Consider the following 57,671-nt stretch of genomic DNA (forward strand, 5'->3'; position numbering starts at 1 on the left):
CGGGAAGGCGTAGCCTTCCCGCCCCCCTAAAAATCCTTTAAAATTTTTAAGCGATGGAAAGCAAGCGAAAATCTAAGCGCTTAAAGCGACTCTTTGTCATTTTTGTTTTAGCTCTCCTCGCTGTTTCACTTCTTTTTTACAAAGAGATTAAAGAAAGAAGAAACAAACCGAATTGGAAAATCGTCAAAAGCATTAGAATCCCCAATAAAATCTTCGGAGGTTCAACCATCTCCCAAACATTTTCCCTATTCCTCTCCCCTTCGGGCGACAAATTAGCCCTCCTCGTCTCCACAGACCCTCAAAGTGAAAATGTCAAATTATATGTTATTGATCTCAACGATATGTCTAACAAACATTTTTCTTTTAATGACTTCTCCCCAATAGGCGATGCGGGGTTCTCGCCAGATGGAGAAAAGATATTGTTAAGAGGGTATGACCAAAAGCTTCGCAAAGAAAAGAATAAATTGATAGAGGAGGGGAAAATCTCTCCCGAGAAAGGGAGAGAACTCAGCTATAAGGCGCTCGTCAATTATGTCATAAATCTCACTGATGGCAGGGTCTATGAGTTCAGGAATTATTATTACTTAGGCATATCCCCCTCTTGGAGCGAGGATTCCAAAAAGCTCCTTTTAGTGAAATCCACTCCCCAAAAAATGTCCCTCGTTCTGCTCGACTGGCAAAACAACGAGGAAAAGGAATTGTTTGTATTAAATGATAAGATAAAGAACAGATTTCTAAATGGACTTTGGTTAGAAAAGAAAGGGATTGCCTTTTTAGCTATTTCAGATTCTGGTATACACGAAATCGATTTGAATAAGGGGCACTTGGTGAAAATTTCTCCCTTCCAATTCCCTCAACTCAAGCCGAACGAGGAAGCAAGCCTTCGGAGATGCGAATTTGAACCGAAATCCCTATTAGTGGGAGAATTGATAGATTTTCTGAACAAGGAGAGGGAGAAACCAATAAATATACTTACGAAAAAGGACGATACCAAAAAGAAAGTTCTTGAGTTGTTCAGCTCCACCGCAGAATCCATAACTCGGAGATTCTTTCTTATATATAATCTCAAAAATGGATATATTTACTGCATAATCTCGCTCCCAGTCTTAAGAGAGCTATTCAGGGATTATATTTATGTGGCGAGATGGTCTCCCGATGGTAGGGAAGTCTTCCTTTTTTCGGGAGGCTTAAGTGAAGACTATCGGCTTTATAGTTTCTACCAAAACAAATTTGAAGAATATCTCCTCCCTCGCCCGCCCTTCAAAAGAGGCGAGAGAATTGGAGGTGTCTCTTGGAATAATGATGGCACATTGAGTTTCATCGTATACAAATTTAAACCTCGCCCAGTTAGTTCCTATTACGACTTCAAATTATATAAAATGGCGATTTCCATTAAGGCAAAATGAACCCGCTGTTTTCTAAAAGGAAGACAAACTTGCTTGAACAAGGTTAATGAAAGGCTGAGGATAGAACATCAAAAGAAGGGTGAAGGAAAGGCAGATTCCCAAGGCCAATTTAAGCGTAAACGGTTCCTCAAGCCTTTCCCCCTCTTTCTCCACGATGAACATCTCCCTCACTATTTTCAAATAGTAAAAAGCGGAAACCACGCTATTCAATAACAGGATTACCGCAAGCCATCCCATTCCTCCCTTTATCGCCGTGGCGAAGATGAAGAACTTGCCGACAAACCCTCCCGTCCCTGGTATCCCTATCAAGGATAGAAGGAAGATGACCATAGCTAAAGCGGAGAATGGCGAGCGCCTTGAGAGACCCCTGAAATCCTCCAAATCCTCCTTGCCTTCCTTCAAATAAACAGCAATAGCTACAGCGAAGGCACCTATATTGGCAAACATATAGGGAAGGAAATAGAAGAAAAGGGAGAACTTCCCCCAATAGCTCGTTGAGAGAGCCAAAGCTATAAGGAGATAGCCAGCATGGGCTATGGTTGAATAACCCAAAAGCCTCTTCACATTTTTCTGCTGAATAGCGATGAGATTGCCGAGCGTCATAGTTAAGACCGATAGCCAAGCTATGAGTAATACCCATTCCTTCCCTCCAAAACACTGGTTGAGAAAACGATAGAACGCCAAAAAGGCAGAGAGCTTAGGGAAAACCGATAGGAGGGCGGAGATGGGAGTGGGCGCTCCCTCAAAGACATCTGGCACCCACATATGGAAGGGGACAATAGCCAATTTGAAGCCGAAGCCAGCGAGGACGAGAACGAAGGCAAACTTGGCAATTTGGCTTTCCTTCAAACTCAAAGATATCGCGGAGAAACTCGTCCCACCACTTATCCCATAAATAATGCTCAAACCATAAAGCATCGTCGCCGACAAAACGACGCCGAAAAGGAAATATTTCAGGGCAGCTTCCCCTGACTTTGGGTTATCCCGAAGATAGCCAGCAAGTATATAGCTTGAAATGCTAAGAAATTCAATGGAAATGTAAAGAAAGATGAGGTCGTAGGCAGAGGCGAGAAGACATAAAGCGAGAGTTGATAAGAGCAGTAACAGATAATATTCCCCCTCGTATTTTCTACCCTTCATATATCTCGCTGAGATGAGGGCTATAAGCATCATCCCGACAATACAAACTCCCTTTACAAAAAGGGCGAGGGAGTCAAAGGCAAAACCACCAGCGAATATAACGCCTGCGAAAACGGGAAGGACGACCACAGAGGCAATTACCCCCTCCAGCGCAACGAGGAGAGCGCCTATCGCTATAGCGAACATATACTCTCTTTCCTTGCCAAGGAGCTCCATTATCAGGCAGAAAACAGCGCCTAAAAAGAGCGTTATCTCGGGAAGGAGGGGAAGAAGTTTCTCCATAGCGGTCACATAATTCCCAAAGTAACTTTTATCGCCTTTTGGATGAATTCAATCAAAGGGAATGGATAGACTCCCATAAGGAATGTGCCGAGGGCGAGAGGGGCAAGGGAAAGGATGTCTATCTTCCCTATATCCTCTACTTTCTCGTAATCTGGATTGAGAGGTCCCTGAAGCACCCTCCTGATGGTCCAGAGGAAGAAGGCTGCAGTTATAATCACACCCAAGAGTGCAAAGGCGACGAACTCCTTAGCGGAGGAGAAGGAGCCAAGGAAGATTGTGAACTCCGCGGCGAAGCCGGCAAGCCCGGGAAGCCCCAGCGAGGCGAGACAGAAAAAGCTAAGGAATCCACCATAGCGAGGGAGAATCGCTCCCAATCCACCATATTTATTCAAGTCCCGGTTATGCGTCCTCACATAAATCATTCCCACAAGGAGGAAGAGAGAACCGGTTATCAATCCGTGAGCAACCATCTCCAGAACCCCACCAGTTAGGGCGAGGCTTGCCTCCTTCGTCCAGTTTCCCGCAGTGAAGCTGGCGGCGGTGAAAGCCAGGAGAACGTATCCCATATGATTGACGCTGGAGTAGGCAACAAGCCTCTTGAAATCGCTCTGCGCCATCGCCACAAGCGCTCCGTAAACTATGCTCATAAGGGCGAGTAGCCCAACCCAGGGGGCATAGCGAAAACAAGCTTCGGGAAGAATGGGAAGCAGAATCCTGTAAAAGCCATAACCTCCCATCTTCAAGAGGATTCCTGCAAGGATGACGGAGCCAGCTGTCGGCGCCTCAACATGGGCGTCGGGAAGCCAGGTATGGAAGGGGAAAGAGGGGAGCTTGATGGCGAAGGCAAGGAAAAAGCCGAGAAAGGCTAACCCCTCAAGAAGTGGCTTGCCTGAGAGCGGCTTTTGCTGAGTGAGTTGAAGGATATCAAATGTATGGGGGGAGGATGTGAAATACAAGAGAAGAATTGCTAAGAGCATAGCGAGAGAGCCGAAGAGGGTGTAGAGGAAGAACTTGATAGCTACATATTCCTTCTTCGGTCCTCCCCACACACCTATGATGAAATACATAGGCACCAAGCTTATCTCCCAGAAAAGATAAAAGAGGAAGAAGTCAAGGGCGAGGAATACGCCGAGCATCCCGAACTCCAAGAGAAGAAAAAGGAAATAATACTCCTTCAATCTTCTCTCTATATCTATCGTGGAGTAAAGAATTGAGACGAAGGTCAAAAGGGTTGTGAGGATGACGAGGGGCATGCTTATCCCGTCAACTCCGATGTGGTAGCGAACATTTATGCTCGGTATCCATCTATAAATTTCCTCCAGCTGAATAATCCCTTCCTGATAATCAAGCGTCCAGAGAAGGGCAATGGAGTAGAAAAGCGCGATACCAGAGAAGAACAAAGCGGACCTCTCTATCAGCTTCCTTTCTTCACTGGGAAGGAATAAGACGAAGATGCTTCCAACAAGCGGTATCAAAAGAAGAGTGCTCAGCAACATTCTTCCTCACTTCCTCAAATTAGAAGGAATATTATTAGCCCCAAGAGGGCGACGAGGAGGTAGAACTGGACAAGTCCACTTTGTAGATAGCGAATGATGAAGCTGAACGCGCCCGTTATCCAGGCGGTGGCATTCACAAATCCATCAACCACATATTTGTCAAACCAACCCTGAAAATAGGAAGCAATCAATGTAACCCTTCCAACCGAGTTCACCAAGCCATCAACTCCTTTCAAATCAAAAGTAGCGAAAAGCCTTGAGATGTAAAACGCAGGCTTCACCAACACCATCATATAGAAATCATCTATGTAAAGACGCCTAACGAGGGCTGTGTGGAACGGTCGCAAAAGTTCCATAACTTTCTCCCTATCCCAAGAAATAGCATAGATTAAATAGGCGGATAGAAAGCCTCCGAGAGGGAAAAGGAGGGAGAGATAGGGAAGAGGGATTCCCTCTTCCTCGCCACCTCCCAATATATGAACTAAAGGACCGCCTGCCAAACCGAAGAACAGGGTAATCAGGGAGAGAATGATAATAGGAACAGCCATAACCTTTTCCTCATCTATCTTCTCTTCCCCGTTAGCAGGATTGAGGAAAGCAACGATGAATACCCTCCCCATATACAACGCGGTTAGAAATGCTCCAAAGAGGGATAGGGCGAAGAAAGGAAATTCCTTGAATGCGGAGGAAATCACCATTTCCTTGCTGAAATAACCAGCAAGGGGAGGAATTCCAGCAAGGGAAAGCGTTCCAACAAGGAATGTTATAGAGGCAATCGGCATCCTTCTCCAAAGACCTCCCATCTCCCATATATCGTTTGTTCCAAGGTGATGTATCACGCACCCAGCGGACATGAAGAGGAGCGCCTTGAAGAAACCATGGGATAGAAGATGGAACATCCCCGCCTGCATATTCCCCATCCCTAAAGCAAGCATCATATACCCCAATTGGCTCATCGTTGAGTAAGCCAAAACCCTCTTTATATCGTTCTGCACTAAAGCTAAAAAGCTCGCCATAAGGGCGGTTATCGTTCCGATAATTGCCACGACCAGCAAGGCGGTAGAGGAATAGGAGAACAAGGGGAAGAGGCGAGCCACCATATATGCTCCCGCTGCTACCATCGTCGCTGCGTGGATGAGGGCGGAAACAGGTGTTGGACCCTCCATCGCATCAGGTAGCCAGATGTGAAGGGGGAATTGAGCCGATTTCCCCACCGCTCCGCAGAACAAAAGAAGGCTCGCTACCAAGGCGAAATGCTCCCCCATCTGGGGAATTGCCCTCTCCAAGTCCGTGTAAGCAGTGGAATGGATGTTGAGGAAGATGTAAAGTATGCCGAGGAAAAAGCCTATATCTCCCAATCTCGTTGTCAAAAACGCTTTCATTGCCGCCCTATAGGCGGGAGGTCGCTCATACCAAAATCCGATGAGAAGATAGGAACAGAGCCCAACCAATTCCCAGCCTATGTAGAGAAGAAGGAGGGAATTGGATATAACCAAAGTTAGCATTGCTGAAGTGAAGAGGGAAAGGTAGGCGAAATAAAGGCTATAGCGTTTATCTCCCGCCATATATCCGATTGAATAAATATGAATTAAGAGAGAAACGAGTGCGACCATACAGCTCATAGAAAGGGAAAGAGCATCAAGGCGATAGCCAACATTTACCTCCCAGCCATTGGCTTTCAGCCAAGATGCGCTTAGCTCGAAGGAATAGCTTGGGAAAACGTGATAGAGAGTTAGGAAAAGGTAAAATGAGAGGATTGTGGAGAGGGAAAGGAAACCAATTGGGATATAGGCGCCTCTTCCGGGTGAGCGCCCTCCCCAGAATATTGTTATCGCGGAAGCTAAGAAAGGCAAAAAGGGAATAAGGGGTGCGAGATATTCTATCCTTACCATTTCATCAGGTTGAACTTATCAACATTTATGTCCTCCATCTGCTTGTAAACGAGGATAACTATCGCCAAGCCTACAACCACCGCGGCAGCTGCCAAGGCTATTACGAAGAGGGCGAATACCTGCCCTATGGGAAGATGATGGAGGCGGGAAAAGGCGACAAGGTTCAAATTCGCTCCATTGAGCATAAGCTCAACACACATCAAAATACCGATGGCATTCCTCCTGCTTAGGGCTCCGTAGAGCCCGATGGAAAATATCAAGGCAGAAACTATGAGAATCGCCCTAGTGTCTATCAACTTTTATCCCTCGCCAATACAAGAGCTCCAACAGCGGATAAGAACAGAACAACCGCTAAAATCATCAAGGGAAAGGAATAATTCTGGAAAACCTCCCTCGCAATCGTCGCTGTGGTATCGTCAAGTGGCTTAACCGCTCCCCAATCTATCCAGAGCGTGATGATGAGGATGGCGAAAAAGAGAAGGACGAATATCAGGGCAGAAAGGCTCTGCTTATTGAACTGCCTCTCCCCTTTACCCATCATTCTGCCGGTGAGCATAATAGCAAACAGTATCAAAACTACGATTCCACCCACATAGACGAGAACCTGTATCACCGCCAAGAATGGGGCATCAATGAGCATAAAAATACCCGCTACCCCCAAGAGGGAAAGAGCGAGGGAGAAGGCGCAGTGGACGAGATTTGGGAGGAGGACAACACCCAGAGCTCCGCCCACGGCCAAAAAGGCGGATAGGAAGAAGCCGAAATAAATCGCAAAGCTTTCAACCGTCATCTACGAGCGCCTCCTCACAAGCGCCTCTCTGGTATAACCGGACAACTCGTATTCTTGCGTCATCCTAATTGCTTCTGTTGGGCAATACTCGGCGCATAGCCCGCAAACCATACAGCGACCTAAATTTAGCGTGAAGGAACGAGGCTTCCTCACCTCTTTCTCCCCTTCCTTCACTCTCCAAGCCTCTATCTCTATCACCTTGCTGGGACAAACTCTCTGACAAATCCCACAAGCTATGCATTTATTTATATCAACATCAACGGAAGCCCTGAACCTGGGCGGATGCTCTATCCTTTCCTCGGGATATTGAACCGTAACTTTCCTTCTCCAAAAGTAAAGAAAAGTTATACTAAGGGATTTCAAAACGCTCCAAAGAGTGAGAATCATTCCCCATATCACTCTCATACCAGCATCAACCCACCCGTGAGCAATAAGTTGAAAACTGCGACGGGGAGGAGCGCCTTCCAACCGAGGGAGAGGACTTGGTCAATCCTCACCCTTACGATGCTTGCCCTAAGCCACATCAAAAATAGAACCATTATCCCGACTTTGAGGATGAACCAGAAAGGAGAGAGGATATACCAATCTGGGATAAAGGCGAGAGGAGGCTTCCAACCGCCGAAGAAAAGAGTGACGGCTATAGCCGAGAGAGCAAAGGCGTTTGAGAACTCCGAGAGGTAGAAGAGGGCGAAACGCATCCCGGAATATTCAACGCTATATCCAGCTACCAGCTCGGATTCCCCCTCAGGCAAATCGAAAGGGAGATGTCCGAGCTCAGCGAGGGCGCAAATGAAGAAAACCAAGAAGCCAAGGGGCTGATAAAAGACGAACCAGCGAGGTATTACCCCCCAAAATCCTCCCGATTGCGCCTCCACAATTCCACCCATCTTGAATGTTCCAGCGAGCATAACAACACCCAGAAGGGAGAAGACCATCGGCACCTCATAGGCTATTAACTGGGCGGCTGAACGCATCCCTCCCAATATTGAATACTTATTATTGCTCGCCCAGCCAGCGAGGATTATAGCGATGCAAGTTATCCCACCCACCGCCAAAGCGAAAACTAACCCAATATTGAAATCCTTCGCCACCATTCCCTTACCAAAGGGGATGACTAGATAGATTAAGAAGGCGGGAAGGAAAATCAAGATAGGAGCAACGCTGAACATCACTTTATCAGCAGCCCCTGGGGTCACATCCTCTTTTATGAGCAATTTTGTTGCGTCCGCAACGGGTTGGAGAAGTCCCTCCGGACCCACCCTATTTGGACCGAGCCTGCTCTGCATATAAGCGATAAACCTTCGCAAAAGCCAGAGCAAAACCATAACCACGAGCATTATGAGAGCCAGAATCGCCACGCTGACTATTATCGCTCGTAGGGGCTCAGCCCATAGGGTAGGTATTCCTATGCTCCTGAAGAGACTTTTCAAAAGGGGACCGAGTCCTGGCATTTCTTTACTTATAATATGATGGCACCACCCAAGCGTCAAGGAAAATGGAGGTATAAATTCAAAATCTTTTTAAAATTTCGGGAGCCGAGGCTTCGCCTAGGCTCCCGAAATAAGATAGGTTATTTAACGCTCTGATTTTTGCTAAACCTCCACCTCTTTGTGAATCTCGGCTGACTTGTAGATAGCATCAAGTATCTTCTGTATCGCTATCGCCTGTTCTATATTAGGAATCGGCTCCTTATCCTCCAAGATGCATTCTATGAAATGGTCTATCTCTCCGGCGAAAGCATCTGTTGGAGGAAGATGAGGTATGATATCCACTGGCTGTCCTGCGATGTCGGTGAAGAGGCGGAGAGGTCCCCATTCAGCTCCCGCTTTCGTTCCCTGCAAGGAAGCGCCCAAGCGGTCGCTCTCTATATTGGAAGCCCAGCTCACCTGCAGAAGGATTGTCGCCCCATTCTCCAGCCTTATCAAAGCATTAGCGAGGTCCTCAACATCAAATTTCCCTCCCGCCTCCCGTATGCCCCAGCCACCCGCTCCCTCGCCATAGGGACCGAACTTCGCATATGTCTCCGCGATCACGCTAACAGCTTTCGGATACCCCATTATATAAAGCACCAGGTCAAGAATGTGCACTCCTATGTCTATAACCGGTCCCCCACCAGCCTTTTCCTTCTGAGTGAACCACCCTCCCATCCCAGGGATTCCCTTCCTCCTCTGCCACAAACAGATCGCCGAATAAATCTCACCAAAAAAGCCTTCCTCAGAAAGCCTCTTTAAATATCGTCCTTCTGCGCTGAACCTCTGCACCAAAGCGGTCATATATTTCTTCCCCGTCCGCTCAACCGCCTCTTTCATCTTCACCACTTCTTCCACATTCCTCGCCGGCGGCTTTTCACAGAGAACATGCTTGCCCGCCTCCAGAGCTTCAACTGTCATCGGCATATGGAGATAGTTAGGCGTGCAGACGGAAACAGCGTCTATCTCCTCCATCTCCAACATCTTCTTGTAGTCGGTAAACACATACTTTACCCCATACTTCTCCGCCAATTTCTTAGTCTCCTCTTCCCTCACATCGCAGAGGGCGAGAACCTCTGCCTTCGGATTCTTCTTATAGGCATCCAGATGCGCTCTTCCGATTCCTATCCCGATTATACCAACTCTCACCTTCTCCATTTTCCCTCACCTCAAGAACTAAATAATGAATTGGGAAAGATGTTTGAGCCCGAGAAGGAGCCCCTCCTTGAATCTTGGACCATGGAAGACAGGGTCCTCATGCTCTATGTCCAAGTTGTTGCTGTAGCCGACATCCAAAAGAGCAGATATAACCGCCTGCCAGTCAACCTCTCCCCAGCCGGGTATGCGATAGCGCCACCATCCCGAGCCATAAATCGTCGCCTTTCCAAGCTTGTGGTAGAAAATCTCCGTGTCCTTGGCGTGGATGTGGAATATACGGTCGCCGAAGTCCCTTATCGCTTGAATATAATCCGCTTGTAGCCAAAGCAGATGTGATGGGTCATACTCTAAGCCCAGATAGGGCGAATCCACAGCCTCAAACATCATTTCCCACGCCTCCGGAGTGAAGGCTATGTTTATACCCCTGAAGGGGTGCCCTCCCATCATTGGGCAGTTCTCAATTGCAATTTTCACATTCCTCCGTTCCGCCTTCTCCATATAGGGAGCAAAGACTTCCTTGAAGATGGGGATGTTCTCCTCTATTGATAGCTCGGGAACCCTACCAGCGAAGGTGCAGATGACCCGCACATCCATTTCTGCAGCCACATCTATGAGCTTCATAAAATAGTCATTTATCCGCTTCCTCACCTTCTCATCTGGGTCAAGGTGATTGGCGTAAAAGCCAAGGGCGGAAATCTCTATCTTGTTCCTTTCGCAAAACCTCCTAACATCGTCTATATCCCTGCTCGTCAACTTCTCGGCGTCCAGAGATGAGCCTGGTCCCGCAGAGAGCTCCAAACTGCCGAAGCCTACCTCACTCGCCCAGCGAACTATCTCCTCACTGTAATCAGTCAAAAATCCAATCTTCATTTTCTCAAACCTCCTTTCTATTTTTAATATATTTTAAACCTCTATCGTTTTTAGTCTATATGGATTCTATGCGAATTCCCTCTCAACAACATCCAATAATCTCTCCCCCTCTTCTTTTGAGCCACACCAAGTCCGCACACATAATCCCCTCCAATCCAATTCCCTGAATAAAATCCCCACATCCTGGGGAGGAACATCCAAAACAAGTCCTTTTCCTGCCTCCTGAATCCTCTTCAAGAGAGGAAGCCATTCCGGCATAGGGGGAGCTCCCGCCCCGGGAACCCACTGAATGGCGTTGAGCCTTGGCAGTTCCAATAAAGCATCAAGATGCCGTATCGCTCCCGGTCCATCAAGATGGTAGACGGAGAAATCAAGGAAATTGGTCTGCTTTTCTATATGGGGAAGCAAAAATTCTCTGAACATCCTCTCGCTAATCATACATGAGAAATCCTCTTGAAGGGGATAGGATTTACCCGGCGCCCACACATTCAACCATCCACAGGTCCCATCTTGATAATTTCTGATTATCTCATATTGTTCCTCGTAAAGCTTGAACCACAAATCAGCAATCCATTCAAGCGCTCTGCTCACTATCTCGGGATGTTCAAGGAGATATACACACAATTTATCGGGACCGCAAAGATGTGAAAGTATGTCGCTGATTCCACCTAAATCGGTGAAGGAGACGATGTATTCACCCTGCGAGCGCTGGCAGGCATAAGAGATTATCGCTAAAGTTTTCTGCCACCATTCGTTATTCGGGTCGAATTGGAGATTGAGGAGCTCTTCAACATTTTCAATTATCGGTTCCTGCCAAGTCGTGTCGTTTTGCAAGACGAGTGGACAGCCAAGGTAGGCGCTTGCGATGGATGGTCCGAGATTAACGAAGATATAGGGGAAAGCATCGCCGAGAAAATAGGTGGAGTTGAAATATTCTTCCCAGCGTCCAACAACATATTCGGGGTCAGTCCAGTATTGTAGGAGGTCTTTGGGTGGAGGATAAATGAATTGCTTTTTAGGGGCGACTATTTGGAGGAGATAACCTTCTCTTAGCCACCAGGCTCGGTGGCGTTCTTTGATTCTTTGCCAGTCGTCAACGAATCTTGAAGGCATACCGCGGATAGGGGGCGGGACGCAATGCGTCCCGCCCCACTCCCCTTATTTCTTCTCTTCTTCTTTCAACTCACCGCCGCAAACGGGACACTTCTGCCCTTCCTGCAAAGGGGAACGAGAATAAACTCGCTCCTTGCATTTCTGACAGCGGTAAAGATAGACCTTCTGCATCTTCTATCCTCCTTCCAAAATGAAATCAAAAGCAATCTATATTTTATCAATTTTTTGAAGTTTGTCCATAAAAACAAGGGAAAACGAAGTTATGGGGAAGAGATTGCGAAAAGCACCCCTTCTGTCATTGCTGGCATGGGTAAAGGTTTTTGAAAAATAAATAAAAGATGATGAATCAGATTGAAAAAGGAGGACCTGACAATTTCATTCCTTAGCCATGATTAAATACGAGATTGCCACAGTTTTTCCTTACGGGAAGCCTCACGATGACACTCAGAGAAGTCCTTCATAAAATCGGGATTGCTACACCTGCCTTCGGAGGGCTACGATGGCAAAAGAGGAAATTCCCACCTTTATCATCCTGACTTCCTAAAGGTAAACCTCACAAAGGACAAAATAATAAATTTTCAAGAGAAAGGAAAAAACTGAATTTTTCATAATTGTCTTTTAGGGGCGGGAGGCACTGCCTCCCGCCCCCTTTTCTTTCCTTACGGCAGCTCGTATCCGTCGCTACAGGTCAAATCGTAGGGCGTGCAGGGCGTAGTTATATCGCCTGGATTCCGCGCAACCTGTGCCCACATGTTTATCGGCGATGTCGTTTGCTGGGGCTTCATCCATTTTACATGCCCATCGGCGAATATATAGTTCTTTCCACCGCTATGAATAGCTGTATCTTTTCGGAAAACCCAGTTGCACCAAGTTCCCGTATCAGGTGCGCACTGAAGTCCTCCTTCCTGCACCAATATAAGGTCGGCTGGAGCAGGGAAGTCAGCCATCTTCCAAACATGATGGTTCGGGCTCGGGCAGAACTGGGAACCGTTGTATTGGTAGTCAATATATCTGGGCGCATCTGGGATGCCATTGCGCGATTCCTCGCTGCAGCACCAATCGGGGAAAGAAGGGCAATCATATATCTGCCAGTTCTTCACATAGGGTTGTGTCAGCGTTCTCCAGCTGCTATAGGTGGGTGCGGGGTCCCAGCAGGGTCTACCAGCGCCGAACCTCACGGGCGGATACGCCTCATCCCAGTCCTGAACATACATCATTAGCGCCATCGCAAGCTGCTTCATATTGCTCGTGCATGCGGCCTTACGAGCTTGGTCCCTTGCCCTTGAGAAGACAGGGAACAAGATGGCTGCCAAGATGGCGATAATGGCTATCACCACCAGCAGCTCTATCAATGTGAAACCTCGTCTCCGCATTCCTTTTCACCTCCTTTCTCTTTTATTTTTATCGGATGCTTTGAAGAAGCCTCTGTTTAATAATTGAAGACGAGAAAAATAAGAGAGTCAATAGGATAATCTTTTGGGGATGTAAATTGCTGGAAAAATCTAAACTTAATCATAAAAATTTTGTATTATTTTTGTTTTTAAAAGATTGGGTTAATATCTTTGAGGAGGAAAGTTTTTTATTTTACGCGTCTCATTCTTTATTGGGGGGCGGGAGGCTCCGCCTCCCGCCCCCTTTAAAATCACCAAGGACCGCAGAACCACATGCCCTCAACGAGCGGGTCGGATGTGAACGCACATGCTTTGCCATATACCGACTGCCAATGATACCACTTAGCATGCCCGTCTACCATTAGAAGATTGGAGCCCATGGAGTGTCGCGTTGCCCGCTCCTGCCAAGCGGTGTTTGTCTTCCAATCCGCAGGGGCATTACAACTTGCACGACATTCATTGGCGAACATCACTCTGCCCACATTTGAGGCGAACATAGGCGTGGCGGAATCCGCAGCCAGGAGATATTTAGCTGGACGCTGTATTTGAGCCAGAGACCTCTCAAGCAACCCATCCAAGTTGAAGCCAATATTCCATCTAAAGCCCTCCCAACCTTGGGGGAAAGGTGCACAGCAGACTTGTCCACAGGGATAGATTGGAGGTTGAGTATATATCGTTCCGCTCGGGCAGAGATAGACATTTCTGTTCTTCACATAGGGGTCGAAAACCACAGGCCATTTCAGATAGGGATTAGCTGAAACACCGCACCATTCACCGGGATTTCCACCGTAGAGGCATTGATGGTCAAGTGGGGGAAACTTCTCGTCCCAATCCTGAAGATACATCAAAGCTCCCGTCCCTATCTGTTTCAGGTTGGAAAGACAAGTCGTCTGTCGCGCTTTCTCCCTTGCACGGCTGAAAACGGGGAAGAGAATCGCCGCAAGAATGGCGATGATAGCTATGACGACCAATAGCTCAATTAGCGTGAATCCTTTCCTTTTCATCCTTTTCACCTCCTTTCTTTTTAGATTTTTGCCCAATATATCAGGAGAGGGGAAAGCCTGGGGCCCAAACCTTTTCCTCCCGTTTCAAAGAACTCTCAAATAACCATCGCCTCCTTCCTACAAACTGCTTCTCTACTCAACTCTGAAAAAATAAATGCCATTTCAGACATTCTATCTTTCATTTACTTCCATTATAAACTATGCCATTACTGTGTCAACAATTTTTTAATCGCGAAATTGAGATATGACAACTTCAAATGGCTTGAAGTGACGGACTAACTCACCGCCAGGGAGATGTATCTTCCCCTCCACTTCCTCCCCCAATGGATTTATCGCTATCAACTTCTCTTTCCCTTTATACTTCAAAATCACAACATCCAATGTTGAGGGGGAAACGAATTGAGACGATACCCTCTCCACCTCTCCCAATACATATTCCATCCCTATTTCTTTAAGCTCCTTCAAAAGGATTGGGAAATATTCCATTAATTGGGGATTGAATTTGAAACCGCTCTCCCAGATGCCCTTCTCCGTTTGATAAGCATCCGCCCAGGCGTAAAAGAGGATTCCTTTAGCCCCGTGATTTAAGGCGAGATAACTCATACAACGCAGCTCCTCAGGAGCAGGATAGCGATTCTGGGAGTTAGCGGGCGGCTGGCGATGCGCCTGTATTACCGCCCAAACCGGCTTTCCCCTGCTCGCTTTAACCGCACTCTCAACCGCTTCCCCTACCCAAGCAAGGCTCTTTGGTATTCCCGCTCCTATCGGATAGGGGTCAGTTCCCGTTACATCCCCTATCCCAGCATAGTTGACAACCGCTCCTGGAACCTCGTTGACGAAAGTTATATGCTCGGGGTCAACCTCCTTCACCAATTGGCAAAAGTCCCTTACTTTCTCAACTCCTATCCCACAGCCCAAGGGTTCGTCAATGACATAATGAGCTATCGTTGCCGGATGAAGTCGTAACTGGGATACCATTGCCTTCGCTTCCCCAAAATTCCTCCTACCACCCCTTATGTACTCGCTCAACTCCGTTATAACCCAAAGCCCTTCTTTATAGGCTGAATTATGCCAGGAAAGCTGTTCAGGTGTAAGCTCTTCCTGTTCGGGCGCATAGATGGGAGATGTTATACAATTAAAACCCATTTCCTTCGCCCTCTTGAAATCCTCCGCACCGATATGATAGGTGCCAAGAGGGAAGAAGGGCTTTCCATTTATGAGCAATTCTCCCCTTTTGCCTATCTTCGTTATCGCATTTATCTTGCTCACATCTTCTACCTTGAATCCAAGCATCGCTTCCCCTTTCTCGCTTTCCGTCTCAACGCTCGCCTTCAAGCTATACATCCCGGGCGTGAAGGTCCTAAGGGGAATCTCAAGCAAATCCCTCCCCTTCCCTACGAACTTCTTGCTCCAAATAATCTTTTGCTGTTTATTTTGAATGAGCAATTCAATTTTTGCCTCCTCTTTTTCCTTTGGCGCAGTGAGGATTACCACCTTCAATTTGTCTTGGCGAGCTAACACAACTCTATTCAAAGAAACTTCAATGAGAGGAAGGATTCTAAAGCTATGGAGAACCTCCTCTGGGGTCTTCATCTCGCTCGTCCTATATCTCGCAACCACAGTGAACTCACCCCTTCTGCTACAAGGCAGGATAAACGAGATGGATTTCGCCTCTCCGCGTTTGAGGGCTAATCGGGAAATCTCCGATTGAGCGATTATCTCTTTATTTTTATCCTCTATAATCGCTTGCACCTCAATCTTTAGCTCGCCATCCCTTAAATTTTTAATTGTAAGCATTCCCTTGAATTCCCCGGGAATCATGCTTTTAGGAGCCTCTTCCCAATGAACATCAACCCCGCATTTTAACATCAAAGCGTTTGTATATAGATTTTCCAACATCTGAGGGGAGAAAGCGAAGCCGGTGGTGACTATCAAAATCCCGCCTTCAATTGAGGTGTAGAGCCCGAGAGCCGTTCCTCCCTTCGTCTTCGCCCAAACCTGATATCTCTTCCCCCATTGAGGAAAATGCGCCCAATAGTTGAATGCTCCTATGTGATGGGGATTAGAGAGAAAAGAAGATGGCGAGGAAAGGTCAAGAGCGGACAAATCACCGATATCCCTTCTCGCATCGCCATATGTGATGAAAAGCTCAGGGTCAAGCGAGGATAGCCAATCGCACATAGGCTGATATGCCATGTCCGTGAGAATTATTATCCCACCATTCCTGAGAAACTCTCGCAATTGAGCCATAAAGCGCTTCATATCTTGAGGGTCTCCGTAGTTCCAGAGGGAGGTCGTGAGAATGAGGTCATATTCATTTGCTTTTGAGAAAAACTTATCAAGCTCGGTATTTCTGAATTTATCGTATTGCCAACCGAGCTCCTTCAAAGCTCCATCATATTCGTTCCAACTGCGGTAATCGTTGTTCACACCAGAACTTGAAATGAGCGCTACCCTCTTGGGCTTCGCTGCTCCCAAGATTAGCAGAGGAAAAGCCAAAAGAAAAACACATAACAAATAACCTTTAAAGAAAAGCTTCATATCAACTATTTTAAATTAAAACCTGTACGCTATAAAGCTGATGCTTTTGCTCTCCCCTTTCTTCATATTCCCCTTTATCTCCATAAGGATGAAATCATCAGTTATCACTGGTTTGGTGTTCTCATCTGCTTTTATATCTCCCACACCTTTAATTCTAAAGGGAAGGAAAGTGGCAACGGCATCCGCCCTCGTGGGGTCAAAAGATAAATCCCTGAGAGCAGTTGCGGTGAAGGTGAATTTGTAAGCTCCCATCCCTATTGAACGGAAATTCAATTTGAGGAAAATCGCGGGGATATTGCACATCTTGTTCATCCTTACCTCCAAGGCAGGGTCGCCGTAGAGGACGCAAACATCTCTATCGTAGATATGACCCTTAAGATGTCTCTCGTTATTCACCACCTCCGGCACCTTTTCTATGAGATGCATAAGGAGGGTCTGGTTTGTGAAGAAGGTTGACTCAGCGAATGTAAGATAATCGCCCGCAGATGTTTGGAACCACATAACATTCCAACCACCAAAGCCATACCAAGTCGGCACTGTATAGCCATACATCTGGTAAACGCCAGCGGAATGCAGATAGGCGGTTGCCATGCAATCCTTTCCATCTATGTGGGCTATTAGGCAATTTCCCGCTGGGAGATAGACTTTGGGGTTAATGGAATTGATGTAATATCTATTCCCTTTGGTATCCAACCCGAAAAGCCGACCATTCTCGTGGCGGAACTGCCCGCTCTTGAATGTATAGCCTATTTGCCAATCGTGTTCCGTTGCGTGTCCGCTCGTGACGAAGAAATCGTAGATATTGCTGTTGAGCTCATCCACGATTTCCTTGGTCGCATCCGGCGAGACCTCGCACTGCTTTATGCTCCCATCCACGCTCTTTACATACCCTACTCCCTGCTTTCCCTCATCAAATCCCTTCCCCTGGCAAAAATGCTCCAAATACATCGCCCCACAACCAGAGAGCGCTCTCCTCAATCTTATGGGACCGGGAAACTTCGCTATCCTCAAGGCATCCTCCACATCGTAGCCGGTTATTATCCCCCAAATGGCATCTCCGTAAGGGTCATCGTCAAGTTGGCGAAGCATTTGGTTGACTATCGGCACGAAATCCTTGTGAGATGCTAACTCCTCCGGTGGCATAACGAAACATACATAGCGAGGCGCGAATTTTGCAAGCTCATCCTTGAGAGCTTTCACATCCTCTTTAAACTTGAACAGCCTCACTTTGAATCTTCCCTTATATTTCGCCTCCAAAGCCTCCGCTACGGCTTTCCAATCCTTATCTGCGTAAGTTTTTTCGCTTATGCAGATTGCATAACCAAGTTTCCCGGCTGGGGTAATCGCTGAGAAACTAATTGCTGAAGCTATTCCAAATAAGAGGGAGATGAATGCAAATTTATAAATCCTCATCATAACCCTCTCAACTCCTCTCTGGCGTTATTCTTTTGTTTCTTCTAAAATTATATCAATTAAAAGAAAAAGGAGGGAGATAAAATATGAAATTTGCAGGCAAATTATGGAAGAAAGAAGACATTTTGCGAAGAGTGGGAGATGTAAGCCAGATAGGCGGAGTGAGGTTTTTTGAGCTTGGCGATGGAAAAGAAAGGGGAGTGAGAGCACTTGATTTTCGTTGTGGGAACGGTTTCAACTTCTTGGTTCTTGCGGATAGGGGAATGGATATCTCTCATGCGGAGTATCAGGGTAAGGCGCTTGGCTGGATATCAGCGACGGGACAGGTCGCTCCCTATTACTTTGAACCAGAGGGGATGGGTTGGCTTCGCTCCTTCTTTGGCGGGCTCCTCACCACCTGTGGATTGACCTACGCGGGAGCGGCTGGCGAAGACCCTCAAGCTGAATGCTTCGTCTCCTGTGCACCCTGCAAGGAATTGGGGAAATGCTATCTCGGGCTTCACGGAAGGATATCAAATACGCCCGCTGAGAAAGTTGTCTATGGAGGGGAATGGGAAGGGGATGAGTATGTGATTTTCGCTGAAGGAACGATGAGGGAAAGCGTTGTCTTCGGAGAGTGTCTGGAGATGCGACGGAGAATCTGGACATATATCGGGGAAAGACGTTTGTTTATCCGAGACAGGATAAAAAATATCGGCTTCGTTCCCTCACCTTTAATGCTACTCTATCACATAAACATCGGCTTCCCCATAGTAGATGAAGGCTCCTACCTTTTAGGAGCGATAAGGAACGCCGTCCCAAGGGATGAGGAGGCGGAGAAGGGAATTGCTGATTTCAATCGCTTTGTTGCACCCATTCCCGGCTTCAAGGAGCAGGTTTTCTATCTGGACTTGAAAGAGGACGCGGAGAAAAAGATAACAGTGGGGATAGCTAACAAGGGATTGATGGAGGGAATGGCTTTCTATGTGAAATACAACAAAGAGAGCCTTCCATTCTTCACGGAATGGAAGATGATGGGAGAGGGAGTGTATGTGGTGGGACTGGAACCGGGGAACTGCCATGTTCAGGGAAGAGCGAAGGAAAGGGAGATGGGAACACTTGAAATCCTTGAACCCGGAGAGGAGAAAGTGGTGGAACTAGAAATGGGCGTGCTTCTCAAAGGGGAGGTAGAGGCTTTAGAGCAGAAGCTAGGAAACTTATAGCATAGTCTCTAAGATAAAGGATTTTAAAGGAAAACGGGATAGGTGTTCCCGTTTTTATTAAATGTCGGCTGATTTTTCTCTTCCTCAGCCCACGCTATCCCTCTTGGGTCAAGGTCCTTTGAGGTAATGATAAAGTCTTATTTTGTCCATCAAAAAGAAGCCCAGCTCCCTCGTTATTCGGGGGATTTCCTCGTTGGTTACCCCCTCAAAACAATTTATATTCCATCCTGAGAAGCAAATCCCAATGATAACAAGATTTTATTGGAAAAGCCTGCGGATATCAAATAGGGTAAGAATCGCCATAAGTCCGAGGAGTAGGGCTATTCCTATTGAATTGACCAGGACTATCTTCTTGTAATCTATATTCCTCTTGAAAATGCCTGCGTAAATGGAGTTGATGAGCATAATAAAGAGAAGACCTCCATCCAAGCCAGGAATGGGGAAGAGATTGAAGACTGCGAGATTGACGCTTATCATCGCTATCCTATCCATAAGAACAGAGAAGCCCAAACGAGCCCCCTCCCCGGTAATCTTTGCCACAGCAACCGGTCCTCCCACCTCCACCGGCACCTTCTTCGTTATCGCTAAATAGGGATAACTAACGACAAGACGAGTGAGATAATATGTATCCTTTAATCCCGCCCACACAGCTTCACCAAAGGGCATCTTCTTGGTTATGCTCGTGAAAACTATCCCTATCCTTCCCACCTCCACCTGCTCTATCCTTCCTTTCACCCTCCTATACGATTTCTCCGCCTGAGGAACAACATGAAATGAAAGAATCTTTCCATCCCTCTCCACCTTAACGAGAACAACTTGATTCGCTCGCTTTTCAATCTCCTGCCTCAGCTTCTCCGGCTTATCGGATTGAACATTCCCAACCGCTATCAGTTTATCTCCCGCCATTATCCCCGCCCTCTCAGCAGGGCTACCGGGAAGAACCCGCTCTATCTTGTTCGTGATTCCAACGGTTTTACCCACGAACATCCCCAAGCAGCCGAATATGACGATAGCTAAAACGAAGTTCATCAGAGACCCAGCAAAGAGGACGAGGATGCGCTGATGGAATGGTCTTTGCATAAAACCCTTGCCTTCCTTCCAAGCTTCCGCGTCCATTTCCATCTCCGCAATGTTCACATACCCTCCGAATAAGATGGGGCGAATGGAGTATTTGGTCCCACCCATCATAAAAGATATAGCGGGTTTGCCAAAGCCTATGGAGAATTCCTTTACCTCCATTCCAAAGGCTTTGGCGAATATCAAGTGCCCAAACTCGTGGACAAGCACCAATATGCTTATAGCGAAGACGAAAGATATTAATGTCAAGAGCAATTACATCGTCTCCTTTAAGACCTCTTCCTTCGCCCACTCATAGGCTTGAAGGATATCCTCTAAAGTTGGTTCCTCCTTGCCCTCGTGCTTGGTGAGAGCCCTCTCAACGAGCGAAGGAATCTCAACAAATTTTATTTTCTTCCTCAAAAACAAATCCACAGCCGCCTCATCGGCTCCGCAGAGGACAGCGGGATAGGTTCCTCCCTTCTCTCCCGCTTCCCTGCATAATTTTACCGCAGGGAAGCGCCTTTCGTCAAGTTGCAGGAAGGTCAGGGAAAGATTAGAAAAGTCAAGGGGAGGAATGAGTGAAGGGAAACGCTGGGGATAAAGGAGGGCGTATTGGATTGGCAATCTCATATCAGGGAATGATAAATGGGCTTTAATTGAACCATCCTCAAACTCAACAAGAGAATGTATGATGCTCTGGGGATGAACGATTACATCTATCCTTGACAAGGGTAAATTGAAAAGCCATTTAGCCTCTATTATTTCCAATCCTTTGTTGAAGAGGGTCGCGGAGTCTATCGTTATCTTTTTCCCCATATGCCAAGTTGGGTGTTTTAGAGCTTCCTCCGGCGTTATCTCGGGAAACCTTTCCAGAGGGGTATTCAGGAAAGGACCGCCTGAGGCGGTAAGGATTATCCTTTTAATGGAGTTTTCCTCCCCCCTGAGAAGCTGATAGACTGCCGAATGCTCGCTATCAACGGGGATGAGCTCTCCCACCTCTCTCATCACCAGCTCGCCACCACAGACGAGCACCTCCTTTGCAGCGAGAGCCACCCTCTTACCAGTCCTCAAAGCGATAATCGTTGGCTCAATCGCTATGGGAGAGGGGATGGCAACGAGCAATATATCAACTTCCGGATGCCCAGCTATATAGGAGAGCCCTTCATTTCCCGTCAGAATTTCCTTTTCCGGAAATTCCTTCCTCAGAAGGGGAAGGTATTCTGGGTAGCTCATATGGATAATTTGGGGGTTAAAGCGAAGGGCTTGCTCGCGAAGAGAGGCGTAGTTCTTTCCCGCCGAGATGGCGAAGAGGGATAGTTTATCACTATGCCTTTCAATAACTTGGAGAGCCTGCTGACCAATTGAGCCAGTGCTACCTAATATTGCTACTCTCTTCATCAGCCAATCCACCGAACTTCCTTTTCCTTCTCTTATAATCCTCTATCGCTTTGATTAGGTCCTCCTTTGTGAAATCAGGCCACAATGTATCGGTTATGTAAAACTCGGTATAAGCGATTTGCCAGAGGAGGAAATTTGAAATCCTCTGCTCCCCAGCTGTTCTAATCAAGAGGTCGGGGTCGGGAATATCCCTTGTATAAAGGTAGGAGGAAAATGATGCCTCATCAATATCCTCAATCTCACCACTTTTAACTTTCTCAATAATCCTCTTACAAGCTTGGACAATCTCCGCCCTCCCTCCATAATTTATCGCCAATATAAGATGAAGGTCCTTATTTTGTGCTGTTTCCTCCTCCGACCGCTTTATCTCTGCCTGCAGGTCCAAGGGAAGTTCATCCCTCTTACCTATAACTATCACCCTTACCCCCTTCTCTTTCAACTCGGGGGTCTGGGACCGGAGCTGTTCCCGGAGGAGCATCATTAATCCCTCTACCTCCTCCTTCGGTCTGCGCCAATTCTCTGTTGAGAATGTATAGAGGGTAAGATAAGGGATGCCGAGGTCCCTGCAGGCTTCAACTATTCGTCGCACCGCTCCCACACCGGCTAAATGTCCCTCCAGGCGAGGAAGCCCGCGCCTCTGCGCCCAGCGCCCGTTTCCATCCATAATTATTGCTATATGGCGAGGATTTTTGTCCATATTTTCACCTTCATATATTTTAAATGTTTTGAACCCTTTAGGAAAATCAACTTCGCTCTAAATCTCACATTTGATAAATATAAAGCGAATTTATGAACTCCATCGTTTTTAGGGCGTCCAAGAGGTTCGTCACAGGCTGTTTCTTTTCCCTCAGACATTCTATGAAATGCTTATTCTCAAAATAAAAGCCAGCGAATTTAATGAACTCATCGCTTCCCGCCGCTTCCTCCGTCCTCAAAATCTCAGGAGTTTCCGAGTTATCTTTATAAAATATCGCCTCCTTCTCCGGGTCGACAAAGGCTACTATCCCCTTGCCATGCATCTCCACGGAGTAAATCCTCTTCCCGCTCGTCCAGTTAGCCGACAATATCCCTGTCGCTCCGGAATCAAACTCAACCAAGGCGAGAAACATATTCTCGTAATTAGAGAAGTTGTTCTTTATTATGCTCCTCACTTTCTTTGGTTCCCCTCCCATCCACCTCAATATATCAACAGAATGGATTGCATCGCTCGTCAAGATATCCACCGCTCCTTCATAATAAGGAGGTTGACCGAGGTAATTCTTGAAAAAGTTAGCCTGGCAGTGAACCATCCCTCCCCTTTCTTCTATCCTCCTTTTCGCCTCCACCATCACTGGGGCAAATCTCCTTTGAAAGCCAACCATAGTCAGAACTCCCATTTTCTCCGCCATTTGGGCGAGGCTCCTCGTCTGATAAAGAGTTATCCCCGGCGGCTTCTCAACGAAGATGTTCAATTGTTGGGATAGGCAGAAGATGGCAATATCAAATAGATGGTGAGGTGGAACTATTATATATACCGCATCTGGGGCTGTCTCCTCAATCATCCTCCTATAATCTGTGTATACCTTCTCTATTTCGTATTTCTCCGCAGTGTTTTTTGCCCTCTCATAGACCAAGTCACACACAGCGCAAATTTTGACATCTTCAATTTGGCTTAAGGAGGGAAAATGAACCCTGGTAGAATGGGCTCCTGCTCCTATAACCGCTATCTTTAAGCTCATTCTAATGCCTCCTCCCAAAAGTGAATTTGACGATAGAATTATAAAACGAAATGGAGTTTTGTTTAATAACTTGGGAAGAGTATATATGTTCTTGGCGAGGAGCGAAGCGACTCCCTTGTAAAAGAAATTTAAAAAGAACTTTTAAGTTTTTTAAAGACTTTCTACGCGCTAACGCTAAAATATTCAGTCTTGCAGTGAGAATCTATTTATTGTTATTGCTAGGCTTCCCAAAGGGAAGCTGTGGCACTCTTTTGGGACGCCTCGTCGCTTTGCTCCTCTCAGTGACAGTCGGGGACATAGAAAAAAGATATTGTCACGCCTTCCGCTTCGCAGAAGGCTGGCAATGACAGTGGGGGTTCTTACCCCACTACGGAAGGAATTGTCGCTAAAACCTATACCCATAGATGCAAGCTCAGGGAAGGCGGGCGTGGTAATGAGAGACTCCAAATATCCTCTTCTATCAATGATTTGAAAATTCCACCCTCTTATTATACTCTTTTCTTTATCTAAATTATTTAAAAATTTCTATTCCCTAAAACAATATAAATCATATAATTTTTTATGAGCAATCTCTATGCATTACAGAAAAATTTTCTCTTTGATAATCTCTATTTTGATTTTATCACTTATGGAAGGAGCGTTGCCTATGGACAAGACATCCCAATGGCATCCTGCCGAGCTAACTCTCTCCACCCCCTGGACAGAAGAGGTGAACCCAAACGCACCCCATCCGGAATATCCTCGCCCCCAGCTCGTTCGCAAGGGATGGATTAACCTCAATGGTCTTTGGGACTACGCTATAAGGGAGAGAAGCGATGCTACACCCAGCGAATTTGATGGGAAAATACTCGTCCCCTTCCCTGTGGAATCCGCCCTCTCTGGAGTGAAGAAGACGATAGAATCAAATCAATATCTTTGGTATAGAAGAACTTTCAAGACCCCTTCTCTTCCTCAAGGGAAAAAATTGCTGCTACATTTCGGCGCTGTTGATTGGGAATCTAAAGTTTATCTCAACGGAAAAGAGATAGGAACTCATAGAGGCGGATATGACTCCTTCACCTATGATATAACGGATTATGTTAAGAGGGATGGGGAAAACGAATTAATAGTAAGGGTTTGGGACCCCACAGAGGATGGTCGCCAGGCGAAAGGAAAGCAATTAAGGCGAGCGGTCAGGGAGCCAGGAGGGATAATGTATACCCCTACATCGGGAATCTGGCAGACTGTTTGGCTGGAAATCGTTCCCGAAACCTATATTGAGAACCTAAGGATAATCCCAGATGTTGATAAAAAGTCAGTGCATATAACTGTGTTTACAGCGGGAAATACAGCCGATGCTATCGTTCAGATTTTTGTGCAAGAAGGAAGAAAGGTTGTGGGAAAGGAAAATGGGAAAGCTGGGCAAGAAATAACAATCCCTCTTCCCAATCCCAAGCTTTGGAGTCCGGATAATCCCTTCCTCTACTCCCTCAAGATAGAGCTTCTCTCTGGGGGAAAGAAGATAGACGAAGTGGAGAGTTATTTCGGGATGAGAAAAGTAGAGATAGGGAAGGACGAAAAGGGTATCACTCGCATCCTAATAAATGGAAAATTCATCTTCCAGAGAGGACCTCTGGACCAAGGTTTTTGGCCGGATGGAATCTACACCGCTCCCACTGATGAGGCTCTCCGTTTTGATGTTGTGATGATGAAAAAGCTTGGCTTCAACTGCGTGAGGAAACATGTGAAGAGAGAGCCCGACCGCTGGTATTATTGGTGCGATAAGCTCGGGCTTTTGGTTTGGCAGGATATGCCAGCTGGCGGTGTTGGCGTGGAGGCAAATGGTGAAAAGGATGGAAGACCAATTTCCCTTGAGGAGGCGCAACAGTTTGAAGGGGAATTGAGGGCAATGGTTAAGCAACTCTTCAATCACCCTTCCATTATTATGTGGATTGTCTTCAACGAAGGATGGGGGCAGTATGATACCGCCCGCTTAGTGGAAATGGTGAGGGAAATTGATAACACAAGATTAATCAGTGGTGCGAGCGGATGGTTCGTGTATTCCGGAATCGGAGATATTATAGATATTCACAGCTATCCCGGACCTGCCTGTCCTGAATTTGAGGAGAAAAGGGCTGCTGTTTTGGGGGAATTTGGTGGCTTGGGCTTCGTAGTTGAAGGGCATACTTGGATTAAAACCGGTTGGGGATATCGTTCCTTTTCCTCCCAGAAGGCTCTAACCAAGGCTTATCTTAAAGTATGGCAAGGAGCATGGGAGCTGTGCGAGAAAAAAGGTCTATCAGGGGCGATTTACACCCAGCTGACCGATGTAGAAACGGAGCTTAACGGAATCCTCACCTATGACAGGCGCGTTCTCAAAATGCCTCTCGCCGAGATTTCTGAAGCGGTAGGCAAAGGGAAATTCCGCCTCCCTCGCTATAAAGTTCTTCTTCCCTCTGCTAAAGATGAAAAGGTCCTCTGGCGCTACACTCTGAACGACCCTCCAGAGGATTGGATGAAGCCGGAGTTTGATGATTCCTCCTGGGAAGAGGGAGTGGGAGGATTTGGAGCCCCAGGGACTCCCGGTTCAATCGTCGGAACAGAATGGCGGACCTCGGACATATGGCTACGAAGGAAGTTTCATCTCCCAAAGCTTTCGGAGAAGGAATTGGAAAATTTGATTTTGATTATTCATCACGATGAAGATGCGGAAGTTTATATCAACGGGGTTTTGGCAGTTAAATTGCCGGGCTTCACAACCGATTACGAAGAAGAGGAGATTCCCAAGGAAGCTCTAAAAGCATTGAATTTAGGAGGAGAAAATGTCTTGGCGATACATTGCCATCAAACGGTTGGAGGTCAATACATAGACGCGGGGCTTTCTCTTGAAATAAAAGATTGAGCGAGAAGTGGATTAAAGCTTCTGCAAATTTCACACCAAATATTTGCAGTTAAAAGGATTGCCTCACTTATGCTTCCCAAGTTGAGCAAATCCAGTCGTCATCACCCATAGATACGAATCACTAAAGGATGGGTTAACAATGCTCCCTCCTCTCTCATTGCGAGGCTTCCCTTACGGGAAGCCGTGGCAATCTCTATGGTTATGAGACCTCCAAATTTTTGACAGCTCTATTTGATGGAATATTTATTTTTACTTGACGCTGGGGGTGAGAGGGATAATTATAATATAGAGATGCTTGCCCCCAGAATCTTGAATAAGTTAGAGGAAATTTTAGGAAAAGAGAGACTTCTCAAGGAGTGGGAGGAACGGTTGGCATATTCCTATGATTCCCAAGTTGAGGAATCCATCCCTGCCGCCATTGCCTTCCCCCAAAACGAAGAGGAAATCTCCCAGATTATGAAGCTTGCCTATGAGGAGGAATTCTTCGTCGTCCCTCGCGGCGCAGGAACAGGATTGAGCGGCGGTTCCGTTCCCCTTAACGATGCCCTCGTCTTGAGTTTTGAGAAGATGGACAGGATAATCCAAATAGACGAGCAAAACCTCTATGCAATTGCCCAGCCCGGCGTCATAACTTTAAATTTTCAAAACGAGGTAGAGAAAAGAGGGCTACTCTATCCTCCCGACCCCGCGAGTGCCAAAGCTTCAACCCTTGGCGGAAATATAGCGGAAAACGCGGGTGGCTTGAGAGGTTTTAAATATGGGGTTACTAAAGATTATGTTCTATCCATGAAGGCGGTATCGCCCCAGGGTGAATTTCTAAATTTGGGAGCGAAAACGATAAAATCCGTCTCCGGCTATGACCTCGTAAGTTTGTTTTGTGGCTCTGAGGGAACGCTGGGCATAATCTATGAGGCTACCCTTAAACTCCTCCCTCTCCCCGAGTCCTGGTCCGCTATGCTTATCATCTTTCCAACACTTGATGAGGCGGCTAGCGCCGTCTCCTTAATAATCGCCGAGGGCATCATCCCTTCTTCCTTGGAAATTATGGACAATTTCACAATTAATGCGATTGAGGACTACAAACATCTCGGCTTGCCAAGGGATGCTGGAGCGATAGTCCTCTTGGAGGTTGACGGCTACAGGGAGAGCGTTGAGAGGGAAATGGGTAAGGTTGAGGCACTTTTAGGCAAAATGAAGGTCAGCGATGTGAAGAGGGCAAGGGAACAGAAAGAAAGGGATGCGATTTGGGAAGGAAGGCGTTCCGCTCTCGCAGCCTTGGCGAGGATAAGCCCAACAACATTACTTGAAGATGTAACCGTCCCCCGCTCTCAACTCTCCGCAATGGTCAAGGAAATTGAGAGGATAGCTAAAAAATACAATCTCAAAATAGGAACATTCGGACACGCCGGGGATGGAAATCTCCATCCTACCTTCCTCACAGATTGGAGGGACTTAGAGGAAAGGGAGAGGGTGAAAATGGCGATAGATGAGTTATTCAGCTCCGCTGTTGAATTGGGGGGAACCCTTTCAGGCGAGCACGGGATCGGCTTAGCGAAGGCTCCTTTCCTCCCCAAGGAGTTCAACAAAGCAACTATAGAAGCTATGAAGGCAATCAAGAAAGCCCTGGACCCAAAGGGGCTTTTAAATCCAGGAAAGATTTTTCCAGATTGATTTGAAAGGAGGTAAAGATAATGTCTGCAAATGTTTATTTTGCCGATGTGAGAAAGCAGTATAACCAGCACGGCTTTCCCACTATGAGCAATCCCCAAAGGATTCAAAAGCTGTTTGAGGCAGCTGACCTTGGCTCCTGCATAAGCGAAGGGGATATGGTGGCAATCAAGATTCCCTTCGGCGGTCTCACCCGCCAATATGGCATCCATCCAATCATCGTCAGCACGGTTGTGGAAGAGGTAAAGAAGCGAGGGGGAATCCCCTTTATAACGGAGACTTATGCCTGGCATTTCTCAATGTCCTGGGGAGCTGGGGCTCCAAGCGGACTTATGAATATAGCAAAGAAGGGTTATAGTCAGCTCCTCGGAGCTCCTTTGATATTCGCCGATGGCATAAAGGGAGTGCATAGGGAAGTCGTTCCAGTTGACGGACTGATTCTCAAAGAAGTGGATGTAGCGGGCGAGATTTATCAGGCAGACGCTATGATAGTCATCAGCCATCTTACGGGACATCCTATGAGCGGATATGCTGCCACCCTAAAGAACATAGGAATGGGGTGCTCGGCGAGGCGCGGGAAAGCATTGATTCACGCTGGAGCGGAGACGAAAGTTGCTTGGGATAAGGAAAAATGCATCTTCTGCCTTCGCTGTGTTAGGGTTTGCGCCAGCAAGGCAATTTCCTATGAGGAAAACGAGATAAGGATAAATAGGGAAAAGTGCATAGGTTGTGGCGATTGCACATTTTTCTGCCCTACCAACGCCTTGAGGATGGAGGTAATCCATCCTCATCCAGAGGAATTAGCTATGCTTTATCATGGAAAGCTCTGCTCTCCGGCGACAGAGCTTCAACAAATAAAGCTCGCCGATGCGGTAAAGGGAATACTTTCCACATTCAAGGAAGGGAAAGTGGGCTTCATAAACGATGTGACAAATGTTACATACGAGTGCGATTGCTCTCCTACCGCTACAGTTCCCATAATCTGCGATGTGGGCTTTCTCGCCTCCAAGGACCCAGTTGCGATTGATAAAGCAGCGATTGACCTCGCGATTCAATCCCCGGGCTATCCCGTAGGCTTAGCCAGCCTCCTTGAAGACCTCTCTCCCGGAGTTGATAAGGCTGGAGCGCTTTATAAGAAGCTCCTCCCCAACGATGTTTATAGGGAGGATTTCTGGCGGATTCATCTTGAAGCAGCAGCTAAAATCGGCGTAGGTGAATTGGAATACAATCTAATACAGGTGGTATAAATTATTTGCAAATTTTTGCGAAATGTTATATAATTTTAAAAACCGAATCTGGAGGGGTTTAATATGCCGAAAAATAGAATTATCTGCTTTGTGATTTCGGTCTTTTTAGCTCTGGGAATTGCTCTTCCCCAGGAGCTGCTAATTTTCAATGGGCAACCACTTAGCGAGCTCAAGATACAGGCTGGCGGTTGGGGCAGTGGGACTTTGGCTGAATCCAAGGACATAATATATCAAGGCACCTTTTCCCTAAAGCTCATATCCTACAACTATTATGAGGGAGGAAGACTTGATTTCTCCACTCCCTTGGACCTTAGCTCGTATCTCAAAAATCCCTTCGCCTTCCTGCGCTTCCGTATCTTCCCAACCACATCGCCTGCAGCTACCCCATTCCCAGGCGCTGGTGGCTTTATGCCCGGTGGAGGAGCGTTTGGACCAGGAGGAATGTTCGTTGCCCCTCCTGGCGGTCTCGGAGGAATGCCCGGCGGTGCACCGGGAATGCCCGGCGGTGCACCGGGGATGCCCGGCGGCGCACCAGGAATGCCCGGCGGTATGCAGTTCCCAGGTGGAACATATCCTTCGGTATATCAACTGAAGAGCTTCCGCATAGTCCTAATCTGCGAGGATGGTCTTTTGGTATCGGAGGATTTCCCCTTTGAAATGCAGATAGTTATGGGAGAGAGATTCTATTCCGTTGCCATCCCTTTCAACACCTTTAAGGGAAACGGCAACGGAAGAGTCAAAAGGATGCTCATCTTCACAAACTCTCCTCAAACAATATACATTGGGCAGATCAGCGTAATCGTTGACGACACCCCTATCACGGTCGTCGTCCCCTCAAAAAGCATTGCGGCGAGGGTCAATACTTATGTTCAGTTCTCCGCTTTTGCCAGAGCGGGAGTTTCCAGCCTTCGCTATACTTGGGATTTTGATGACTCCAATGGAATTCAAGAAGAAGCAATAGGCAGAACCGTCCTCCACAGCTTCACCAAAACAGGCACTTTTAATGTCACCGTAACAGTGAGCGACCTTGCGGGCGTTAAAAAGCCCGTTCAAGAAAAAATCAAAGTGGAGGTACTGAGATAAAAGAGGTGTGAACTATGTCTGGACACTCTAAGTGGCACAATATAAGAATCAAGAAAATGAAGATGGACCAATTGCGGGGGAGGCTATTCTCCAAACTCTCCCGCGAGATTATGGTGGCGGCAAGGCTGGGTGGAATTGACCCTGAGGCGAACCCTCGCCTCCGCCTCGCCATATCCAAGGCGAAGGAAGCAGGAATGCCCAGCGAAAACATAGAGCGCCTTTTAAAGAGGGCATCTGGAACCACAGATGAGATGCGCTATGAGGAAGTGACTTACGAAGGCTATGGACCAGCGGGCGTTGCCTTGATGATTGAGGTCCTCACCGATAATAGGAATAGAGCAGCTCAGGAGATAAGGGCAATCCTTTCCCGAAATGGAGGGACCCTTGCCGAGGCAGGAAGCTGCTCTTGGCTTTTTGAAAGGAAAGGCGTTTTGCTCATACCAAAGGGAGAGGTGGATGAGGATACGGTGCTAAGCATCGCCATTGAAGCAGGAGCTGAGGATGTGAAAACAGACGACCCAGATAATTATGAAATCGTAACCGCTCCGGAAGACTTGGAGGAGGTAAAAGAAGCCTTTGAGAAAGAGGGAATAAAGATTGCCTCCGCAGACCTCACGATGCTCCCCAAGACAACGGTGAGAGTAGAAGGCAAGGAAGCAATGGCTGTGCTTCGCTTAATGGAGCTATTGGAAGAGCAAGAGGATGTACAAAGGGTCTACGCAAACTTTGACATTCCCGACGAAATAATGTCCACAGCAAGTCAATGAACCATATGGAAGCCTAAGGAGGTGATGGTTATTTGAGAGCTCGCTAAAAGGAGGAAGAGCCTTTCGCTCCCTGTATCTTCCTCGCCTTGAAGAAAGGAAACAAAGTTAGGGAGCTAAATCTAAAAACAAGGGAGGTGCAAATTTTTAATTATATGGAGAGACGAGGCTTTACATTGATAGAACTGCTTGTTGTGATTGCGATTATCGCCATTCTGGCGGCCATTCTCTTCCCTGTTTTCAGCCAGGCAAGGGAAAAGGCGAGACAAGCTAATTGTCTATCCAATCTCAAGAATATAGGGCAAGCAGCGCTGATGTATCTACAAGACTGGGATGAGTACGCTCTCCATCAGTGCCAACCAAATAATGGGATGGGTTCCTGGGCAGCCACACTTCAGCCGTATATAAAGAATTGGGGAATCTATTGGTGCCCTACCCTAGGCATTCCTGACACCACAGGCTGGCCTGATTGTGTGAAGGCAATAGTTCCACACTACGGGCTCAACGGTTGGGGCACAGCGGAATATTTTACGGGTAGCTCCTGGCCCTGGCGAAGGTATGGTGCGCAAAACCGCCCCTCTGAGCGCTGCTGGTTCATTGATACAATCTATTGGGATAAGCCCACGGGAAGAGCTTATGCCTGGGGTTATTTCACCTTCTGGAACCAATATTCCGCAGCCATGGACCCTACCTGGGACCTCACAGATTCCCGCCATCAAGATGGTTTCAATGTCCTCTTCTTGGATGGACATGTTAAATATGTAAAGAGGGACCAGGTATGTCAGGAAGGAAACTACTGGTATAAACTGGAATTCTGGGGCAATGTCTGGAGCCCTACCGATTAAGGAAAGGAGGCTAACAAGTTGAAGAAAGAGGTATCCCCTGCCGTTGTTATAATCATAATAATCGTCGTTCTCGCTATTATCATATTCGCCTTCTATAAGGCCACCGCAAAACGAGTTAAAACCCCACCACCCGGAGTTATGCCGATGCCTAAAGCTGCCCCCGGTGCGATTCTCCCACTTCCTCTTTTCGGTTCGCAAAACTTAACGCCTCCTATCGTTTTCACAAGCTAACCAGCATTCGCCGCCCTAATACTATCTTAGCAAAACCTTCCCCCATTCGGGGAAGGCTGTGGTTTTTTGGGGTTAATCTCTGCTTTAAACAATGAATCCTCGTCTCTAAGAATCATTCATCCACTTTTGTACCAGGTCATCTTTTGTTAAAATAATATTTATGAAGTGCACCTCTATTGCCTGGCTACTAATTCTCTCTCTATCCTCTTCTCTATTTGCCAAAGAAGAAGGGTTCTTCGCTATTGCTACCGGTGCCGAGACGCTTGGATATTATCATAAGCTCTTCCCCTTGCTAAAGGAGGCAGGCATAACTTGGGTTCGCATCTTCCCCGAATGGGCACAAATCCAGCCAAAAGAGGGTGAATGGGATTTCTCTTTAGCGGATTCAATCTTAAAATCGGCTAAGGAAAACAACCTCCAAATCCTGGGCATTTTCCTCTACCTCGCCCCCTGGGTTTCCGCGAAACCTCCCTCAACTCGCGCCTTTCCAATTAAAGACATCAAATATTGGAGAGATTATGTGAGGGAAGTTGTGAAAAGATATAAGGGACAGATAAAATACTGGGAAGTTTACAACGAGTTCGCCTCATTTAGCGAAAACGGCACGCTAAAAGATTACGCGGAGTTAGTGAAAAACGCTTATGATGTCGCTAAAGAAATAGACCCTGAATGCAAAGTCGGTATGAATTGGAATGAATTTGATTTAACATCTCTTGAGAAGGTCATTGAGTTAGGAGCGGGAGGGCATTTTGATTTCGTTTGCGTCCATCCCTACGCCCTGCTTGATAGGGTGATGAAGGGTAGAGAGGAAGCCTTTATCTCAATGATGGACAACTTCCGCAAATTATTGAGAAAAACGGGGCAAAGGGAGGATATTCCCCTTTGGGTAAGTGAAATAGGACAGCCAGCGAAAAATGAACCAGCCCATGAATCAAGGCAAGCAGAAGCGCTAATAAAGGCATATACCCTGTGCCTGGTTCAGGGAATAGAAAGGGTATTCTGGTTTGAGGGAAGGGGTCCTTCCTATGGTGAAGGCGGGAGCTTCGGGATAATAGGGGAAGATTGGGAGAAACGCCCATCATTCTACGCCCTTCAAACTTTAACTCGCCTCCTTGGTCCCAATCCAAAATATCTCGGCTGGTTCCCCCTCTCTCCTCTAAGCCGTTCCTTCGTCTTTAAAGGAGAGAAGGAGGCAGTTATGATAAGCTGGGCAATGGAGGAGGGAATTGAGATTTCCTTGCCAAAAGGGGTTCGTGTTCTTGATTTAACCGGTAAGCCCGTCTCCTTCAATGGCAAGCTCTCCCTTCCCAAAAGCCCTATCTTCATTTTGAATTTACCAAGCGATTGGGTCAATAGGGCAAGGCAAAATAAAGGAAAACCTTTCCCCTGGAATAGGGATTTCAGTAAGGCGAAGGAGATTTATTGGAAAATGGAAGAGAATGGGAAAGATAATGAGAACGGTTTATACCTCATAGATTGGCAAGATAAAGAGAATATTGTCCAAATAGAGGGAAGCTATGCCCGGCGAACTGATAGAGGGAAGAAGATTTATTATTTGGAATTCGATGTAGATGATAGCTTCGCTTCAATTGGAGACAAGGAATTGGAGATAACCGTCGTTGCCTGCAGACTGGATGCCGCTCAACCTGAGGGAACGGGTTGTAATTTGATTTATGAATCAAAGGAGGGCTACCGCCATATCAATGATTGGTGGACGATTCCCTCCGAGCCAGGCTGGCACCAATACACATTTCATATAAACGATGCGAACTTCGCAAATTGCTGGGGTTGGAACTTCTGCATAAGTGTAGTCGCCTCCCCCGGAGATATCTGCGTTAAGGAAGTCATCGTTCGGAAGCGATAGAAAAGGAGGTTTGGAAATGAAAGCAGATTGGACTGAGGAAAAGGAATTAAAAGAAGAAAAGGGGAAGATTCTAAGGGAAGCGGAGGGAATCATCTCCAAATGGGGATTGAAGATGCCGAAAACGGTTTGCCTTGTCTTGGATTTCGGATTGGCAGATTTCTACAATCAAGGATTAGTTGAGTTCTGGGTTGCGAACGAAGAGAAGGAAGGATACTGCGGAAAGTTCCTCTTCCTATTTGAAAATCAAACATGCCCTACCCATTTCCATAAATTCAAACACGAAACCTTCTTCATTGTGAAAGGGAAGGTGAAGATGAAAGCTAATGGGGAAGAATTCATAATGGCGGAGGGAGATGTGTTCCCTATGAAGCAGGGCACTCTTCATTCCTTTCAAGCCATTGAGGGTCCTGCTCTCATTCTTGAGGTTTCAAAGCCCTGCGTTCCCAAGGACAGCATCTTTGAGGATGAAAGGATAGGTGAACTGTGAATGGAATCAATCTATTTCGCCGATAAGAGTTGGCCGGAATTGGCGGAAGCAATTGAAAAGAACACCCTCCTAATCTTGCCTATCGGGACAATTGAGGAGCATGGGCGACATCTTCCAGTTTCCACGGATAGCGTGATTGTGAGCAAGATAGCAGAGGGAGCAGCGGAAAGATTGAAGGAGAAGATACCCATCCTCGTCCTCCCAACATTGTGGACAGGCTACTCCGCTAAGGAGATGACTCGCTGGCCAGGAACGATTAGGGTAAATCCCCTCGTCTTAATTCAGCTTATCCACGACATCCTTGCCTCTCTCATAGAAATGGGCTTCAAGAAAGTAATAATCTTGGATGGGCATGGTCATCATAGGGGTATAATAGAGGTAGCTTTGCGACAAATTGGAGACGAATATGGCGTCTATCCCGCAAGCATTAGCCCGGCGGGTCTCAGCGCTTCCCTTTACAGCAAAATAAGGAAATCAAAAATCGGCGGAAGCATTCACGGAGGGGAATGGGAAACATCCTTGATGCTTTACTTCAAACAACCAGTGAATAAAGACGAATTCACAAACGAGGATGTAATGCGTTACCATTCCGAATTCGTCCCAGGCGATAACTTCGTTTCGGGCAAGGGAGTTTTTTGGTCAACTTGGGGGATACAGAAGAGCAAAACAGGCATATACGGCGACCCAACTTGCGCAAGCGAGGAAACGGGAAAATTAATTTATGAGGAGATAGTAGAAAAGCTCTGCAAATTCATAGAGGAATTTTATGCGAGGGATTAGTTTCCTCGGCATAGATGTGGGAACAAGCAGTTGCAAGGGAATATTGGTAGATGAAAAAGGAAGGATAATAGCCCAGTCCCAAGCTTATTACTCCCTCATTTTCAACGAATTCGGAATAGAGCAATCCCCATCTGAGCTATGGGAAGGTGTTAAGAAAACGATCGGTAAGATAATAAAAGGGGCGGATGTTGAGATAAGAAGCGTGGGTATAACCTCTCAGGGTATAACCTTTATACCCGTCGACAAAAAAGGGAATCCTCTGGCAAACGCCATTTCTTGGCTTGATACGAGGGCGGCGGAGGAATTGGAAGAGATTTTAAGCTTCTTCAGCGAAAAAGAGATTTTCTCCCTAACCGGCAAAAGGGTGGAAGCTTATTATGTCCTCCCTAAGCTCCTCTGGTTGAGGAGGCATAACAGAGAGATTTACGAAAAAGCGGATAAGTTTCTTTTGGTGGCAGACTTCGTCATCAAGAAACTCACAGGTGAAACCTCAACAGACCACACGCTTGCGGGAGGAACGCTTCTCTACGATGTAGCGAGAAATAACTGGGCTTCAGGGATTATGGAAAAATTTTCCATCTCTCCCTCAAAACTTCCCCCTTTGGTCTGGGCAGGAAATACAGTGGGTATTGTTCAAAACGAAGAAACGGGTGTGAAGAAAGGGACACCAGTTGTTATTGCGGGGCAGGACCAAAAATGCGCCGCTTTTTCTTCTGGTTTAAGGGATGGGATTGCCACCCTCTCCCTCGGCACAGCCTCCGCTATCACGACTCTCGCCTACTACCCTCTTCTTGACGACGATATGAGGATTCCTCTTTTCCCATATTTCTCTCCTGGGTTATGGGTCTTGGAGGGAGTTGTCTCCACTGCCGGCGCTTCATATGATTGGGGAAGAAAAGCTATAGGAGGGAAAATTAAAAGGCTTCCCCCAATTGAGAGAATTCATCAAGCTCCCTTCTTCCTCCCCCATCTTTCCGGTGCTTCCTCGCCTATATGGAGGAAGGAAGCAAGAGGGAGCTTCCGAAATCTATCTCTATCAACAACAGCTGAGGAGATGCTTTTCTCTATTTTAGAGGGTGTATGTTTTGAGATAAGGAGAAATGTTGAGGTTATGGAGGAGCTAAGGGGGGAACTGAATGCTTTCATAGCTTTTGGAGGAGGAGCAAAGGAGGAAATCTGGAGGAAAATCCTTACAAATGTTTTGGGGAAAGAAGTTTATTTCCCGGATATTAGAGAGACAACCGCTTATGGAGCGGCTCTTCTGGCGGGGAGGGCTTCTGGCTTCTTTGAAGAGTTGCCTAAGCAAAGAGGGAAATACCTTGAGCCAGACGAAGAGTTGAAGAAAATACTTGAAGAACGCTATTCCCACTATAAAACCCTTGAGCTTTAAAATTTCTTTGTCATTCTGACCCTGCCTAAGGCGGGCGTGGCAATCCCCTCGCCCATAACCAAAAAATTCTTTCTCTATTCAGATAGACGCCGAAAAAGCAATAGAAAATTAATTCCACATCTTATTTGCCCTTCCGAAGCACAAAATGTAAAATTTTAAAGGAAGAAAAATAGAAAGGAGTGAATATTTGTCAGATGAGTTGCGGAATAGTCGCTTATGTTGGTCCAAGAAAAGCTCTTCCCGTTCTCTTTGACACTTTGAAGAGGCTTGAATACCGGGGCTATGACTCAGCTGGCGTCGCCCTCCTTACAGAGGATGGGATTTTCCTTGCCAAGCAGAAGGGAAAGATTAAGGACCTGGAAGAAAGGCTAAAGAATGAGGAGATAAAAAGCGGTATAGGCATCGGGCATACCCGCTGGGCTACCCACGGACGCCCAAGCGATTTCAATGCCCACCCCCATCTTGACTGTAATGCGAATATAGCCGTTGTCCACAACGGGATTATAGAGAATTACAGCGAATTGAGGGAAGAACTGAAGAGCAGAGGGCATAACTTCCGTTCCGAGACAGATACCGAGGTAATTCCCCACCTCTTAGAGGAAAACTTCTCTGGAGACCCCCTAAAGGCTTTACAAAAAGCTGTTTCTCGTCTTCAAGGTTCTTACGCCGTTGCGGCTATCTTTAAAGGGATTGATAAGGTTTTCTTTGCTCGCAAGGACAGCCCCTTGATAATCGGCTTAGGTGAAGGGGAAAACTTCCTCGCCTCCGATATCCCAGCGGTCTTGCCCTACACGAAGAAGGTCATCGTCTTGGAGGATGGGGATACTGGGTTCATTTCCTCCACTGACTACTCCATCTTCCAAGGAGAAAGACAGATTGAGAGAAAGATAATGGAGGTGCCCTGGGACCAGCAGGCAGCGGAGAGGGGTGGATTTGAGCACTTTATGATTAAGGAAATCCTTGAGCAAGACCAATCCATAAGGGATACATTGAGGGAGAGATTGCGTGAGGATGGTGATGTTGACCTATCCAAGGAGCTTGCACCCTTAGCCGATAAGCTTCCCAACCTTCGCAGGATTTTCATCGTTGCTTGCGGAACCGCCTATTATGCGGGAATGGCGGGAAAATATTTCATAGAAAGCCTCCTGGGTATCCCTGTGGAGATAGATATAGCCTCAGAGTTCAGGTATAGGGCTGTTCCCGTGATGGAGGGGGATTGGCTGATTTTGGTCAGTCAATCCGGCGAGACCGCTGATACCCTCGCCGCCTTGCGAGATATGAAGAAGAAAGGCGTTCCAACCGTAGGGATTGTCAACGCGGTGGGAAGCTCCATTGCAAGGGAATCGGATGTAACCCTTTATACGAGGGCGGGTCCCGAGATATGCGTTGCCTCAACCAAAGCTTACACAGCGCAGGTGACCGTTTTCTACCTTTTGGGACTCTATCTCGCTAAGGTTTTGCGTGGCATGGACATTCGCCCCTTCGGGAAGGAACTCCTCACTCTTCCCCAAAAAGTTGCTGAAGTGCTTGCGAAAAGAGAGGAAGTAGAAATGGCGGCGGAAGACCTATACAAGGAAAGGGACTTCTTCTTTATCGGCAGAGGAATGGATTACGGAGTGGCTTTGGAAGGAGCTTTGAAGCTCAAGGAGATATCCTATTTGAGGGCAGAGGCATTCGCTGCGGGTGAGCTCAAACATGGACCTCTCGCTCTCATATACGATGGCGTTCCGGTTGTAGCTGTTGTAACTCAGGAAGCCCTGCGGGATAAAACGATTTCCAATATTGAGGAGGTCTGGGCGAGAGGGGCGAGAGTGATTGGAGTGCTCAGGGAAGGCGACCCCCTCGCTGATGAGCTCTCAATCACCTTCACAATTCCCAATACTATAGACTATTTCACCTCCCCTCTTGCTGTGATTCCCCTCCAAATGCTCGCTTATTACATCTCACGCAAGCTGGGGAGGGAAATAGACCAACCAAGAAATCTCGCGAAGAGCGTCACCGTTGAGTGAAGAGGGAACTAAGAAGGGCAATAGCTCCCCTCTTATCCATTGGCTGATTGTTGTTGCCACATTTTGGAGATAGCACACAAGCGGGACATCCCTCCTCGCAGGGACATTCTTTTATCAGCTTTAGGGTGAAATCCAAAAGCTCTTCCGCCCTTTCATAACCCCTCTTGGCTATCCCCACGCCTCCCGGATAGGCATCGTAGATGAAGACGGAGGGATGAGCGGTATCGGGATGAAAGGGAGTGGAAACTCCACCTATATCCATCCTATCGCACATAGCGAAGAGGGGAAGCACACCAATGCTCGCATGCTCTAAAGCATGAAGAGAACCAGCCAAATCGTAATTTCTCTTTATCTGCTCCTCAATCTGGGAAGGAATGAGGATGAACATTGCCTGCGTTTGAAATCTCACAGTTGGCAAATCCAAGGGCACAATCCTTATAACCTCATCCGTATAAAGCCTCTTCATTCTATAACCCGTCACAGTTTCCGCTACCTCCACATTGGCAAATCCCTTCGTAACCAAGGGATTTTGCTTGAGGGGAGATACATCCAATACATCAAGAACGCTTATCTCCGTCATGGAAATTGCCTCGGTGTAGTAATCAGCTTGCGTAGGGACGACATAGGCTTTTCTCCCCTTTAGGTCGAATTCATAAACTAAATAGCTTTCCCCTTGATAGAGATAAATCGCTCCTTCGTGTATGGTCTTAAAAGCCCTTATTCCATCCTCGGTTCCTATCACCTTCCCACCCTTGGATAAATCCAAAATACAAAATTCCTGTTCCCTTATTGACCTAATGTCAACTTTTTCCGGAGGATATCCTCCCGCGCTCCAAACCCATTTCCTCCCCAATCTCCTGATTTTGCCTTCCTTCATGAGTTCCTCAATCAATGCGGGAGCGTTCTCCCCGAATAGCTCCAGCGATTCCTCATCCAAAGGGAGCTCAAAACAAGCACAGGAGAGATGGTCTTTGAGAATATAGGGATTTTGAGGGTCGCAAATTGCCTCCTCGGGAGGGGTTTTGAAAAGGTACTCCGGATGTCTTATGAGAAACTGGTCCAAGGCGTCCTCACCAGCGATGAGGATGACCAACCCTTCTTTCCTCCTTCCCGCCCTTCCCGCCATTTGAAAGGTAGAGGCTATGCTTCCCGGATAACCAACAAGTAGGCAAGCATCGAGCAACCCTATATCAATACCAAGCTCCAATGCCCTCGTAGCCACCACAGCTTGAAGCTCCCCTTCAAATAACATCCTCTCTATTTTCCTTCTTTCCTCAGGAGTATATCCCGCTCTATAAGGCATAATCGCCACATCGCTTGCCTTCTTAACATAACTGGCAATCAGCTCAGCCGTCTTCCTCGCTTTAGTAAAGGCAATCGTGCGAAGACCGTTCTCTAAGAGCCAGATTATCCCCTCCGCCGCCTCTATGTTTGGGCTCCTCCTTTCACCCGCACCTATCAAAGGGGGATTCCATAGAACGAATTTCTTCGCTGGTGAGGGAGAACCATCCTCCGTTATGGCAACCACTTCTAACCCCGAAAGGGTTTTGCAATGCTTATCGGGATTGGAGATTGTAGCGGAGCAGAAGACGAAAACGGGATGGGAGCCATAGTATTCCGCCACTCTCCGGAGACGCCTGAGGATGTTAGCGGTGTGCGAGCCGAAAACTCCCCGATAAGCGTGAACCTCATCAACAACTACCAACTTGAGATTCTTGAAGAATTTCTCCCAATCGGAATGTTTTGGAAGGATGCTTATATGGAGCATATCAGGATTTGAAAGGATTATCCTCATCTTCTCCCTTATTAATGCCCTTTGGGATATCGGAGTATCCCCATCGTAGGTAGCGCACAGATTGGAGAGCCCTAATTCCCTCAATTTCTTAAGCTGGTCCTGAGCAAGGGCTTTCGTGGGAAAAAGGTAGAGGAAAGTGCTATTCGGTTCCTCTAATAGATAAGTTAGAGTTGGGATTATATAGCAAAGGCTCTTCCCACTTGCCGTTCCCGTCGCTATCACTACATTCTTTCCCTGATAGATCGCTTCTATCGCCTTGATTTGATGGGAAAAGAGTTTTTTGATTCCCCATATTTCCAATTTCCTTTTTATTTCCTCTTTTACGAAAGAGGGAATCTCACCGTATTCTCCCTCTCTTCCCTCAATATGCTCAATGTGGACAATCCTCCTTCCAAAGCGTGAGGCTAGGGAATCAATGATTTGCTTCAGCAACCTTGCTTCTCCTCCGCTCCACAATGAAAGTGAGGAAAACGCTTAAGGTATACAAAAAGACGATGGGAACAGAGACAATCAAAAGGGTTATAACATCAACGGAAGGAGTAATTATCGCTCCAACTACGAATATGCCAACTATTATCTCCCTCCATTTGCTTATGAGCATCCTTGTGTTTATTATCCCTAAACCAGCCAGGAGCATAGAGATTAAGGGGAGTTGGAAGACAGCGCCAAACGCAATGAACATCTTCGCCAAAAGCATTAAATAGTTGTTTATGCTGAGGAAAGGTGTGACATCGGGAGGGCTCTGCTGGAGGAGGAACTTGAAGCCGGGAGGGATGATGAAGTAGGCGAAGACAACGCCGGCAAAGAAGAGAATAACGGAAGGGAAAACTACCAGCTTAGCCCCTCTTTTTTCGCTCGGGCTAAAGGCAGGAGAGAAAAAGCTCCATAATTCAAATAAAATGGGAGGAGCAGCTACAACCGCTCCCACTATCAAGGAAAACTCCATCTTTATCACGAACGGCTCCGTTACCCCAACTACAACGAAGCGCCCTTTCATCTCCTCAAGGAAGGGTTTAATGGGAAGGGTTAAGAGATTAAAGATATAAGGGTAAAAATACCATATAACGCTCGCACCTATCCCCACATAGATTATGCAGCGAATGAGACGCACCCTTAACTCGTCTAAGTGTTCCCAAAAGTCCATTTCTTTCATATCAGTCTCTCACAAAAGAGATTGAACTATTGAGAGAAGGTCCTCCTGAGAGGCTTTTCTCGGATTATATTTCAGAGAGCGGGAATATGCACATCCCTTGACGATTACCTCTACTTCTTCCCCTTTTACCCCCACATCCCTCAAATTATTGGGAATCCCTATTGAAGCTAAAAGAGAACTTATCTCTTCCACAAAGGATTTAGGGGAAATGCCAAGATTTCGGGATAAAATCTCCATTTTTTCCTCTATACACGGGAGGTTAAATCGCAAAACGCTTGGAAGAAATATTCCGCAGGCTACACCGTGCGGAATTCCCTTCAGGGCACCTAAGGAATGGGCAAGGGCATGGACAGCTCCTAAATGGGCAAGTGAAAGGGCTATCCCTCCCATTAGACTTCCGAGAAGCATTCCTTCCCGGCTTCCATAATCCCCTTCCTCAACGGCCCTCTTCAGATTCTTCAAAATTAGGTTAATTCCCTGCATAGCTATCGCATCAGATAAGGGATGGGCGGAGCTGGAAAAGAAAGACTCAACGCAATGGGAGAGGGCATCGGCTCCCGCTGAGGCTGTGAGGGAAGGTGGACAGGTTAAAGTGAGACTAGGGTCTAAAATCGCGTAGCGGGGGAGGAGATTGGGATGATGGATAGAGCTTTTTATCCTTTTACCGTCCTTCTCCCCAATCAAAACGCTGACCTGAGTCACTTCACTTCCCGTCCCTGCTGTTGTGGGAATGGCGACGATGGGTAGGGGAGGTTGGGTTATCTCCGCTTCAGAAAAGAGGAAACGGGAAGTTGGATATCTTTCATTAATTAAACCAGCGGTTGCTTTCGCTGCATCTAAGGCACTTCCGCCCCCGAGCCCGATTATAAAATCACTTCCCTTTGCCAATTCCCTCGCTCTGTCAACATCCTCAACGGATGGTTCGGGTTTAACAGAAAATATAGTTGCCTCTATACCTCTTTGCGATAAAGATACAAGTAAGCTCTCCAGCGCACCGCTTTTTTTAGCGGATGCTCTCCCTGTTACGATGAATCCTTTCTTACCAAGTTGTTCACAAAATATAGAAGCTTCCGCAAGCTTTCCTCTTCCGAAAACAATCTGCGGAAGCCTAACGCTAAAATTCATTTAATCATTTCAGATGTGATTTTGAGCGTGTAGGAAGTAGTAGCTGAGACGCCAACCTGCGGAGCCATCATGGGACCAACAGCTCTTCCCGTTGGGGAAGCAGGTGAGCCACCTGCAAAAAACGGCATACCCATTCCAGCGGACCCCATCCCTCCAGGACCCATTCCGCCAGGTCCCATAAATCCCGGCATCATTCCCGGCGTCATTCCGCCAGGTCCCATAAATCCAGGCGCCGTCCCACCAGACCCCATTCCCCCAGGTTGCGTTGAGCCGGGCATCATTCCAGGGGGCATTCCTCCGGGACCCATTCCGCCAGGTCCCATCGCTCCCGGCATCATGCCTGGTGGCATCCCACCAGGTCCCGTCGAGCCGGGCATCATACCAGGCGTCATCCCGCCAGGTCTCATTGAGCCAGCTCCCATTCCGCCAGGTCCCATAAATCCCGGCATCATTCCCGGCGTCATTCCGCCAGGTCCCGCAAAGCCAGACATCATGCCAGGCATAACTCCTTGCTGGGTTTCACCTCGCCCTAACCTCGGAGTTACCTTTACCTCCTCCTCAACCTTTACAATCTTCCCCTCCGCTATAGCGAAGTATGTGGTCCTCTCGCCCGTCACATTGACGGATGTTCCACCTACTCTACCCTGCATGGCGCCCATCATTCCAAAAGGCATTGCGCCCTGAGGACCTGCCTGCTGACCCGAAGACTGCAGAGCGGATGTTTGTTGGGCACCTGCGCTTCTCGTCATTCCTTGCATCATTCCGGGCATCATCATACCCGGCATTGCACCTGGACCCATTCCTGGCATCGCTCCAGGTCCCATCCCCGACATTCCGAATGGCATACCTCCCGTCTGGGTTCCTGTGGAGATTTCCCCTCGCCACTCGTAGGTGGATTTTATCTTAAAACAGGCATAATTTTTGACATAAACCACATCTTCAATCTTATGTTTTGCTATGGTGATGCGAGGTTCCCCGCTCTCTATATCGGCAACGAATATTATTGAGGACTCCCATTCCTCACCTATCTTCACTTCTTTATCAGGGAAGGATATCCTCAACTGCCCCCAACCAAACGGATTGGTTGTCGTTGTAGGACCCGCCAAGCGCGCCGCGCGAGATGTCCTTGTCAAAGCGGAGAGAATGTCCGCCTCCTCACCGTTTGGATAAATATTTAGGAAGAAATACTTGCCCGCATTAGGATAATTGGTCGTCAACCCTCCTTGATAAACCAGCTTACCGCTTTCCACTCTGTTCGTGAGAAGAATGATGGGGGGTGAATCCTTCGGCTTAAGTATTTCATCACAGATTTCCCTCCACTGAAGCTCCAAGTCTACTCCCTCTCGGGACGCCTTGGTAACCCAGCTATGTTCTTCCCCTTCCTTATACTTGTAGGAAAGCTTCACCCCCTCACCCATAGGGAAATCCACTTTGTTCTTAACGGTTATCTTTACTTGGGCTTCCCCTATCATCTCCTGCCCATCATAAACCCTTACTGTGATTGTATGTTCGCCATCTTTAACAGTGGTATTATTAAGTCCATAGGGAGCATTCGTATTCCATACAAAAGTGCCCGGTAGATTTACGGCGGCGAAAAACTCTCCGTCAATATAAACGTTAGCATATCCCCTCTCAGCTTCAATGCTAATTGGCACCTCACCATGCACCGTTTCACCCTCCTTAGGCGAGGTTATTTTCACACCTTGGGCGTATGCCATTAAAACAATAAGCACCAAAACAATCAATGCAAGCTTTTTCATTTTGGAACCCTCCTTTTGAAAGGATAACCGATAATAATTTTAATGGGGTATATCAATCTGTCAATAGCAAATATTAATGGGGTGATTTGGGTTGGAAGGGTTTCAAATAAAAAATGGGAGCGGGGGCGGGATTCGAACCCGCGACCTCCGGGTTATGAGCCCGACGAGCTACCTGGCTGCTCCACCCCGCGGTCCTCATTATAATATAATAACCCAAATTGTCCATTCGTCAAGAAAACCTTGCTAACTTTTTATTATCTCATTGCGTCAAATAAATACCAAGGAAATTGACAAGATTTTACCATCAATCTACAATGGAATCGGTGGAGAGAATGAAGGGAGGTAAATTAATGGCGAGCGTTGTTAGAGCGATGAGGAAAAGCATCTATGTTTTTTCCTTGCTTTTCCTCTTACCCTTAGCTTTCGGAGATGGTATGGCTATATCCCTCACACATTTTCATCGCTGGAGCTTGGTTGATGAAACCTCCCAGGTCGCCTTCATAAATCACGGAAAAGGAATAGAGAAGCTGATTATAACCATAACTACGAAAGGAAACGAGAAAGACATATACTGGCTCTTCCCCATACCATCGGAACCAGAGAAGGTCAACTTACAAATCCTTAACGGTCTTCCCGATTTCGGTGGAAAAGAAGTCAGGGGGCAAGCATTGGAAAAGCTTGAAAGCTCAACCGCTTATCTTTACCTCAACCAAATCTACACACTCCCTATTTTCCTTTTTTTATTTCCCGATTTATACGCTGTGTCTAAAAAGAGCAAAATTCCTATTTTAGGAGATTCTTCCTTGGGAAAGGGTCCAGGCGTAAATGTTTATCAACACATTGAGAAGGGAGGAGCAGTAGCGGAAAAAGTGACCGCCAAAGATGCCAATTCCCTCTACGATTATCTAAAAAGAAAGGGCTTACATATCACAAGAGGAGCAATCCCCGTTTTGGATTATTACATCGGAAAGGATTATACCTTCATTATAACTTGGCTTAAAAGCTCATTTTATAAAGAGAAGGAAAGGGCAAGAGCTATTTATGTTAAATTCCCCTCCTCAAAAATCTTTTATCCCCTCTACCCCACAAGCGTCTATGGAAGAAAGGAAATTCCCGTTTCAATATTCATAACGAGATTCAATTCAGTTCAACTTTCCCCCGAGATAAAGGATTACGCCACAATTGAATATCTAACAGGCGAATATTATGAACCAGGGCTATTAAGCGAAAGCGAGCTCCAACCGATAAGGGAATTCCTGGGAGAGTGGAACAGACCGGATGAGTGCACAAAGATTTCCATAAATGCGCCCGCTTCCGCCTTCACCTCCGACCTCTGGATAAATCCCCATCCGGCTCCATTCCATATTCGCTACGCCAAATTCATCGCGAAACAACCTTATTTCACCACCCTCTTAATCCTGATAATCGCCTCCTGCCTTGCTAGTTGTATTATGGGGCTAATCCTTTTTCCCTTCTTGCGCAATAAACCCTTCCCTCTTCTCGCCCTCGGCTTCGCTAATGTCTTCACCCTTGTAGCTGTGATAATATTAGTAGCTTCCCTACAGACAAAGGAAGAAATTAAAGAAGATGTAAAAGAAACAATCAAAATTCTGCATAAGAAAAATTATGCGGCTAAAAGATTTCTTAGCGTTTTGTTGTTCGCTTTAGCCTCCATTTTTGGGGCGGTCTTTTTGGTCTTGCTTTCAACGGTTTTGAGCGAAATTTCCCATTCCCACCCCGACTTGTCCAATACCATCTTCTTTGGTTTGCTGTTTATCGGCTCTATATGGGGAGGCATTGCATTGAGCAGGGTGTATGAGGAAGACAGGAAACTCTTCAACGAGTTGAAAGAAGCCGGCTATTCCACTTGGTTCTTCTGCCCAATAGATAGAGCCAAGCTCGCTTTCGTCTTCCTCTTCTCCATCAGTTATCTCATCCTCGTATGGTTCCTCAAAACCCTCATTTCGCTTCCCCTTAGATTTGGCTAAAGGAGGAATGGAAATGAGGAGACTTTATTTAATTTTTCCCTTTCTCGCCCTCTACCCCTTTGCTTGGGGGAAAGTGGCTGTTTCAATGGATTTGCAAGTCGGCTTTAAGGGCGTTGTCTGTTCTCGGTCTCCTTACGCCTTGATTTGGATAAAGTTAACCAACAGTAGTCCATCCACCTTCAGAGGATTTGTCGGATTCAAGGAAGGCATTCTGCAGAAAGTTGAGTTAGCGAGCGGCGCGACAAAAACATTTTGTTACGTGGCTGGGGAAAGGCTTAGCAGAAGGGCAAAGATTTCCCTTTTCTCGGAAAAAGGAAAAATCCTCCTCTCTCGTCCTCTTCCTATCGGAGTAATTCAAGAGGAGCCGCTTCAACTTATTTTGCCGGCAAGAGAAATTCCTTCTCTTCCCTCTCTCATCGGCATAGATTTAAAGGATGTACCCGACGATTGGAGAGCCCTTTCCGGGGTAGAGCTACTCCTCGCAGAAGGAAGTATCCTTGATAAGCTTACTGCAGAGCAAAAGAGAAATCTAATGAAGTGGTTGGCGTTGGGAGGGAGGATAATTATAGTGGGAGACGAAAGTTTGACTAAAGAGGTAGGTGAATTCACCCAATCCCTTTTACCGGTTAGGAATATAAGGACGGTTCATCTTCCTTCCCTCCCTATGATTCAAGTTCCCATTGGAACTCCGTCATTAACTATTTACCCCGGAACCCCCATCGGCTATGTTAAATGGGAGGAAAGCGGATATCCTCTCCTCGTTGAGCGTCCCTTCAGTTGGGGAGTTGTCTCCTACCTCGCTTTTAAACCCTGGGAAAAGCCCTTTGATAATTGGCAAGGACTTCTTTATCTTTTCCCTCCTCCATCCTCAAGACGAGCTACCTTCCTCACGAATTGGGAACCTTTCCCGTTCTCTGAGTTAAAAGAATGGGCTCTCTCTCCCACCTCTGTAAATAAAATAAAAAGCTTCAATTTCCGCACCTTTCTCCTTTTCTGCCTAATTTTCGTATATGTCCTCATCCCTTCCATATACTTCGGATTGCGTATAAAGAGAAAAACGAGTTACTATTGGATAACTATGCTTACCACTATTTTCATCATCTGTCTTGCTATATTTTTGGTTGGCTGCTTCAAGAAGGAAAGAAGGACTTTGGTTAAGCAGCTTACACTTATCCAATACTATCCCGGAACAAAGCTATTCAACCAATCCTCTGTCTTCGGCATTTATTCCCCTTCCTCTAAAAATTTCTCCCTTAAATTTAGGGAGAAGGACATCATCGTCCAGGAAATGGATACCTGTGGTCAGCAGTGGGCAGATTTTTATTTGGAAGATGGTTTGAAGATAGCGAAAAACATGCTTGTTCCTCGCTGGGGAATGAGGACTTGCGAATATGTTCAATGGAGAGAGGGAAATAGCCAGATTGAAGCTTCGCTCTACTTGGAGGGAGACGAAATAAAAGGATGGATAGAGAACCGCTCCGACAAACCAATAAGGGATGTTTATCTGATTTTCTCTCAAAGAGCTCAACGGTTGGGGGATTTGAAAAGCGGGGAAAGAAGGGATATATCCTTTAACATCAACGGCTTCTCCTCCCTTGAAGGAATGAAGCGCGGGAGCCTTTATTATTATCTTGAGGAATTATTGAGGCTAACCCCTTCTGGAATGCCTCTTTATCAAACTGGAAGGGAGAAGCTGACAAGCTGCGTCCTCCTCTGGGAGGGAGAGGAAACAACCTCCCTTGTCGAGATAGAGCCCAATCCTCGCCTTCAAGATAGAAGCACGGTTTATGCTCAACACATCCTTTTGCCCGTTAAGAAATTGCCCTCAAAGGTTCCTTTCCTCTGCATACCTTTCCTTCCCCTACCACCAACCGCGGAGGCAGCAGAGGTTATCTCTCATCTTCAGCGTCTATCCTTATGGGAAGGGTTTCCGTTCCAATTCTTCTCAACCTTCCATCTCAACTTCTTATCAACTATAAACGGAGTGAAGTTCAGCAAGATTGTTATGGATATAGAGCTTGATAGTGAGGGACGCACGGATATATCGCTTTTACTGAGAAAGGCTAAAAAGACATATGAAGTGCAAAAAATTAAGAAGCAGAAAATCCCCGGTCATTTGAGGATAGAACTGGATAAGCCAGATGATTATCTGATGTGGGGAAGCTATATATTCGCGACATTGGAGCAGGAGTTCTCTTTCATCTTTCAGAAAGTCAACATCTCCAATATCACGGTTTACGGGATACCGAAAGGAGGGTGAGGACATGCTCTCTGTAAAGGGATTGACGAAGGATTACGGAAAGCTTAGGGCAATAGACAACCTTGAGTTTGAGGTTGAGGAGGGAATCGTTTATGGGTTCGTTGGACCAAATGGGGCGGGGAAAACCACCACTATTGATATAATAGCCACAGTTCTTAAACCCACATCTGGAGATGCTTTCGTTAACGGTTATAGCGTTGTGAGGGATAAGGAAAAGGTGAAATGGCTGATTGGTTATATGCCCGACTTTTACGGCGTGTATCACGATATGAGCGTTTGGGAGTATCTTGATTTCTTCTGCTCAGCCTACGGATTGGAGGGCGAGAAAAAGAAGAAGAGGATAGATGAACTTCTTGAGATGTTTGAGCTCACGCATAAAAAGGACGACGAAGTGGAATCGCTCTCCCGGGGGATGAGGCAGAAGCTCTGCTTAGCGAGGGCGATTGTCCACGACCCACCACTCCTGCTTTTGGACGAGCCTGCCTCGGGGATGGACCCAAGGGCGAGAACGGAAGTCCTCCAACTTCTCAAAGAGCTTGCCCGCGAGGGAAAAACAATATTCATTTCCTCTCATATCCTCCCTGAGATTGGAAGCATATGCGATAAGGTTGGGATAATAGAGAAGGGAAAACTTCTAATCTCCGAGAGAATGGATAAGCTGGAGGAAAAAGTAAAGGGATTTAGAACGATAAGAATTGAGGTTATAGAAGGAAAGGAGATAGGTGAAAGAATAGTGAAAAACAATCCTCAAATCATAGGGATAAGGGAGTGGGAAAAGGGTTGGGAGGTGGATTTTCAGGGGAGCGAATCCGCCTTGGCCGAGCTCTTGGGGGAATTGGTTAGGGAAGGAGTGAAAGTCGTTTCCTTCGCTCCAAGCAGGGAGATAACCTTAACGGATATATTTATGAGGATTACAAAAGGAGAGACCCAGTGATGAGGTTTAACAATCCAGTTTTAACAAGAGAGATGCGTGCACGCGCTAAAGGGAAGAGGAGCTTTTTAGTTCATATTCTCTTCCTCACCTTCTTTCTCTTTGTTTTCCTTCCCATCTATTATTTCGTTCTCAAATCGGAAACCCCCTGGTCGGAAAATAGCACTGCCTTCGCGGGGCTCCTATTCAGCTTGTTGGGCTTTGTTTCCATTGTCTCTCCCGCCTTCTCCAGCGGCTCTATTACTGGAGAGAGGGAGCAGAAAACCCTTGCCTTTCTCTTGGTTTCACCCCTCAAACCATCTTCGGTCATTTTCGGCAAGGTACTCTCCTCCTTTCTTTTCTCTGCTCTTCTCCTCGCAACCACGCTTCCCCTTTTCTTCCTCGCCTTCACAGTAGGCGGAATAGAAGGCAAACAATTCCTCCTCTCATTTATCATCATCCTCATTTCCTCCCTTTTCTTCAGCGCCCTGGCTCTATTTTTCTCCTCCGTCTCAAGGAGAACCGCCAGCGCCATTGCAATCACTTACGGAATCATCTTATTTCTTCTAATAGGAACATTATTCATTGAAGATTATCTCGCCTCTCGCCATACCCCGGGAGGAAACCTTCCCTACCTCTCGGGAATACTCTATCTCAATCCCGCAGCGGGGTTGCTCTCAACAATGACCGAACAACAAAGTTTCTTTACCTTAGGCTCCCCCGGGAAACCTCTCAATGAATTCGTCCCCTATAAATCCGTCCCCCTGCCCTTCTGGGTTGTGAATGTAATTTTGCTTCTCTTGCTCGCCTATCTCTTGATGCTCTTCGCAAAGAGAAGATATGCAAGGATGGAAAGAACATAGGAGAAAATTTTGCTCTCTCCCTATTTTGCCTTTTTTATATACCATGTTAAAAAATTGAAAAATCTGTAAATTTTCCTAATGAGTTTGGGGCAATAGAGAACAGTTCCTATGTGGCTATATTAATTTTGCAAATAAACCTAAGAGGTTTTATAATTTCCTTAAAATTGAGGATAACAGGCGTTTTTATCCTTATTATTCTTGCCCTTTTCATTCCCGCGATAAGCGGTGCAGGGATTTTTATCCCTAAATCCATAGCCTTTTACCTCCCTCAAATACTCATCTTCCTTGCCCTCTTCGTCCTTTTACTAAAAAGCGAAATATCCTCTTCCTTCCTTCTCTATCCCCTCGTCGCTTTCGCTTTCTTTTCCCTCCTTTCCATCTTTTGGTCATCAGACAAATACCTCTCAGCAAATGAATCTCTTCGCATAATCGCCTCCTTATCCGTTTTCCCCCTTGCTCTTAGCTTGAGCCGAGAGGATACAAAGAAAGTTCTTATTGCCCTTACCCTATCCTCGGGCTTCGTCTCCCTGTATGGAATCTCTGAATACCTTCGTGCCCGCTTCATTATGGGAGACCCGACCTGGCGCATCTTCTCAACTTTCATCAATCCAAACATATTGGCTGGCTTCCTGGCCACGACAATCTTTCCCATTCTTGCCCTATTTCTTTTGCTTGAAAAAGGCAACCTAATCATCGGCTTTCTCCTCTTCGCCCAGCTAATCGCCCTCTTCCTTACCGGCTCGAGAGGAGGCTTCATAGCCTTCGCTGGCGCCTTAGTTTTCTTTTTCATCGTTATAATCAGGCTGAAAACCTTTCCCCTCTTCTTGAAAAAAGCCGTGCCTCTCCTTCTTTTGGTCTTTCTGCTCGCTTACTTCGGAGAGTTCATCAAACCCCTTGGTCGGAGGGTCGCAGGCGGCGGAGGAGTAGAGGAAGCCCAATCGGGTGCTTTCCGCACCCTCCTCTGGAAATCGGCTAAGGAGATGATAAAGACAAAGCCGATTGGCTGGGGTGCGGGAACATTTGAGCTCATATATCCTCGCTATGCAATAGGTGGCTTCAGCAGGATGGCTCATAACTCCTATCTTCAATTCGCAAGCGAAATCGGCATTCAAGGATTGCTTGCCCTCCTTTGCTTTCTATTCCTCTTGGCATATCATATCCACAAACGCCATCCCGACCTCCCCAAGGAAGAGGCACTCCTCTTGGGCGCTCTTTTAAGCGGAATTTTCGCCTCCTCCCTCCATTCCTTAGTTGATTACGATTGGCAGATTATGGCGAATTTCTTCACCCTCTTCCTTCTTTCCGGGCTCGCTTGCTCCCTAATAGAATTGAGAGGGAAAAAGCTGGGAAGGGGGCTCGCCGTTTTCCCCTTGCTATTTCTCATTTTCGCCCTTGATTTATCCATTTCAAATCACTACCTTGAAACCGCTAAGCGTTCAACGAAAGTTGACCCCTGGAGGGCAGAGGAGTGCTTGAAATTATCGTTGCGTTTTGCCCCCTTCAATGGAGAGGCAAGATGGTATTTGGGATTGATGAGGGTCAAAAAGGGGGATAAAGAGGGAATTAAACTCATGAAAGAATCCCTGCGTCTATATCCCTATCCTCCCAATTTCTATCAATTGGGAAAGGTATTCCTTTCTCTCGGAAATAAAAAGGAAGCGGAGAGATGGTTCAGGAAGACTGTAGAGGTTGACCCTCACTCCCTTCCCGCCTATCTTGCTCTAGGGCAACTTCTTTTAGAAGAGGGGAAAATTAACGAAGCGAGAGAGATTTTCTTAAAGATTTTGGAGATAGAGAATAGCCAATATGAGGCGACGAAGCCGATAGCATTCTTCAAGGAACCCGCTTATCCTATCGCCAAATTAGAATTGGGAAAGATGACTTTACGAAAGAATCCCAGGGAAGCCAAGAGGATTATTGAGGAAGCTGTAAAACAATTTGAGGAATATCTCTCCAACTACAGGCAATGGAAAGAGGTAATGGAGAGATTCACTTATGTTGAGGAAAAGGAAATAGAGAAATACCTCTTGGAAAGCAAAAGTTTGCTGAAAATGCTTCAATAGGATGCGAGGATTCGTTGGGCCTCTCTTATGTCCTCTCCAATCTGTTCCACTAATTCTTTCAAAGAGGGAAATTTCCGTTCTTCCCTTATCCTCTCTATAAAGAAGACCTCTAACTCCTCACCAGCCAACTCCCTTTCCATCCCGAATATGTGAACTTCCACCGAGAGCTTACCGCCTTCAGATACGGTTGGACTGTCGCCTATATAGCAGATGGCGTCGTGAATTTCTCCCCTTACCTTTCCCTTTACCGCATATATTCCCTTCGCTGGCAATAATTTTTCCCTTGCAACCTCCAAGTTCGCCGTTGGATAGCCTATTTTCCTCCCTAATCCCTTTCCCTTTACAACCATCCCTCGTAGCGAGTAAAACCTCCCAAGCATCTCCTTTGCCCTTTTTACTTCCCCCATTTTCAACAAATTTCTTATTCTTTCGCTTTTAACCTCCTCTCCGTTTATCTTGAAGGGAGGGCAAATGAAGACCTCAACATCATATAATTCTCCCAGATTTAGAAGCTCCTCCACATCTCCTTCTCGTCCTCGTCCAAAACGAAAGTCCTCCCCTACAATTATCTTCTTCGCCGATAGCATTTCTATGAGGATTTCCCGGAAAAAGTGCTCAGCCGTCATCTCCCTCAATTTCGAATCGAAAGGCAATGTTATTATTTCTTCCACCCCCGCGTATTTCAAAAATTCTTCTTTTTCCTTGGGAGTGGTTAAAAGGAAATCCTCCCTTTTCTCGCCGAGAAAAATAAGGGGATGAGGATGGAAAGTCAGGACAGTGACCGCTCCGCATGCGATTTCCTTCGCCTTCTCTAACAAGAACAGATGACCGAGATGAACGCCGTCAAAGGTCCCCGGAACAATCGTTCTACCACTCATATGCAAATACCTTCTCAGGCTTCAAATAAAATTGTCCTTCCTTCACCTCTACCTTCGCAATGCTTATCAGCTGTCTATCTGGGCTCACGACTCTGATGTATTTACCAAGCGGGAAGAGATTGCGCTTGATTGGAAGATAGGCACCTGTGGAAATCCTAAACGCCTGCTTATGGTCAACCATATAAAGGGGAAAATGAGGAAGCGCATCAACTAAGGGCATGATTTTTCCCTTTATTACAGAGCTATTCTCCCTTTTAAGCTCGCTCGCGGGAAGCGCCTCCTCTGCGCTGAAAGGTCCCACCCTCGTTCTTATTAGTTTGGAAAGATATGCCCCAGTCCCTATCTTTTCCCCTATATCCCTTGCAAGTGCTCTTATATATGTCCCTTTGGAGCAATTTATGCGAAAAATCCCCTTTCTTTCCGCTTTATTGAAATCCACGAGCTCCAAGCTATAGATTGTAACCCTTCTGGGTGGAGGCTCCACGGGTATTCCTTCCCTTGCATATTCGTAAAGCCTTTTCCCTTTGTAGCGTATTGCCGATGAGGGTGGAGGAACTTGCTCTATCTCGCCCACGAATTCATTGAGAACTTCCCTAACCTCTTCCTCAAAGACCTCCTTATCGCACTTAGAAGTTATCTCGCCCTCGGCGTCATAAGTCGAGGTCGTGATGCCGAAGGTTATCTCCGCGAGATATTCCTTGGGCAATTCAGATAAATAATCGCTGAGACGGGTTCCTTTCCCTATACAGAGAATGAGAACTCCTTCCGCCAAGGGGTCTAGGGTACCGGCATGCCCTATCTTCTTCATATTGAGCGCCCTTCTCGCCATATCAACGATATCATGGGAGGTCGGTCCGGGATGCTTGTAGATATTCAGCACTCCATCCATTTCCTCAATTCCTCCAAGAGCTTCTTCTCGGCTTCCTCAAGGGGAAGAGAGATGTTGCATCCTGCCGCCTCTTTATGCCCACCACCACCGAAGATTTTCGCGAATTTGCCCGCATCCAAAAAACGAGACCGAATGCTTACCTTCACCCCATGGTTGGTCTCCCTCAATAGGAAAATTACCTCCCATCCCTTTAGAACACGCAGATAATCTATTATTCCCTCCAAATCCTTTTCCTCCATTCCATATCTCTCCCTATCGGAGGCTTTGATATAAGAGAGGATTATCTTCCCATCCCAAAGCCTCCTTGCTCTCAATAGAACTTCTCCGAGAACCTTGATATACCCTTCTTCCCTTTCCTCGTATAATTTTCTGTATATATCTATAAGGCTACCACCGCTTTCCATAAGTTTTGCTACGATTCTCAGGGTCTTGGGTGTAGTGTTGGGCAAACGCAAACCACCTGTATCTGAGATAATTCCCACGAGAATCGCCTCTATTATCTGGGAATCAAAGGGTATTGAGAGCTTTTTTATAAATTCGTAGACCAACTCAGCAGTTGAGGATGCTTTTACATCAACTATTTTTAAGGCATTGTCGTGGGAGGGAGGGTGATGGTCTAATATCAAGAGGTTTTTGCTTTCGGGGGCTTGCAACTTTCCCAACCTTCTTGGGGATTCCGCATCAACTAAAATGAGGAGGTCAAAAGGGTAAGGGGGAAGAAAAGTTTTGATGCTTTGGGAATCAGTGAGGAATGCGAGATTTGATGGAACTCCATCTGGGCTTAGGAGAGAAACATCCTTTCCCAATTTCGTTAAGCTCCTGCCGAGAGCTACAAGGCTGGCAATGGCATCGCCATCGGGATTTTCGTGGCAAGCTATACAGATAGTATTCGCTTGATGAATTATCTCTATAGCTTTTTTAAGATTTCTCATCCTCTTGGAGTTTGTTAAGAGCTTCTATCACCTGCGAACCTCTCTTCAACGATTCATCAAGATGGAAGCTGAGGGAAGGGAATGTGCGAAGATTTTTTATTCTTTTCTTCAGTTCGTATCTGATAAAGCCGGCAGCATTTTCCAAGCCCTCTATGGTCTTTTTCGCAACCTCGCCTTCCTCAAGCACGCTGACATAGACCTTTGCATGCTCCAAATCGCTGGATATCTCCACATCCGTGACGGTTACAAACCCAAGCCTTGGGTCCTTAACCTTATCGTGAATCACATTACTCAACTCCTCAATAAATAGTTCCCTCAGCCGAAAAAGTCTGCGTGGTCTCATCTAACTTAAACCTCCTAAAGTAATTCTATTGAATAATTTATTATCTCTACTCTCGGGTTTTCCCTTATATAATCAACGATTTTATTCAGTGTTCCATTGCATCTTCCTCTATTTGAGGACAAATGGGCTATGCTGATAATTGCCCTCCTCCACTTGGTGTTCCCCTCCTCAATAACAGAGATATTGAACCTTCTCCTAAGGTTATCAACCATACTTCGCATAACCCCCCTCTTATCCTTCAAATTGTTGGCATCTACTATGAACAATTCAATCCTCAATAGACCGATTGTCATTTCTTTCCTCTTTAAACGTTCTGGGCTACCCTCTGCTTAGTGAAACACTCTATTATATCGCCTTCTTGGAAATCTTTAAAGTCCTCTAAAAGGACACCACATTCAAATCCCTCTGCCACCTCCCGCACATCGTTTTTGAACCTTCTCAAGGAACTCAACTCTCCCTCGTGAATAACAGCCTCCCCTCGCCAAACCCTCACCATTTCCCCTCTCACCAGCTTTCCTTCCCTAACATAGCAACCCGCCGCTACCTTACCGTCTGGCAAGCGGAAAAGCGCTCTTACCTCCGCCTTCCCCAGCGATACCTCCATCTCCACTGGGGTCAAAAGACCGAGCAAAGCAGCTCTCACTTCATCTATTAGCTCATAAATTATCTTGTAAACCCTAACATCCACCTTCTCGCGCTCGGCAGCTTTCCTTGCCTTCGCATCCGCCTTACAACCGAAACCAATGACTATCGCATTCGCCACCGAGGCGAGAAGCACATCGCTTTCCGAGATGTTTCCGATGCCGCTATGAATGATGTTTATCTTCGCTTCCTCCTGCTTCAAAGATTCAAGGGCTTGCTTTACTGCTTCCAAAGCACCTTGGGAATTTGCCTTTATCACGAGGCGGAGCTCCTTCTCTTCCTCCCTTTGAAGGCTTTCATAAAGGGTATCCAAGCTCACCCTTCGCACGGGGGCAACCGCAGCGGCTTCCTTCTCTTCCCTTCTCGCCTCGGCTATCTCTTTTGCCTCCCTTTCCGAATCCATTACCTCAAATTTATCTCCCGCTTCAGGTAGGTCGTTCAGCCCCATTATCTCAACCGGTGTAGAGGGTGGAGCCTCCTTCAATTGCTTTCCCCACTCATTGAACATCGCCCTTACCCTCCCATAAGTGCTGCCAGCGACTATAGGGTCTCCTACCCTTAGGGTTCCGTCCTGCACAATAACGGTTGCAATCGGTCCCCTTGCCGGGTCAAGGCGGGATTCTATTACCGTTCCCTTTGCTTTTGCCCTCGGGTTCGCCCGAAGCTCTTTTATCTCAGCAAGAAGAAGAAGCATCTCCAAAAGCTCGTCAAGCCCCTCTCTCCTCAAAGCGGAGATTGGGACACATATCGTATCACCACCCCATTCCTCGGGAATCAACCCCACCTCCGCCAATTGCCTCTTCACCAAATCAACATTCGCATCCGGTTTGTCTATCTTATTTATGGCAACGAGTATCGGGACATTGGCTGCCCTTGCGTGATTAATAGCCTCAATCGTTTGCGGCATAACTCCGTCATCCGCTGCAACCACCAAAACCGCGATATCCGTTACCTGTGCCCCCCTCGCCCTCATAGCGGTGAAAGCCTCGTGTCCGGGCGTATCTATGAATGTTATTTTCTTTCCGTCAACCTCTACCTGATAGGCACCGATCTTTTGAGTGATACCTCCCGCCTCCGAATCCGCCACCTTAGTCTCCCTTATAGCGTCAAGCAAGGTGGTTTTACCATGGTCAACATGCCCAAGGACGGTTACGACGGGCGGGCGAGGCTGTCCCACTTCCTTCTTCTCTTCAACCTCTTTCTCTTCCTCCAAAATGACTATGAAGCCCCTCTCCCTTGCCAACCTCCTGGCAAGGTCTAAGTCTATGACTTGATTCAGATTAAGGGGCACCCCCGCCTCAAGCAAATCGGTCAGGAGAGATGTGGGGGCAATGGAGAGCTTATCCGCGAATTCCTTGACAGTAGTGTTGGGAGTAATAGGAAGAGCTCTTTCCTTTATGAACTCCTTTATAAGCTCTACTTCCTCTTCGCCCAAGGAATCAGGCGAGAGAGAAAGCTGCTCCACTGACCAGAGGATGC

The 57,671-nt window shown here is 46.7% G+C and carries 48 protein-coding genes and 1 tRNA gene (1 of these 49 running past the window's edge); 20 read left to right on the forward strand and 29 right to left on the reverse strand.

The window, feature by feature from the left end:
• Nucleotides 1-53: 53 nt before the first annotated feature.
• Nucleotides 54-1,406, forward strand: coding sequence for a hypothetical protein (locus H5T88_01600; GenBank protein MBC7329033.1), 1,353 nt, complete (start codon nucleotides 54-56; stop codon nucleotides 1,404-1,406).
• A 12-nt stretch (nucleotides 1,407-1,418) separates the two neighbouring features.
• Here H5T88_01600 and H5T88_01605 read toward each other — a convergent pair whose 3' ends face one another.
• The 14 genes from H5T88_01605 to H5T88_01670 form a co-directional block, all read right to left on the reverse strand.
• A complete protein-coding gene (locus H5T88_01605; protein ID MBC7329034.1) occupies nucleotides 1,419-2,828 on the reverse strand; it encodes an NADH-quinone oxidoreductase subunit N in 1,410 nt (469 codons plus the stop codon).
• A gap of 5 nt (nucleotides 2,829-2,833) precedes the next feature.
• Entirely contained in the window at nucleotides 2,834-4,324 is a 1,491-nt protein-coding gene (locus tag H5T88_01610) for an NADH-quinone oxidoreductase subunit M (GenBank protein ID MBC7329035.1), read from the reverse strand.
• Between the two features lie 14 nt (nucleotides 4,325-4,338).
• Nucleotides 4,339-6,216, reverse strand: a complete 1,878-nt coding sequence (gene nuoL, locus H5T88_01615; GenBank protein MBC7329036.1) for an NADH-quinone oxidoreductase subunit L — start codon at nucleotides 6,214-6,216, stop codon at nucleotides 4,339-4,341.
• Nucleotides 6,210-6,509 carry an NADH-quinone oxidoreductase subunit NuoK gene (gene nuoK, locus H5T88_01620; GenBank protein ID MBC7329037.1) on the reverse strand — a complete coding sequence of 100 codons (300 nt, stop codon included), beginning with the start codon at nucleotides 6,507-6,509 and terminating at the stop codon, nucleotides 6,210-6,212. Before nuoK ends, nuoL begins: the two co-directional genes overlap by 7 nt.
• Nucleotides 6,509-7,006 (reverse strand): NADH-quinone oxidoreductase subunit J, encoded by a 498-nt coding sequence (locus H5T88_01625; protein ID MBC7329038.1) that lies wholly within the window; start codon nucleotides 7,004-7,006, stop codon nucleotides 6,509-6,511. The genes nuoK and H5T88_01625 overlap by 1 nt, the downstream gene beginning before the upstream one ends.
• Nucleotides 7,007-7,411 carry an NADH-quinone oxidoreductase subunit I gene (locus tag H5T88_01630; protein ID MBC7329039.1) on the reverse strand — a complete coding sequence of 135 codons (405 nt, stop codon included), beginning with the start codon at nucleotides 7,409-7,411 and terminating at the stop codon, nucleotides 7,007-7,009. It lies immediately after the preceding gene.
• Nucleotides 7,408-8,457 carry an NADH-quinone oxidoreductase subunit NuoH gene (gene nuoH / locus H5T88_01635; GenBank protein MBC7329040.1) on the reverse strand — a complete coding sequence of 350 codons (1,050 nt, stop codon included), beginning with the start codon at nucleotides 8,455-8,457 and terminating at the stop codon, nucleotides 7,408-7,410. Before nuoH ends, H5T88_01630 begins: the two co-directional genes overlap by 4 nt.
• Before the next feature lie 141 nt (nucleotides 8,458-8,598).
• A complete protein-coding gene (locus H5T88_01640; GenBank protein MBC7329041.1) occupies nucleotides 8,599-9,633 on the reverse strand; it encodes a Gfo/Idh/MocA family oxidoreductase in 1,035 nt (344 codons plus the stop codon).
• A gap of 18 nt (nucleotides 9,634-9,651) precedes the next feature.
• On the reverse strand, nucleotides 9,652-10,503 hold the full coding sequence (locus H5T88_01645) for a sugar phosphate isomerase/epimerase (protein MBC7329042.1): 852 nt from the start codon (nucleotides 10,501-10,503) through the stop codon (nucleotides 9,652-9,654).
• 66 nt (nucleotides 10,504-10,569) lie between these two features.
• Entirely contained in the window at nucleotides 10,570-11,616 is a 1,047-nt protein-coding gene (locus H5T88_01650; GenBank protein MBC7329043.1) for a hypothetical protein, read from the reverse strand.
• Between the two features lie 659 nt (nucleotides 11,617-12,275).
• Complete coding sequence (locus tag H5T88_01655; GenBank protein ID MBC7329044.1) at nucleotides 12,276-12,989, reverse strand: DUF1559 domain-containing protein; 714 nt, start codon at nucleotides 12,987-12,989, stop codon at nucleotides 12,276-12,278.
• 269 nt (nucleotides 12,990-13,258) lie between these two features.
• Nucleotides 13,259-14,011: a prepilin-type N-terminal cleavage/methylation domain-containing protein gene (locus tag H5T88_01660; GenBank protein MBC7329045.1), complete on the reverse strand. Its 753-nt coding sequence runs from the start codon at nucleotides 14,009-14,011 to the stop codon at nucleotides 13,259-13,261.
• Nucleotides 14,012-14,236: 225 nt separating this feature from the next.
• Nucleotides 14,237-16,552 carry a hypothetical protein gene (locus H5T88_01665; GenBank protein MBC7329046.1) on the reverse strand — a complete coding sequence of 772 codons (2,316 nt, stop codon included), beginning with the start codon at nucleotides 16,550-16,552 and terminating at the stop codon, nucleotides 14,237-14,239.
• A 15-nt stretch (nucleotides 16,553-16,567) separates the two neighbouring features.
• Nucleotides 16,568-17,968, reverse strand: a complete 1,401-nt coding sequence (locus H5T88_01670; GenBank protein ID MBC7329047.1) for a hypothetical protein — start codon at nucleotides 17,966-17,968, stop codon at nucleotides 16,568-16,570.
• Between the two features lie 83 nt (nucleotides 17,969-18,051).
• Between H5T88_01670 and H5T88_01675 the strand changes: the two genes are divergently transcribed.
• Nucleotides 18,052-19,167, forward strand: a complete 1,116-nt coding sequence (locus H5T88_01675; protein MBC7329048.1) for an aldose 1-epimerase family protein — start codon at nucleotides 18,052-18,054, stop codon at nucleotides 19,165-19,167.
• Nucleotides 19,168-19,425: 258 nt separating this feature from the next.
• Here H5T88_01675 and H5T88_01680 read toward each other — a convergent pair whose 3' ends face one another.
• The 4 genes from H5T88_01680 to H5T88_01695 form a co-directional block, all read right to left on the reverse strand.
• Nucleotides 19,426-20,499 (reverse strand): site-2 protease family protein, encoded by a 1,074-nt coding sequence (locus tag H5T88_01680; protein ID MBC7329049.1) that lies wholly within the window; start codon nucleotides 20,497-20,499, stop codon nucleotides 19,426-19,428.
• Entirely contained in the window at nucleotides 20,500-21,624 is a 1,125-nt protein-coding gene (locus tag H5T88_01685) for a 1-deoxy-D-xylulose-5-phosphate reductoisomerase (protein ID MBC7329050.1), read from the reverse strand. It lies immediately after the preceding gene.
• On the reverse strand, nucleotides 21,599-22,321 hold the full coding sequence (locus H5T88_01690) for an isoprenyl transferase (protein ID MBC7329051.1): 723 nt from the start codon (nucleotides 22,319-22,321) through the stop codon (nucleotides 21,599-21,601). The genes H5T88_01685 and H5T88_01690 overlap by 26 nt, the downstream gene beginning before the upstream one ends.
• Nucleotides 22,322-22,385: 64 nt before the next feature.
• On the reverse strand, nucleotides 22,386-23,342 hold the full coding sequence (locus tag H5T88_01695) for a Gfo/Idh/MocA family oxidoreductase (protein ID MBC7329052.1): 957 nt from the start codon (nucleotides 23,340-23,342) through the stop codon (nucleotides 22,386-22,388).
• Between the two features lie 194 nt (nucleotides 23,343-23,536).
• Here H5T88_01695 and H5T88_01700 point away from each other — a divergent pair, with 194 nt between their 5' ends.
• The 13 genes from H5T88_01700 (at nucleotide 23,537) to glmS (ending at nucleotide 38,591) form a co-directional block, all read left to right on the forward strand.
• Nucleotides 23,537-23,689, forward strand: coding sequence for a hypothetical protein (locus tag H5T88_01700; protein MBC7329053.1), 153 nt, complete (start codon nucleotides 23,537-23,539; stop codon nucleotides 23,687-23,689).
• Nucleotides 23,690-23,916: 227 nt separating this feature from the next.
• Nucleotides 23,917-26,223, forward strand: a complete 2,307-nt coding sequence (locus H5T88_01705) for a glycoside hydrolase family 2 (GenBank protein ID MBC7329054.1) — start codon at nucleotides 23,917-23,919, stop codon at nucleotides 26,221-26,223.
• A 291-nt stretch (nucleotides 26,224-26,514) separates the two neighbouring features.
• The gene (locus H5T88_01710) at nucleotides 26,515-27,894 is read left to right on the forward strand and encodes an FAD-binding protein (protein ID MBC7329055.1); all 1,380 of its coding nucleotides are present in this window, start codon (nucleotides 26,515-26,517) and stop codon (nucleotides 27,892-27,894) included.
• A 20-nt stretch (nucleotides 27,895-27,914) separates the two neighbouring features.
• A complete protein-coding gene (locus H5T88_01715) occupies nucleotides 27,915-29,138 on the forward strand; it encodes a DUF362 domain-containing protein (protein MBC7329056.1) in 1,224 nt (407 codons plus the stop codon).
• 63 nt (nucleotides 29,139-29,201) lie between these two features.
• The gene (locus tag H5T88_01720; protein ID MBC7329057.1) at nucleotides 29,202-30,221 is read left to right on the forward strand and encodes a PKD domain-containing protein; all 1,020 of its coding nucleotides are present in this window, start codon (nucleotides 29,202-29,204) and stop codon (nucleotides 30,219-30,221) included.
• A gap of 14 nt (nucleotides 30,222-30,235) precedes the next feature.
• Nucleotides 30,236-30,988 (forward strand): YebC/PmpR family DNA-binding transcriptional regulator, encoded by a 753-nt coding sequence (locus H5T88_01725; GenBank protein MBC7329058.1) that lies wholly within the window; start codon nucleotides 30,236-30,238, stop codon nucleotides 30,986-30,988.
• A 152-nt stretch (nucleotides 30,989-31,140) separates the two neighbouring features.
• Nucleotides 31,141-31,830 (forward strand): DUF1559 domain-containing protein, encoded by a 690-nt coding sequence (locus tag H5T88_01730; GenBank protein MBC7329059.1) that lies wholly within the window; start codon nucleotides 31,141-31,143, stop codon nucleotides 31,828-31,830.
• An 18-nt stretch (nucleotides 31,831-31,848) separates the two neighbouring features.
• Complete coding sequence (locus tag H5T88_01735) at nucleotides 31,849-32,061, forward strand: hypothetical protein (GenBank protein MBC7329060.1); 213 nt, start codon at nucleotides 31,849-31,851, stop codon at nucleotides 32,059-32,061.
• A gap of 160 nt (nucleotides 32,062-32,221) precedes the next feature.
• On the forward strand, nucleotides 32,222-33,925 hold the full coding sequence (locus H5T88_01740) for an endo-1,4-beta-xylanase (GenBank protein MBC7329061.1): 1,704 nt from the start codon (nucleotides 32,222-32,224) through the stop codon (nucleotides 33,923-33,925).
• Nucleotides 33,926-33,941: 16 nt separating this feature from the next.
• Nucleotides 33,942-34,412 carry a D-lyxose/D-mannose family sugar isomerase gene (locus tag H5T88_01745; GenBank protein MBC7329062.1) on the forward strand — a complete coding sequence of 157 codons (471 nt, stop codon included), beginning with the start codon at nucleotides 33,942-33,944 and terminating at the stop codon, nucleotides 34,410-34,412.
• On the forward strand, nucleotides 34,413-35,192 hold the full coding sequence (locus H5T88_01750; protein ID MBC7329063.1) for a creatininase family protein: 780 nt from the start codon (nucleotides 34,413-34,415) through the stop codon (nucleotides 35,190-35,192). It begins immediately after the preceding gene.
• The gene (locus H5T88_01755; GenBank protein MBC7329064.1) at nucleotides 35,179-36,582 is read left to right on the forward strand and encodes a hypothetical protein; all 1,404 of its coding nucleotides are present in this window, start codon (nucleotides 35,179-35,181) and stop codon (nucleotides 36,580-36,582) included. The genes H5T88_01750 and H5T88_01755 overlap by 14 nt, the downstream gene beginning before the upstream one ends.
• Nucleotides 36,583-36,776: 194 nt before the next feature.
• Complete coding sequence (gene glmS, locus H5T88_01760) at nucleotides 36,777-38,591, forward strand: glutamine--fructose-6-phosphate transaminase (isomerizing) (GenBank protein MBC7329065.1); 1,815 nt, start codon at nucleotides 36,777-36,779, stop codon at nucleotides 38,589-38,591.
• Here the strand turns inward: glmS and H5T88_01765 are convergent.
• The 5 genes from H5T88_01765 to H5T88_01785 form a co-directional block, all read right to left on the reverse strand.
• Nucleotides 38,578-40,818, reverse strand: coding sequence for a DEAD/DEAH box helicase (locus H5T88_01765; GenBank protein ID MBC7329066.1), 2,241 nt, complete (start codon nucleotides 40,816-40,818; stop codon nucleotides 38,578-38,580). The genes glmS and H5T88_01765 overlap by 14 nt on opposite strands.
• On the reverse strand, nucleotides 40,799-41,539 hold the full coding sequence (gene tatC, locus H5T88_01770; protein ID MBC7329067.1) for a twin-arginine translocase subunit TatC: 741 nt from the start codon (nucleotides 41,537-41,539) through the stop codon (nucleotides 40,799-40,801). Before tatC ends, H5T88_01765 begins: the two co-directional genes overlap by 20 nt.
• A 9-nt stretch (nucleotides 41,540-41,548) precedes the next feature.
• Nucleotides 41,549-42,664 (reverse strand): iron-containing alcohol dehydrogenase, encoded by a 1,116-nt coding sequence (locus H5T88_01775; GenBank protein MBC7329068.1) that lies wholly within the window; start codon nucleotides 42,662-42,664, stop codon nucleotides 41,549-41,551.
• Nucleotides 42,661-44,424 carry an Ig-like domain-containing protein gene (locus tag H5T88_01780; protein MBC7329069.1) on the reverse strand — a complete coding sequence of 588 codons (1,764 nt, stop codon included), beginning with the start codon at nucleotides 44,422-44,424 and terminating at the stop codon, nucleotides 42,661-42,663. Before H5T88_01780 ends, H5T88_01775 begins: the two co-directional genes overlap by 4 nt.
• 114 nt (nucleotides 44,425-44,538) lie before the next feature.
• Nucleotides 44,539-44,615 (reverse strand) — tRNA-Met (locus H5T88_01785).
• A gap of 159 nt (nucleotides 44,616-44,774) precedes the next feature.
• Between H5T88_01785 and H5T88_01790 the strand changes: the two genes are divergently transcribed.
• From H5T88_01790 to H5T88_01810, 5 genes are all read left to right on the forward strand, one after another.
• Nucleotides 44,775-46,412 (forward strand): hypothetical protein, encoded by a 1,638-nt coding sequence (locus H5T88_01790; GenBank protein ID MBC7329070.1) that lies wholly within the window; start codon nucleotides 44,775-44,777, stop codon nucleotides 46,410-46,412.
• A gap of 13 nt (nucleotides 46,413-46,425) precedes the next feature.
• Complete coding sequence (locus H5T88_01795) at nucleotides 46,426-48,672, forward strand: hypothetical protein (protein ID MBC7329071.1); 2,247 nt, start codon at nucleotides 46,426-46,428, stop codon at nucleotides 48,670-48,672.
• 4 nt (nucleotides 48,673-48,676) lie between these two features.
• Nucleotides 48,677-49,606, forward strand: a complete 930-nt coding sequence (locus H5T88_01800; protein MBC7329072.1) for an ABC transporter ATP-binding protein — start codon at nucleotides 48,677-48,679, stop codon at nucleotides 49,604-49,606.
• Nucleotides 49,606-50,445, forward strand: coding sequence for an ABC transporter permease subunit (locus H5T88_01805; protein ID MBC7329073.1), 840 nt, complete (start codon nucleotides 49,606-49,608; stop codon nucleotides 50,443-50,445). Before H5T88_01800 ends, H5T88_01805 begins: the two co-directional genes overlap by 1 nt.
• Nucleotides 50,446-50,609: 164 nt before the next feature.
• Entirely contained in the window at nucleotides 50,610-52,508 is a 1,899-nt protein-coding gene (locus H5T88_01810; protein MBC7329074.1) for an O-antigen ligase family protein, read from the forward strand.
• Here H5T88_01810 and H5T88_01815 read toward each other — a convergent pair.
• The 6 genes in view from H5T88_01815 to infB are tightly spaced (at most 14 nt apart) and all read right to left on the reverse strand, a layout consistent with a single transcriptional unit that may run on beyond the window.
• Complete coding sequence (locus tag H5T88_01815; protein ID MBC7329075.1) at nucleotides 52,502-53,386, reverse strand: bifunctional riboflavin kinase/FAD synthetase; 885 nt, start codon at nucleotides 53,384-53,386, stop codon at nucleotides 52,502-52,504. The two genes, H5T88_01810 and H5T88_01815, sit on opposite strands and share 7 nt — an antisense overlap.
• Nucleotides 53,376-54,275 (reverse strand): tRNA pseudouridine(55) synthase TruB, encoded by a 900-nt coding sequence (gene truB / locus H5T88_01820; GenBank protein MBC7329076.1) that lies wholly within the window; start codon nucleotides 54,273-54,275, stop codon nucleotides 53,376-53,378. The genes H5T88_01815 and truB overlap by 11 nt, the downstream gene beginning before the upstream one ends.
• Entirely contained in the window at nucleotides 54,260-55,207 is a 948-nt protein-coding gene (locus H5T88_01825; GenBank protein ID MBC7329077.1) for a bifunctional oligoribonuclease/PAP phosphatase NrnA, read from the reverse strand. The genes truB and H5T88_01825 overlap by 16 nt, the downstream gene beginning before the upstream one ends.
• A complete protein-coding gene (gene rbfA, locus H5T88_01830) occupies nucleotides 55,194-55,550 on the reverse strand; it encodes a 30S ribosome-binding factor RbfA (GenBank protein MBC7329078.1) in 357 nt (118 codons plus the stop codon). The genes H5T88_01825 and rbfA overlap by 14 nt, the downstream gene beginning before the upstream one ends.
• A 14-nt stretch (nucleotides 55,551-55,564) precedes the next feature.
• Nucleotides 55,565-55,843 (reverse strand): DUF503 domain-containing protein, encoded by a 279-nt coding sequence (locus tag H5T88_01835; GenBank protein MBC7329079.1) that lies wholly within the window; start codon nucleotides 55,841-55,843, stop codon nucleotides 55,565-55,567.
• A gap of 11 nt (nucleotides 55,844-55,854) precedes the next feature.
• Nucleotides 55,855-57,671, reverse strand: the 3' portion of a protein-coding gene (gene infB, locus H5T88_01840) for a translation initiation factor IF-2 (GenBank protein ID MBC7329080.1). 55 nt of this gene lie beyond the right edge of the window; only the last 1,817 of its 1,872 coding nucleotides appear in the window; the start codon falls outside the window, past its right edge; it ends in the stop codon at nucleotides 55,855-55,857.

The sequence above is a fragment of the bacterium genome (genome assembly GCA_014360495.1).
Taxonomy (GTDB): Bacteria; Armatimonadota; JACIXR01; order JACIXR01; family JACIXR01; genus JACIXR01.

Bases quoted from the DNA above. Each gene is read 5' to 3' on its own strand.
- H5T88_01600 (MBC7329033.1), top strand. From the start codon at position 54: ATGGAAAGCAAGCGAAAATCTAAGCGCTTAAAGCGACTCTTTGTCATT.
- H5T88_01605 (MBC7329034.1), bottom strand. From the start codon at position 2,828: ATGGAGAAACTTCTTCCCCTCCTTCCCGAGATAACGCTCTTTTTAGGC.
- H5T88_01610 (MBC7329035.1), bottom strand. From the start codon at position 4,324: ATGTTGCTGAGCACTCTTCTTTTGATACCGCTTGTTGGAAGCATCTTC.
- nuoL (MBC7329036.1), bottom strand. From the start codon at position 6,216: ATGGTAAGGATAGAATATCTCGCACCCCTTATTCCCTTTTTGCCTTTC.
- H5T88_01625 (MBC7329038.1), bottom strand. From the start codon at position 7,006: ATGACGGTTGAAAGCTTTGCGATTTATTTCGGCTTCTTCCTATCCGCC.
- H5T88_01630 (MBC7329039.1), bottom strand. From the start codon at position 7,411: ATGAGAGTGATATGGGGAATGATTCTCACTCTTTGGAGCGTTTTGAAA.
- nuoH (MBC7329040.1), bottom strand. From the start codon at position 8,457: ATGCCAGGACTCGGTCCCCTTTTGAAAAGTCTCTTCAGGAGCATAGGA.
- H5T88_01640 (MBC7329041.1), bottom strand. From the start codon at position 9,633: ATGGAGAAGGTGAGAGTTGGTATAATCGGGATAGGAATCGGAAGAGCG.
- H5T88_01645 (MBC7329042.1), bottom strand. From the start codon at position 10,503: ATGAAGATTGGATTTTTGACTGATTACAGTGAGGAGATAGTTCGCTGG.
- H5T88_01650 (MBC7329043.1), bottom strand. From the start codon at position 11,616: ATGCCTTCAAGATTCGTTGACGACTGGCAAAGAATCAAAGAACGCCAC.
- H5T88_01655 (MBC7329044.1), bottom strand. From the start codon at position 12,989: ATGCGGAGACGAGGTTTCACATTGATAGAGCTGCTGGTGGTGATAGCC.
- H5T88_01660 (MBC7329045.1), bottom strand. From the start codon at position 14,011: ATGAAAAGGAAAGGATTCACGCTAATTGAGCTATTGGTCGTCATAGCT.
- H5T88_01665 (MBC7329046.1), bottom strand. From the start codon at position 16,552: ATGAAGCTTTTCTTTAAAGGTTATTTGTTATGTGTTTTTCTTTTGGCT.
- H5T88_01670 (MBC7329047.1), bottom strand. From the start codon at position 17,968: ATGATGAGGATTTATAAATTTGCATTCATCTCCCTCTTATTTGGAATA.
- H5T88_01675 (MBC7329048.1), top strand. From the start codon at position 18,052: ATGAAATTTGCAGGCAAATTATGGAAGAAAGAAGACATTTTGCGAAGA.
- H5T88_01685 (MBC7329050.1), bottom strand. From the start codon at position 21,624: ATGAAGAGAGTAGCAATATTAGGTAGCACTGGCTCAATTGGTCAGCAG.
- H5T88_01690 (MBC7329051.1), bottom strand. From the start codon at position 22,321: ATGGACAAAAATCCTCGCCATATAGCAATAATTATGGATGGAAACGGG.
- H5T88_01695 (MBC7329052.1), bottom strand. From the start codon at position 23,342: ATGAGCTTAAAGATAGCGGTTATAGGAGCAGGAGCCCATTCTACCAGG.
- H5T88_01705 (MBC7329054.1), top strand. From the start codon at position 23,917: ATGCATTACAGAAAAATTTTCTCTTTGATAATCTCTATTTTGATTTTA.
- H5T88_01710 (MBC7329055.1), top strand. From the start codon at position 26,515: ATGCTTGCCCCCAGAATCTTGAATAAGTTAGAGGAAATTTTAGGAAAA.
- H5T88_01715 (MBC7329056.1), top strand. From the start codon at position 27,915: ATGTCTGCAAATGTTTATTTTGCCGATGTGAGAAAGCAGTATAACCAG.
- H5T88_01720 (MBC7329057.1), top strand. From the start codon at position 29,202: ATGCCGAAAAATAGAATTATCTGCTTTGTGATTTCGGTCTTTTTAGCT.
- H5T88_01725 (MBC7329058.1), top strand. From the start codon at position 30,236: ATGTCTGGACACTCTAAGTGGCACAATATAAGAATCAAGAAAATGAAG.
- H5T88_01730 (MBC7329059.1), top strand. From the start codon at position 31,141: ATGGAGAGACGAGGCTTTACATTGATAGAACTGCTTGTTGTGATTGCG.
- H5T88_01740 (MBC7329061.1), top strand. From the start codon at position 32,222: ATGAAGTGCACCTCTATTGCCTGGCTACTAATTCTCTCTCTATCCTCT.
- H5T88_01745 (MBC7329062.1), top strand. From the start codon at position 33,942: ATGAAAGCAGATTGGACTGAGGAAAAGGAATTAAAAGAAGAAAAGGGG.
- H5T88_01750 (MBC7329063.1), top strand. From the start codon at position 34,413: ATGGAATCAATCTATTTCGCCGATAAGAGTTGGCCGGAATTGGCGGAA.
- H5T88_01755 (MBC7329064.1), top strand. From the start codon at position 35,179: ATGCGAGGGATTAGTTTCCTCGGCATAGATGTGGGAACAAGCAGTTGC.
- glmS (MBC7329065.1), top strand. From the start codon at position 36,777: ATGAGTTGCGGAATAGTCGCTTATGTTGGTCCAAGAAAAGCTCTTCCC.
- tatC (MBC7329067.1), bottom strand. From the start codon at position 41,539: ATGAAAGAAATGGACTTTTGGGAACACTTAGACGAGTTAAGGGTGCGT.
- H5T88_01775 (MBC7329068.1), bottom strand. From the start codon at position 42,664: ATGAATTTTAGCGTTAGGCTTCCGCAGATTGTTTTCGGAAGAGGAAAG.
- H5T88_01780 (MBC7329069.1), bottom strand. From the start codon at position 44,424: ATGAAAAAGCTTGCATTGATTGTTTTGGTGCTTATTGTTTTAATGGCA.
- H5T88_01790 (MBC7329070.1), top strand. From the start codon at position 44,775: ATGGCGAGCGTTGTTAGAGCGATGAGGAAAAGCATCTATGTTTTTTCC.
- H5T88_01795 (MBC7329071.1), top strand. From the start codon at position 46,426: ATGAGGAGACTTTATTTAATTTTTCCCTTTCTCGCCCTCTACCCCTTT.
- H5T88_01800 (MBC7329072.1), top strand. From the start codon at position 48,677: ATGCTCTCTGTAAAGGGATTGACGAAGGATTACGGAAAGCTTAGGGCA.
- H5T88_01805 (MBC7329073.1), top strand. From the start codon at position 49,606: ATGAGGTTTAACAATCCAGTTTTAACAAGAGAGATGCGTGCACGCGCT.
- H5T88_01815 (MBC7329075.1), bottom strand. From the start codon at position 53,386: ATGAGTGGTAGAACGATTGTTCCGGGGACCTTTGACGGCGTTCATCTC.
- truB (MBC7329076.1), bottom strand. From the start codon at position 54,275: ATGGATGGAGTGCTGAATATCTACAAGCATCCCGGACCGACCTCCCAT.
- H5T88_01825 (MBC7329077.1), bottom strand. From the start codon at position 55,207: ATGAGAAATCTTAAAAAAGCTATAGAGATAATTCATCAAGCGAATACT.
- rbfA (MBC7329078.1), bottom strand. From the start codon at position 55,550: ATGAGACCACGCAGACTTTTTCGGCTGAGGGAACTATTTATTGAGGAG.
- H5T88_01835 (MBC7329079.1), bottom strand. From the start codon at position 55,843: ATGACAATCGGTCTATTGAGGATTGAATTGTTCATAGTAGATGCCAAC.